Origin of the sequence: Streptomyces sp. NPDC088387 (assembly GCF_044753385.1) — a bacterium.
In the GTDB taxonomy this organism is placed as follows: Bacteria; Actinomycetota; Actinomycetes; order Streptomycetales; family Streptomycetaceae; genus Streptomyces.
In genome coordinates this window covers 57,672-99,166 of record NZ_JBIVNC010000023.1, presented here as the reverse complement: position 1 = coordinate 99,166, position 41,495 = coordinate 57,672, and the positions used below count along the sequence as shown (strand labels likewise).

40 protein-coding genes and 2 pseudogenes (1 of these 42 only partly in view) are annotated in these 41,495 nt (G+C 71.6%); 27 read left to right on the top strand and 15 right to left on the bottom strand.

All coding sequences use genetic code 11. The features are described 5' to 3' along the window. From ACIQAC_RS38735 to ACIQAC_RS38720, 4 genes and pseudogenes are all read left to right on the top strand, one after another. Nucleotides 1-323 (top strand): annotated as a pseudogene (locus ACIQAC_RS38735) (hypothetical protein); the annotation flags it as partial. Between the two features lie 218 nt (nucleotides 324-541). Continuing rightward, nucleotides 542-1,768, top strand: a complete 1,227-nt coding sequence (locus ACIQAC_RS38730) for a serine hydrolase domain-containing protein (RefSeq protein ID WP_402200031.1) — start codon at nucleotides 542-544, stop codon at nucleotides 1,766-1,768. Nucleotides 1,769-2,033: 265 nt separating this feature from the next. Further along, a pseudogene (locus ACIQAC_RS38725) lies at nucleotides 2,034-2,147 on the top strand (phenazine biosynthesis protein PhzF); the annotation flags it as partial. Continuing rightward, the gene (locus ACIQAC_RS38720; RefSeq protein WP_402200028.1) at nucleotides 2,140-2,883 is read left to right on the top strand and encodes a PhzF family phenazine biosynthesis protein; all 744 of its coding nucleotides are present in this window, start codon (nucleotides 2,140-2,142) and stop codon (nucleotides 2,881-2,883) included. The pseudogene ACIQAC_RS38725 and the gene ACIQAC_RS38720, both read left to right, overlap by 8 nt. A 92-nt stretch (nucleotides 2,884-2,975) precedes the next feature. Here the strand turns inward: ACIQAC_RS38720 and ACIQAC_RS38715 are convergent, their stop codons facing one another. Then, nucleotides 2,976-3,092, bottom strand: coding sequence for a hypothetical protein (locus ACIQAC_RS38715; RefSeq protein ID WP_402200027.1), 117 nt, complete (start codon nucleotides 3,090-3,092; stop codon nucleotides 2,976-2,978). A gap of 118 nt (nucleotides 3,093-3,210) precedes the next feature. Between ACIQAC_RS38715 and ACIQAC_RS38710 the strand changes: the two genes are divergently transcribed. From ACIQAC_RS38710 to ACIQAC_RS38700, 3 genes are all read left to right on the top strand, one after another. After that, a complete protein-coding gene (locus tag ACIQAC_RS38710; protein ID WP_402200037.1) occupies nucleotides 3,211-3,432 on the top strand; it encodes an integrase in 222 nt (73 codons plus the stop codon). A gap of 79 nt (nucleotides 3,433-3,511) precedes the next feature. After that, entirely contained in the window at nucleotides 3,512-4,423 is a 912-nt protein-coding gene (locus tag ACIQAC_RS38705; RefSeq protein WP_402200025.1) for a HipA family kinase, read from the top strand. Next, nucleotides 4,423-4,704, top strand: coding sequence for a SelT/SelW/SelH family protein (locus ACIQAC_RS38700; RefSeq protein ID WP_402200023.1), 282 nt, complete (start codon nucleotides 4,423-4,425; stop codon nucleotides 4,702-4,704). The genes ACIQAC_RS38705 and ACIQAC_RS38700 overlap by 1 nt, the downstream gene beginning before the upstream one ends. A gap of 68 nt (nucleotides 4,705-4,772) precedes the next feature. On the opposite strand, the gene aceB is transcribed toward ACIQAC_RS38700, so the two are convergent. Both aceB and ACIQAC_RS38690 read right to left on the bottom strand, forming a co-directional pair. Continuing rightward, nucleotides 4,773-6,395: a malate synthase A gene (gene aceB / locus ACIQAC_RS38695; RefSeq protein WP_402200021.1), complete on the bottom strand. Its 1,623-nt coding sequence runs from the start codon at nucleotides 6,393-6,395 to the stop codon at nucleotides 4,773-4,775. Between the two features lie 214 nt (nucleotides 6,396-6,609). Beyond that, entirely contained in the window at nucleotides 6,610-7,212 is a 603-nt protein-coding gene (locus tag ACIQAC_RS38690) for an NTP transferase domain-containing protein (RefSeq protein ID WP_402200019.1), read from the bottom strand. Nucleotides 7,213-7,400: 188 nt separating this feature from the next. Between ACIQAC_RS38690 and ACIQAC_RS38685 the strand changes: the two genes are divergently transcribed. Further along, nucleotides 7,401-7,715 carry a DUF5955 family protein gene (locus ACIQAC_RS38685; RefSeq protein WP_402200018.1) on the top strand — a complete coding sequence of 105 codons (315 nt, stop codon included), beginning with the start codon at nucleotides 7,401-7,403 and terminating at the stop codon, nucleotides 7,713-7,715. A 29-nt stretch (nucleotides 7,716-7,744) separates the two neighbouring features. Here the strand turns inward: ACIQAC_RS38685 and ACIQAC_RS38680 are convergent, their stop codons facing one another. Next, nucleotides 7,745-8,539 (bottom strand): IclR family transcriptional regulator, encoded by a 795-nt coding sequence (locus tag ACIQAC_RS38680; RefSeq protein ID WP_402200015.1) that lies wholly within the window; start codon nucleotides 8,537-8,539, stop codon nucleotides 7,745-7,747. A gap of 256 nt (nucleotides 8,540-8,795) precedes the next feature. On the opposite strand from ACIQAC_RS38680, the gene allB reads away from it, so the two are divergent. Continuing rightward, nucleotides 8,796-10,130, top strand: a complete 1,335-nt coding sequence (allB, locus tag ACIQAC_RS38675) for an allantoinase AllB (RefSeq protein ID WP_402200012.1) — start codon at nucleotides 8,796-8,798, stop codon at nucleotides 10,128-10,130. 39 nt (nucleotides 10,131-10,169) lie between these two features. Further along, the gene (gene alc / locus ACIQAC_RS38670) at nucleotides 10,170-11,300 is read left to right on the top strand and encodes an allantoicase (protein ID WP_402200010.1); all 1,131 of its coding nucleotides are present in this window, start codon (nucleotides 10,170-10,172) and stop codon (nucleotides 11,298-11,300) included. Nucleotides 11,301-11,444: 144 nt separating this feature from the next. On the opposite strand, the gene ACIQAC_RS38665 is transcribed toward alc, so the two are convergent. Further along, on the bottom strand, nucleotides 11,445-11,792 hold the full coding sequence (locus tag ACIQAC_RS38665) for a hypothetical protein (RefSeq protein WP_402200007.1): 348 nt from the start codon (nucleotides 11,790-11,792) through the stop codon (nucleotides 11,445-11,447). Nucleotides 11,793-12,103: 311 nt separating this feature from the next. Between ACIQAC_RS38665 and ACIQAC_RS38660 the strand changes: the two genes are divergently transcribed. Then, complete coding sequence (locus tag ACIQAC_RS38660; RefSeq protein WP_402200004.1) at nucleotides 12,104-13,105, top strand: acyl-CoA desaturase; 1,002 nt, start codon at nucleotides 12,104-12,106, stop codon at nucleotides 13,103-13,105. Between the two features lie 41 nt (nucleotides 13,106-13,146). Beyond that, nucleotides 13,147-13,545: a DUF5994 family protein gene (locus ACIQAC_RS38655; protein WP_402200002.1), complete on the top strand. Its 399-nt coding sequence runs from the start codon at nucleotides 13,147-13,149 to the stop codon at nucleotides 13,543-13,545. Between the two features lie 52 nt (nucleotides 13,546-13,597). Here ACIQAC_RS38655 and ACIQAC_RS38650 read toward each other — a convergent pair whose 3' ends face one another. The 5 genes from ACIQAC_RS38650 to ACIQAC_RS38630 all read right to left on the bottom strand — a co-directional run bounded on the left by ACIQAC_RS38650 (nucleotide 13,598) and on the right by ACIQAC_RS38630 (nucleotide 16,552). Continuing rightward, nucleotides 13,598-13,723: a hypothetical protein gene (locus ACIQAC_RS38650; RefSeq protein WP_402200000.1), complete on the bottom strand. Its 126-nt coding sequence runs from the start codon at nucleotides 13,721-13,723 to the stop codon at nucleotides 13,598-13,600. A gap of 5 nt (nucleotides 13,724-13,728) precedes the next feature. Continuing rightward, on the bottom strand, nucleotides 13,729-14,301 hold the full coding sequence (locus tag ACIQAC_RS38645) for a DUF5994 family protein (RefSeq protein WP_402199998.1): 573 nt from the start codon (nucleotides 14,299-14,301) through the stop codon (nucleotides 13,729-13,731). A 245-nt stretch (nucleotides 14,302-14,546) separates the two neighbouring features. Then, nucleotides 14,547-15,170, bottom strand: coding sequence for a DUF305 domain-containing protein (locus ACIQAC_RS38640; protein ID WP_402199996.1), 624 nt, complete (start codon nucleotides 15,168-15,170; stop codon nucleotides 14,547-14,549). Between the two features lie 30 nt (nucleotides 15,171-15,200). After that, the gene (locus tag ACIQAC_RS38635; protein ID WP_402199993.1) at nucleotides 15,201-16,091 is read right to left on the bottom strand and encodes a DUF1996 domain-containing protein; all 891 of its coding nucleotides are present in this window, start codon (nucleotides 16,089-16,091) and stop codon (nucleotides 15,201-15,203) included. 260 nt (nucleotides 16,092-16,351) lie between these two features. Further along, entirely contained in the window at nucleotides 16,352-16,552 is a 201-nt protein-coding gene (locus ACIQAC_RS38630; RefSeq protein WP_402199992.1) for a hypothetical protein, read from the bottom strand. Between the two features lie 171 nt (nucleotides 16,553-16,723). On the opposite strand from ACIQAC_RS38630, the gene ACIQAC_RS38625 reads away from it, so the two are divergent. Beyond that, nucleotides 16,724-18,178: a sensor histidine kinase gene (locus ACIQAC_RS38625; RefSeq protein WP_402199990.1), complete on the top strand. Its 1,455-nt coding sequence runs from the start codon at nucleotides 16,724-16,726 to the stop codon at nucleotides 18,176-18,178. Between the two features lie 172 nt (nucleotides 18,179-18,350). After that, complete coding sequence (locus ACIQAC_RS38620) at nucleotides 18,351-19,070, top strand: response regulator (protein ID WP_402199989.1); 720 nt, start codon at nucleotides 18,351-18,353, stop codon at nucleotides 19,068-19,070. Between the two features lie 51 nt (nucleotides 19,071-19,121). Here ACIQAC_RS38620 and ACIQAC_RS38615 read toward each other — a convergent pair whose 3' ends face one another. Beyond that, the gene (locus ACIQAC_RS38615; RefSeq protein ID WP_402199987.1) at nucleotides 19,122-20,138 is read right to left on the bottom strand and encodes a Gfo/Idh/MocA family oxidoreductase; all 1,017 of its coding nucleotides are present in this window, start codon (nucleotides 20,136-20,138) and stop codon (nucleotides 19,122-19,124) included. 116 nt (nucleotides 20,139-20,254) lie between these two features. Between ACIQAC_RS38615 and ACIQAC_RS38610 the strand changes: the two genes are divergently transcribed. The 8 genes from ACIQAC_RS38610 to ACIQAC_RS38575 all read left to right on the top strand — a co-directional run bounded on the left by ACIQAC_RS38610 (nucleotide 20,255) and on the right by ACIQAC_RS38575 (nucleotide 31,260). Further along, on the top strand, nucleotides 20,255-21,004 hold the full coding sequence (locus tag ACIQAC_RS38610) for a GntR family transcriptional regulator (protein ID WP_402200035.1): 750 nt from the start codon (nucleotides 20,255-20,257) through the stop codon (nucleotides 21,002-21,004). 189 nt (nucleotides 21,005-21,193) lie between these two features. Beyond that, nucleotides 21,194-22,198 (top strand): sugar ABC transporter substrate-binding protein, encoded by a 1,005-nt coding sequence (locus tag ACIQAC_RS38605; RefSeq protein WP_402199985.1) that lies wholly within the window; start codon nucleotides 21,194-21,196, stop codon nucleotides 22,196-22,198. Then, entirely contained in the window at nucleotides 22,195-23,223 is a 1,029-nt protein-coding gene (locus ACIQAC_RS38600; RefSeq protein ID WP_402199982.1) for an ABC transporter permease, read from the top strand. The genes ACIQAC_RS38605 and ACIQAC_RS38600 overlap by 4 nt, the downstream gene beginning before the upstream one ends. After that, on the top strand, nucleotides 23,220-24,011 hold the full coding sequence (locus tag ACIQAC_RS38595; protein ID WP_402199981.1) for an ATP-binding cassette domain-containing protein: 792 nt from the start codon (nucleotides 23,220-23,222) through the stop codon (nucleotides 24,009-24,011). Before ACIQAC_RS38600 ends, ACIQAC_RS38595 begins: the two co-directional genes overlap by 4 nt. Before the next feature lie 134 nt (nucleotides 24,012-24,145). Further along, the gene (locus ACIQAC_RS38590) at nucleotides 24,146-25,321 is read left to right on the top strand and encodes an ROK family glucokinase (protein WP_402199978.1); all 1,176 of its coding nucleotides are present in this window, start codon (nucleotides 24,146-24,148) and stop codon (nucleotides 25,319-25,321) included. Further along, nucleotides 25,318-25,899: a sugar kinase gene (locus tag ACIQAC_RS38585; protein ID WP_402199977.1), complete on the top strand. Its 582-nt coding sequence runs from the start codon at nucleotides 25,318-25,320 to the stop codon at nucleotides 25,897-25,899. The genes ACIQAC_RS38590 and ACIQAC_RS38585 overlap by 4 nt, the downstream gene beginning before the upstream one ends. Before the next feature lie 91 nt (nucleotides 25,900-25,990). After that, nucleotides 25,991-28,939, top strand: coding sequence for a DEAD/DEAH box helicase (locus ACIQAC_RS38580; protein WP_402199975.1), 2,949 nt, complete (start codon nucleotides 25,991-25,993; stop codon nucleotides 28,937-28,939). 197 nt (nucleotides 28,940-29,136) lie between these two features. Beyond that, on the top strand, nucleotides 29,137-31,260 hold the full coding sequence (locus ACIQAC_RS38575) for an SWIM zinc finger family protein (RefSeq protein WP_402199973.1): 2,124 nt from the start codon (nucleotides 29,137-29,139) through the stop codon (nucleotides 31,258-31,260). A gap of 43 nt (nucleotides 31,261-31,303) precedes the next feature. Here the strand turns inward: ACIQAC_RS38575 and ACIQAC_RS38570 are convergent, their stop codons facing one another. Further along, complete coding sequence (locus ACIQAC_RS38570; protein WP_402200034.1) at nucleotides 31,304-32,860, bottom strand: carboxylesterase/lipase family protein; 1,557 nt, start codon at nucleotides 32,858-32,860, stop codon at nucleotides 31,304-31,306. 319 nt (nucleotides 32,861-33,179) lie between these two features. Here ACIQAC_RS38570 and pcaC point away from each other — a divergent pair, with 319 nt between their 5' ends. Genes pcaC through ACIQAC_RS38555 form a run of 3 tightly spaced genes read left to right on the top strand, consistent with a single transcriptional unit; the run spans nucleotide 33,180 to nucleotide 36,002 of the window. Next, entirely contained in the window at nucleotides 33,180-34,469 is a 1,290-nt protein-coding gene (gene pcaC / locus ACIQAC_RS38565; RefSeq protein ID WP_402199970.1) for a 4-carboxymuconolactone decarboxylase, read from the top strand. A gap of 56 nt (nucleotides 34,470-34,525) precedes the next feature. Beyond that, nucleotides 34,526-35,161: an MBL fold metallo-hydrolase gene (locus ACIQAC_RS38560; protein WP_402199969.1), complete on the top strand. Its 636-nt coding sequence runs from the start codon at nucleotides 34,526-34,528 to the stop codon at nucleotides 35,159-35,161. Nucleotides 35,162-35,213: 52 nt separating this feature from the next. Next, the gene (locus ACIQAC_RS38555; protein ID WP_402199967.1) at nucleotides 35,214-36,002 is read left to right on the top strand and encodes an exodeoxyribonuclease III; all 789 of its coding nucleotides are present in this window, start codon (nucleotides 35,214-35,216) and stop codon (nucleotides 36,000-36,002) included. Between the two features lie 12 nt (nucleotides 36,003-36,014). Here ACIQAC_RS38555 and ACIQAC_RS38550 read toward each other — a convergent pair whose 3' ends face one another. Beyond that, complete coding sequence (locus tag ACIQAC_RS38550) at nucleotides 36,015-37,739, bottom strand: SGNH/GDSL hydrolase family protein (protein WP_402200032.1); 1,725 nt, start codon at nucleotides 37,737-37,739, stop codon at nucleotides 36,015-36,017. Nucleotides 37,740-37,961: 222 nt separating this feature from the next. Between ACIQAC_RS38550 and ACIQAC_RS38545 the strand changes: the two genes are divergently transcribed. Beyond that, on the top strand, nucleotides 37,962-38,405 hold the full coding sequence (locus tag ACIQAC_RS38545) for a DUF6278 family protein (protein ID WP_402199965.1): 444 nt from the start codon (nucleotides 37,962-37,964) through the stop codon (nucleotides 38,403-38,405). Between the two features lie 160 nt (nucleotides 38,406-38,565). After that, nucleotides 38,566-39,309: an amino acid ABC transporter ATP-binding protein gene (locus ACIQAC_RS38540; protein ID WP_402199963.1), complete on the top strand. Its 744-nt coding sequence runs from the start codon at nucleotides 38,566-38,568 to the stop codon at nucleotides 39,307-39,309. A 348-nt stretch (nucleotides 39,310-39,657) separates the two neighbouring features. Here the strand turns inward: ACIQAC_RS38540 and ACIQAC_RS38535 are convergent, their stop codons facing one another. Together ACIQAC_RS38535 and ACIQAC_RS38530 are read right to left on the bottom strand one after the other, a co-directional pair. Next, nucleotides 39,658-41,226: an alpha/beta fold hydrolase gene (locus tag ACIQAC_RS38535; protein WP_402199961.1), complete on the bottom strand. Its 1,569-nt coding sequence runs from the start codon at nucleotides 41,224-41,226 to the stop codon at nucleotides 39,658-39,660. 126 nt (nucleotides 41,227-41,352) lie between these two features. Further along, nucleotides 41,353-41,495: the 3' portion of a hypothetical protein gene (locus ACIQAC_RS38530; protein WP_402199959.1), read on the bottom strand. It continues 637 nt past the right edge of the window; only the last 143 of its 780 coding nucleotides appear in the window; the start codon falls outside the window, past its right edge; its stop codon occupies nucleotides 41,353-41,355.

Below are 41,495 nucleotides of genomic sequence, written 5' to 3'. Positions count from 1 at the left end.
GCGGCTCGCGGCTCGCGGCTCGCGGCTCGCGGCTCGCGGCTCGCGGCTCGCGGCTCGCGGCTCGCGGCTCGCGGCTCGCGGCTCGCGGCTCGCGGTTATGGTGCTCCTACCGTACTTCAAGCTGCTTGGCAATCCTCGGGCGCGCGAGACGGGTGACCATGCATACGGTAACGAACCACTGGCAGGAGTTGGGGGCCAGGCCATTGTTGATGGACTTCGAACGCGCTTCGGTCGGCCCACTGAAGTGGGGTCTGGTCTCGACCGCGGCGAAGCTCACGACGACCGGTGCCGTCTCGCCGGGGCGATGGAAGGAAATCGTGTAGCCCAATGCGAACTGTTGATGAGTAGCAACTCGTCTTATGGGTCGCGCATCTGAGCCTGTTCGTGATTCTTCCTAATGTTCCATGTTGTCCTTTGTCATCCAATCGAGGCGTTTGACAACGAACCCGGTCGTGGCCAGCGACCCCTAGGTCGTGTCCCGGACCCATTTCCGGGGTGTTCCCGGTGGTGTGGGGGATAGGGCACTTGGTGAGCTGTTCTCATGAGCTTTCAACAGTCCTCTCGTGGACTCCCCATCGCCCTCGCCGTCGCAGCCGTCGCCCTGGGAACGCTCACCGCCGCACCGGCCGGGCCACCCCACCATGCTCCGCCCCGATTACACCCGAACACCCAGACCGCGCACGCGAAGACCCAGGCTGTGCTGAACGAGATCGTCGCGCAGGGCACCCCCGGAGTCATCGCCCAGGTACGAGACGCGCGCGGCGTGTGGGACGGCCAGGCAGGTGTCGGTGACCTGGTCGCCGAGCGGCCGAGGAGCACCGGTGAGAAGTTCCGTATCGCCAGTGTGACCAAGACCTTCACCGCCACGGTGCTGCTCGGGCTCGAAGCCGAGGGCAGGATCTCGCTGGACGACAGCGTGGCGGAATGGCTGCCCGGGGTGGTGCACGGCAAGGGCTACCGGCCCGGGAACATCACCGTGCGGCACCTGCTCAACCACACGAGCGGAATCTTCGACTACAACATGGACGAGGGCTTCCGTGCCCTGTACGCAGGGGACGCGTTCGACCGGAACCGTCACATCAGGTGGTCCCCGGAAGAGCTGGTGGACATCGCGCTCGCCCACCCGCCCAACTTCCAGCCGGAGCAGGGCAGCAGGCCCGGCAGGCCCGGCAGGTGGGACTACTCCGACACCAACTACGTCCTCGCGGGCATGGTCGTCGAGAGGGCCACCGGCGGCACCTACGCGCAGGCGGTCGAGCGTCTGGTCATCCGACCGCTGGGCCTGCGCGGCACGAGCGTGCCGGGCGCCTCACCCCGACTGCCCGCACCGCACGCGAGGCACTACTCCACACTGTTCGAGGACGGGCCGGAGGCGAAAGTGCGTGACGTCACCGAGTTCAGCCCCACCGTCGCCTTCTCCGCCGGGCAGATCATCTCGACCGTCAGGGACGTGAACACCTTCCTGTCCAAGCTGCTGGCCGGTGAGCTGCTGCCGCCCGCCCAGCAGCGGCAGCTGCTCGAATCGGTCCACGTCGACGGGGACAAGGGACACGGTGGTCCGCAGGACCGCTACGGCCTCGGCATACGGCACTTCAAGCTCAAGGAGGGCTGCTGGGCCTGGGGCCACGGCGGCATGATCCCCGGCTCCGCAACCCGGACGCTCGCCTCGGCGGACGGCCGGCGCGTCATGACCATGAACCGCAACGGCGACTGGGGCGAACAGCGACTGGAGGACGCGGCCGTCGAGGCCGAGTTCTGCGAGCGCTGACAGCGCCTGGCCAGCAGCACAGGTGAACTCAACTCTGCGACACAACCCGGGCCGACAGTCGTATCCCGGGTTGCCTGCCCCCCCCGACGACTGCCCGCGCTTCAAGGCGCCCGTCTCACGCAATCCAGACCATGCACCAGCCCTTTGACCTGTGACTTCAAGTTTGGCGGAGGCCCAGTCCACTGATGTGCGAGTGGCCCTGTACCGGCCCGCGGGCGCCAGCTCGGATGGACACCGAATCCGCTGGCACCATGCGAAAGGCTCGATGACCATGCCGCGAACCCGTTCGTTCATGCAGGTCGATGTGTTCTCCGCACAGCCCTACGGTGGCAATCCGGTCGCGGTCGTGCTGGACGGCACGGACCTGGCGGATGAGGAGATGCAGCGTCTGGCGCGCTGGACGAATCTGTCCGAGACCACCTTCGTGCTGCCCCCCCACTGTCGCGGAGGCGGACTACCGGCTGCGGATCTACACGCCCGGGGGCGAGCTGCCGTTCGCGGGGCATCCCACCCTGGGTTCCGCGCGGGCCTGGCTGGAAGACGGCGGCACGCCGCAGCACGCCGACCGGATCGTGCAGGAGCGCACGGCGGGCCTGGTCTCCGTGCGTCGCGGGGACGGCTCGCTTTCCTTCGCGGGCCCGCCCAGGGTGCGCGAAGGCGCCCTCGACGACGCCTATCTGGATCAGATCGTCGCCGCGTTCGGTATCACCCGGGAGCGAGTGCTTGCCCACCAGTGGGTCGACAACGGGCCTGGCTGGGCAGTGGTCCAGCTGGCCACCGCCCAGGACGTCCTCGCTCTCGAGCCCGACCTGTCTCTCATCCCGACCGCGATGGTCGGCGCAATCGGGGCCCACTCCGAGGGATCGTCGCACCACTTCGAGATGCGCACCTTCGCCCCAGGGGCAGGCGTTCCCGAGGACCCCGCGTGCGGCAGCATGAATGCCGGTGTCGGGCAGTGGCTCACCGCCATCGGCGGGGCGCCCTCCGCCTACCGGGTCTCCCAGGGCACCCGGCTGGGACGGGCCGCCAGCATCGAAATCACCGCCGATCCGGACGGCACCGTCTGGGTCAGTGGCGCCACGACGGTGTGCATCCACGGCTCCATCACCGCGTGACATTCCCGCTGTCCGCGCCCGCGCGGCACCCGCCGGCTCCGGTCATGGGACGACCGCCACCGTGGGCCGCCCGGGCCGCGGGCTGCTGGTTGTCACGGAGTGTCGAGTGTCTTCATGATGACGAAGCTGTTGACCGTACCGACGCCGGGCAGGGCAGCCGGCTGGTTGGCGTGGAAATCCTCGTAGGCGGGCAGATCGGCGACTTCCACCTGCCGCAGGAACACCTACGCCTGGAAGCCCGCGTTGGCCAAGGCCGGCATCATCCCGCCCCGCGCCCAGGGAGCAAAGGACTGGCAGTGGGAGGCTGCGCCGAGGGATGGTTTCCACGTGCAGCGGCACACCTACGCCTCGATCATGCTGGAGGCGGGAGAGTCTGTGGTGACCGTGGCCCGGTGGCTCGGGCACTCCTCGCCGGCGATCACCCTCGGTTACTATGCTCACTTCATGCCAGAGGCCGGAAGCAAGGGGCGGACAGCCATTGACGGACTGCTGGGGAGGCAGGGAAATCTGCATGCCGGTCGAAACTCCCCAGATTCTCCCCAGGGCTGATGATAGGCAGTTCCTGCTGTTGGGCGACTCCGGAGGCAACCGTGGATTGCATGGTCAACGAAGTGGACGGCCCGCGAACATGCTGAGAGAGGTCACCGCGACCGAGTACGTCGAGCCCCTGCGCTCCGGCGGCTCCGTACCCGGTCTCGTCGAGGCCGACGACCTGGGTACGTACGTCGTGAAGTTCACCGGCTCCGCGCAGGGCCGCAAGGCACTGGTCGCCGAGGTGATCGTCGGTGAGCTGGCCCGCGCGCTCGGACTGCGCTTCCCCGAGCTGGTCCTCGTCCACTTCGACCCGGCCATCGCCGACAGTGAGCCGCACCAGGAGGTGCGCGAACTGCACCGGGCCAGCGCGGGCGTCAACCTCGGCATGGACTTCCTGCCGGGCGCCGAGGACTTCACGCCCGAGGTGGCCGAGGAGTTCCGCGTGGACTCCCTGGAGGCCGGGCGGATCGTCTGGCTGGACGCCCTCACCGTGAACGTGGACCGTACGATCCACAGCTCCAACCTGATGGTCTGGCCCACACTCGGCACCGTGGAGCCGCGGCTGTGGCTGATCGACCACGGCGCCGCGCTCGTCTTCCACCACCGCTGGGACGGTACGGACCCCGCGAAGCGGTACGACTTCCGCCACCACGCCCTCGGCCGCTACGCGCCGGACGTGCGCGCCGCCGACGCCGAACTGGCCCCGAAGGTCACCGGGGAACTGCTCCGGCGGATCGTCGACGAGGTCCCGGACCCCTGGCTGACGGACGAGCCCGGCTTCGCCACCGCCGACGAGGCGCGTGCGGCGTACGTCGCCCATCTGCACGCGCGCGTGCGGGCCTCGGACGCGTGGCTGCCCACCGACTTCCCCACCCGGGACGAGATCGCCGCCGAGGAGGTCCGCAGGGCGGCGAAGACCCGGCGGGGGCGGCCGAAGTGGCTCCAGCAGGTCCCCGACCTGCACGGCAGACCAACAGTGGAACAGGACGGGACGGTACATCCGTGATGAGCCACCGCGTACAGATCGAGTACTGCACCCAGTGCCGCTGGCTGCCCCGGGCGGCCTGGCTCGCCCAGGAGCTGCTCACGACCTTCGAGACGGAACTGACCGAGCTGGCGCTCAAGCCCGGCACCGGCGGCGTCTTCGTCGTCCGTGTGGACGACGAGGTGGTCTGGGACCGCCGTGAGCAGGGCTTCCCGGAGCCCACGGCGGTCAAGCGCCTCGTACGCGACCGAGTGGCCCCGGGACGCACCCTGGGCCACTCGGACAAGCCCGACAGGGGCTGACGGCGGGACCGGCTCAGCCCTTGAGCCTGCTCATCCCCTGAGCCGCTGCTCAGCCCTTGAGCCGCTGCTCAGCCCTTGAGCTGCTCGTACGCCGGCAGGGTCAGGAAGTCGGCGTAGTCCTCGTCGAGGGCGACGGTCAGCAGCAGGTCGTGGGCCTGCTGCCATCCACCCGCCGCGAAGGCCTCGTCGCCCAGCTCCGCGCGGATGTCCGCGAGTTCCTCGGCGGCCACCTTGCGGGCGAGTTCGGCGGTGACGGTCTCGCCGTTGTCGAGGACCACACCCGCGTTGATCCACTGCCAGATCTGTGAACGGGAGATCTCGGCGGTCGCCGCGTCCTCCATGAGGTTGAAGATGGCGACGGCGCCCATGCCGCGCAGCCACGCCTCGATGTAACGGATGCCCACCTGCACGGCGTTGACGAATCCCGCGTACGTCGGCTTGGCCTCCAGGGAGTCGATCGCGATCAGGTCGGCCGCCTTGACGTCGACGTCCTCGCGCAGCCGGTCCTTCTGGTTCGGCCTGTCGCCCAGGACCCGGTCGAAGGACTCCATGGCGATCGGCACCAGATCGGGGTGGGCGACCCAGGAGCCGTCGAAACCGTCGTTCGCCTCACGGTCCTTGTCGGCGCGGACCTTCTCGAAAGCGACCTTGTTCACCTCGGCGTCCCGGCGGGACGGGATGAACGCGGCCATGCCGCCGATCGCGTGCGCGCCGCGCTTGTGGCAGGTACGGACGAGGAGTTCGGTGTACGCGCGCATGAACGGGGCGGTCATCGTCACGGCGTTGCGGTCCGGCAGCACGAACCTGGCCCCGCCGTCCCGGAAGTTCTTCACGATGGAGAACAGGTAGTCCCACCGGCCGGCGTTCAACCCGGAGGCGTGGTCGCGGAGTTCGTAGAGGATCTCCTCCATCTCGTACGCCGCGGTGATCGTCTCGATCAGGACGGTCGCGCGGACGGAGCCCTGCGGGACGCCGACGTGGTCCTGCGCGAAGACGAACACGTCGTTCCAGAGGCGGGCCTCCAGGTGCGACTCCGTCTTCGGGAGGTAGAAGTAGGGGCCCTTGCCGAGGTCGATCAGGCGCCGCGCGTTGTGGAAGAAGTACAGCCCGAAGTCGACGAGGGCGCCGGGCACCTGCTCGCCGTCCACCTCGATGTGCCGCTCGTTCAGATGCCAGCCGCGCGGGCGCATGACGACCGTGGCCAGCTCCGCCTCGTCCTTCAGGGCGTACGACTTGCCGGAGCCCGCGTCCGTGAAGTCGATGTTCCGTGTGTAGGCGTCGATCAGGTTGACCTGGCCCAGGACCACGTTCTCCCAGGTGGGCGCAGAGGCGTCCTCGAAGTCCGCGAGCCACACCTTGGCGCCCGAGTTCAGGGCGTTGATGGTCATCTTGCGGTCGGTGGGGCCGGTGATCTCGACCCGGCGGTCGTTCAGCGCGGCCGGCGAGGGGGCGACACGCCAGGTGGGGTCCTCGCGGACCTGCGCGGTCTCCGGGAGGAAGTCCAGCGTGGAGGTGCGGGCGATCTCGGCGCGGCGTTCCGCACGCCGGGCGAGAAGCTCGTCACGCCGGGGGGTGAACCGGCGGTGCAGCTCGGCCACGAAGGCGAGCGCCGCGTCGGTGAGAACCTCCTCCTGCCGGGGCAGGGGCTCGGCGTCGACGATGACCGGCGCAGACGGCGCAGGTGCGGACATGAGCTGTCACTTCCTTCAGCGAGCTGCTTCGAGCTACTTGGCGCTACGTGAACGGCACCGCGTGCCTATGGGGGCAAACAGGGCGACCGGCGCCCGGTGAACGGCCGGGCGCTTCTGAACAGTGGATACTAGTTTCCTCATGGTGGAAGTTCAATGGTCTGTTGATGTCGAGATTCTCCGGGTCGAGGCAAGGTGGCGCTCGGTGCCACCCCGCTCACTCAAGGTGGACCAGGTCGGCCTCGGTGTCGATGTCGTACGCGAGGGCCACGTCCCCGCACTCGACCAGCGCGATCTCCCGCTCGTGCGCCCGCAGATAGGCGCGCGCCCCGCGGTCGCCCGTGGCGCTCGCCGCGATGCCGGCCCAGTGCGCCGCCCCGAACAGCACGGGATGGCCGCGTACCCCGTCGTAGGCGGCCGATGCCAGCGAGTCCTCGCTCCGGAACGCGCCGAGCACCCGGGCCACCGCCTCCGGCCCGATCCCGGGCTGGTCCACCAGCGAGACCAGCGCCGCCCGCGCCCCCGTCCCGGCCAGTGACGCGAGCCCCGCGCGCAGCGACGACCCCATGCCCTGCTCCCAGTCGGGGTTGTCGACCAGGACACACCCCGCCAGTTCCGCCCGCTCGCGTACGACGTCCGCACGCGCCCCGAGCACCACATGGACCCGGGTGCAGCCGGCCGCCCGCAGCACACCGGCCGCGTGCTCGACAAGGGGGCGCTCGCGGTACGGGAGCAGCGCCTTGGGGCGCCCGCCGAGGCGCCGTCCGCCCCCCGCGGCGAGCAGCAGACCGGCGACCGGGGATGTGTTCTCAACCGTCATGGGTCCTGCTTACCCGACGCCGGCCCGCCGGGCCGTGCACGCCGGACTGAATTTGTGTCCGCGCGGTGGCGCGGGTGGCGCGGGGTGGCGTTTACTGGCCCGCATCCCCCGGCGCCGACCTCGCTCGCGGGGATGCTCGGCGGGAACACGAAGTGACGGCGCACAACGGCGTGCGTGGGGGGAGAACTGTGTTCAAGAGCTTGGGGCAGAGGCCTGTGACGGGCATTGGCGAGGACCCGAGAGTGGTGGAACTGCGGACCGCGGTGTCCAGACTGCGGCGCGAACTCGCCGCCCACCCGGCCGAGTTCCCCGACCGCGGCATCGCGGAGGACGAACTCGCGGCACTGGCCGCGATGATCGGCTACGGCACCCCGGAAACCCCCCGCTTACGCCGCTCCCTGCTTCTCATCGCCGCCGCCATCGGCTCGGTCAGCGCCCTGTCGAGGGGCCTGTCGGAGGTGCGGGCGGCGGTGGACCTCTTCGGAGAGACCCCGAGGGGCTGACCCGCGTCGCGGGGTGAACGCGGCGCCCTCTACGCCGGGTTCTGGCTCGCCAGCACCCGGGACAGCTCCAGGGCGGTCTGCTGGAGCACCGGCACGATCCGCTCGGTGGCGTCCTCGGTGACCCGGCCCGCGGGCCCGGAGATGGAGATGGCCGCCGCGGTGGGGGAGTCCGGCACGGACACGGCGAGGCACCGCACGCCGATCTCCTGCTCGTTGTCGTCGACGGCGTACCCGTCCTTCCGCACCTCCTCCAGCGCGGCGAGGAACCCGTCGGCCGTGGTGATCGTCTTGTCTGTCGCGGCGGGCATCCCCGTACGGGAGAGCAGCGCCCGCACCTCCTCCGGCGGGAAGCCGGCCAGCAGGGCCTTGCCCACGCCCGTCGAGTGCGGCAGCACCCGGCGCCCCACCTCGGTGAACATCCGCATCGAGTGCTTCGACGGCACCTGCGCCACGTAGACGATCTCGTCGCCGTCGAGCAGCGCCATGTTCGCCGTCTCGCCGGTCTCCTCGACCAGCCGGGCGAGATAGGGGCGGGCCCAGGTGCCCAGCAGCCGGGACGCCGACTCGCCGAGGCGGATGAGCCGGGGGCCGAGCGCGTACCGCCGGTTGGGCTGCTGGCGTACGTAGCCGCAGGCCACCAGGGTGCGCATCAGCCGGTGGATGGTCGGCAGCGGCAGCCCGCTGCTCGCGGAGAGTTCGCTGAGCCCGACCTCGCCGCCCGCGTCCGCCATCCGTTCCAGCAGGTCGAAGGCGCGCTCGAGGGACTGGACGCCGCCGCTGGCGGACTTGGCGGAGTCGGTGGTGCTGGCGCTGGACGTCGGCACGGCGCGTTCCTTTCGGGCTGGCGGAAGGGCAGAAGCCTACCCGGCAGCCGGTTGACTCCCCGGTGGTGCGTAGCTACGTTCTGCCTGCTGGAATTCTAATTCCGCTTTGTGGAAACGTCCAGGGTGGATGCGCGCGGTGCACTGTGGAGAAGTGTGCCCTTGACGGAGCCCTGGAGGGAGTGAAGACTCCAACGGGAGATTCAACAAAACGTTGAAGCCCATGCGGGGCAGGAATCCGCGGCAGAGAGGGGTCCGGGTGTCCGACGCTGAACTGGTGCTGCGCTCGACGCGCGTCATCACACCCGAGGGGACGCGCGCCGCGTCCGTCACGGTCGCGGCCGGCAGGATCACGGCCGTACTCCCGTACGACGCCCCCGTCACGGCGGACCGCGTCGAGGATCTCGGCGACCACGTCCTGCTGCCCGGCCTCGTCGACACCCACGTGCACGTCAACGACCCGGGCCGCACCGAGTGGGAGGGCTTCTGGACCGCCACCCGCGCGGCGGCGGCCGGCGGCATCACGACCCTCGTCGACATGCCGCTCAACTCCCTCCCGCCGACCACCACGGTCGACAACCTGCGGGTGAAGCAGCGGGTGGCCGCCGACAAGGCCCATATCGACGTCGGCTTCTGGGGCGGCGCGCTGCCCGGCAACGTGAAGGACCTGCGTCCGCTGCACGAGGCCGGGGTCTTCGGCTTCAAGGCGTTCCTCTCGCCGTCCGGCGTGGACGAGTTCCCGCACCTGGACCAGGACCGGCTCGCCCGGTCCATGGCGGAGATCGCCGGGTTCGGCGGACTGCTCATCGTGCACGCCGAGGACCCGCACCACCTCGCCTCGGCACCCCAGCACGGCGGTCCCAAGTACGCCGACTTCCTCGCCAGCCGCCCGCGCGACGCCGAGGACACCGCGATCGCCACCCTCGTCGAGCAGGCGAAGCGGCTCAACGCGCGCGTACACGTACTGCACCTGTCGTCGTCCGACGCGCTGCCGCTGATCGCCGCCGCACGCGCCGCGGGTGTCCGCCTCACCGTGGAGACCTGCCCGCACTACCTGACCCTGACGGCGGAGGAAGTGCCGGACGGGGCCAGCGAGTTCAAGTGCTGCCCGCCGATCCGCGAGGCCGCCAACCAGGACCTGCTCTGGCAGGCGCTGGCCGACGGCACCATCGACTGCGTGGTCACGGACCACTCCCCGTCCACGGCCGACCTCAAGACGGACGACTTCGCCACGGCCTGGGGCGGCATCTCCGGCCTCCAGCTGAGCCTGCCCGCCGTCTGGACCGCGGCCCGCGAACGCGGCCACGGCCTGGAGGACGTCGTCCGCTGGATGTCCACGCGTACGGCCGCCCTCGTCGGCCTGGACGCCAAGGGTGCCGTCGAACCCGGCCGCGACGCCGACTTCGCGGTCCTCGCCCCCGACGAGACCTTCACCGTCGACCCCGCCGCCCTCCAGCACCGCAACCGGGTCACCGCCTACGCCGGACGCACCCTGTACGGCGTGGTGAAGTCCACCTGGCTGCGCGGCCAACGCATCGTCTCGGACGGCGAGTTCACCGAACCCAGGGGGCGACTCCTCACCCGGACCCACTGAATCCCACCCACCGAGCCCGGAAAGGCAGAACTGATCACTGTGACGGCCCAGCAACCATCCTCGGAGGCGACTTTCACCGGCGACGCGAGCCCCTACGGAGGCGGTGACCCGTACGCGGACTACCGCACCGCCGACCTCCCCTTCACCCAGTACGCCAACCTCGCCGACCGCCGGCTCGGCGCCGGGGTCGTCGCCGCCAACGACGAGTTCTTCGCCCAGCGCGAGAACCTCCTGGTGCCCGGACGCGCCGAGTTCGACCCCGAGCACTTCGGGCACAAGGGCAAGATCATGGACGGCTGGGAGACCCGCCGCCGCCGTGGCGCCTCGGCCGGGCACCCGTGGCCGACCGCAGAGGACCACGACTGGGCGCTCGTCCGGCTCGGCGCGCCCGGTGTGATCCGCGGCATCGTCGTCGACACCGCCCACTTCCGCGGCAACTACCCGCAGGCGGTGTCGGTCGAGGCCACCTCGCTGCCCGGCTCCCCGTCCCCGGAGGAGCTCCTCGCCGACGACGTGAAGTGGACAACGCTCGTTCCGCGCACAGCGATCGGCGGGCACGCGGCGAACGGGTTCGCGGTGGCGGTGGAACAGCGGTTCACCCACCTCCGCGTCAACCAGCACCCCGACGGCGGCATCGCCCGCCTGCGGGTGCACGGCGAGGTGCTCCCCGACCCCGCATGGCTGGCCGCGCTCGGCACCTTCGACGTCGTGGCACTGGAGAACGGCGGCCAGGTGCAGGACGCCTCCGACCTCTTCTACTCCCCGGCCACCAACACCATCCAGCCGGGCCGCTCCCGCAAGATGGACGACGGCTGGGAGACCCGCCGCCGCCGCGACCGGGGCAACGACTGGATCGGCTACCGTCTCGCCGCCCAGTCGCGGATCCGCGCGATCGAGATCGACACCGCGTATCTGAAGGGCAACAGCGCCGGCTGGGCGTCGGTGTCCGTGAAGGACGGCGAGAACGGCGAATGGCGCGAAATCCTCCCGCGCACCCGCCTCCAGCCCGACACCAACCACCGCTTCGTCCTGGACACCCCGGCCGTGGGCACCCACGCGCGCGTGGACATCTATCCGGACGGCGGCATCTCCCGCCTCCGCCTCCACGGCGACCTGACCCAGGCAGGCAGCACGGAACTGACGTCCCGCCACCAGGAGTTGAACGGCTGAGCGCGACTCCTTCGAACGCCGGACGGTCCCGCAGCCCGTCCGGCGCGCGAGGACAAGGCCCTTCAGGGGCCGAAGGGGGGTCTGGGGGCACTGGGGGCACAGCCCCCAGGAACGGGACGGGAAGGGGCGGCGGGGGCGAACCCCTCAGAGCCGCAGCAGCCGCTGAGTGATCTCCCGGTACTGCCGCAACGCGAGATGCGGCTCGACGGCATGCGTCTGCGCCCCCTGCTCCTGCCAGCTCTCGTGCAACACTCGCCGCTGCTCGGCAAGCGCAGCCACCAGCTGAGCCGTGGCCTCGTCGAACGCCGCCTCGGCCTCCTCCAGCGCCTCGCGCGGGGTGTCGGGGAACGTGTTGAGGGCCCGGCCGAGCCGCTTGAGGATCTTGTCCCGCTCGTCCACAGGGACCAGCGGTTCGGGGCCGGAGGGGCGGCGTCCGCTGCTGCCGCGGGGCTGGTCCGCGGGCTGCCGGGCGCGTGTCTGGTCGTACATCATCAGGTGCCGCTCTCCTGTGCGTCGTAAGGAATCACCGCAGCGGCGTGGCGCTGAGCCGTACCGCCAGTCAACGTCCGTCGTCCACCCGTGTCAACGTGACGACATTCCGGCCGTCGAGGGCTGTTACGCGGCCCGGAGTACGGTGGAGGGGACGAGGACCCTCCATATGCCGGCTTCGGACCGGCTTCAGACCACGTCCCGGGTGCGCGCGAGTCCGCCCGGGCGTTCCCGCTCTCGCACCACGCCGTGGTCCTCTCAGGGGCAGTCCGTGACCCCACCGCGCCATCCGCAACCAGGTCAAGGAGTTCCCCATGCCCACCCGTGCCTCCGCGCCGCCGACGGCCACACCGGCGGAGAAACCGCCGCGTCCCCAGGGTTACGACGGGACGTCGCCCTTCCCGGCCGGCGAACCGGCGCCCCCGCGCGACAGCGGGGACCGGCTGTACGTGACGGTGACCGCGGTGATCGTCGTACTGCCGTTCGTCGCGCTCGGACTCGCCGGATGGCTGCTGTGGGGGAGCCTCATCCACCCCGCCGACGTCGTCCTGGCCCTGGTCATGTACGTACTCACCGGTCTCGGCATCACGGTCGGCTTCCACCGCGGACTCACCCACGGCGGCTACCGCGCGGTCCGTCCCGTACGTGTCGCGCTCGCGGTGGCCGGTTCGATGAGCTTCCAGGGTGACGTCATCGGCTGGGTCGCCACTCACCGCCGCCACCACGCGTTCACCGACCGGCCCGGCGACCCGCACTCCCCGTACCGCTACGGCACCCATCTGCGCGGGCAACTGCGCGGCATGCTGCACGCGCACGTCGGCTGGCTCTTCCGCAACGACCCCACACCGCCCGAGCGTTACGCGCCCGACCTGCTCGCCGACCCCGACATCCGGGCCGTCTCCCGCGCCTTCCCGCTCCTGTGCCTGCTCACCCTGGCGCTGCCCCTCGGCGCGGGCTGGGCCATCGGCGGGACCTGGGTGCACGGCGCAACCGCCCTGCTCTGGGCGGGATTTGTCCGCATAGCGCTCCTCCACCACGTGACGTGGAGTGTGAACTCGCTCTGCCACATGATCGGCGACCGGCCCTTCCGGACCCGCCGGCACGACCGGGCGACCAACCTGTGGCCGCTGGCCCTGCTGTCCTTCGGCGAGAGCTGGCACAACCTCCATCACTCCGATCCCACCTCCGCCCGCCACGGCGTCGACCGCGGCCAGATCGACCCCTCCGCCGGCGTCATCCGTCTCCTCGAACGCCTCGGCTGGGTCGACGACGTGCGCTGGCCGACACCGGCCCGGGTCGCCGACCGCCGGGCCTGACGTCAACCACCCATCCGCGCACAGCAGCCGGCAGGAGCTTCATGACCACGGCACTGCAACCCCCGCTTCCCTCGCACCCGCTGCTGCGGCTGCGTCTCGCCCCCCACGCGGGCATGCCCCGCGCCATCGACGGGGCCTGGTGGCCCCGCTCGTACGACCTGCTCGCGGAGCTACCCCGGCTGCTCGCCGGTCTGCCGCGCGCGTGGGGCCACATCACCGGCGTCACCGTCAACGACTCGCTCTGGTCCGTGACGCCCGGCCGGATCCTCGTCGCCAACCAGGAGGTACGGCTGCACAGAACCCGTGCGGCATCGGCACCGCACACCATCCTGCTGCTCGCCCCCGGCCGGGGACGCTGGGACCTGCTGGTCGTACCGCCGGACACCACCGAGGACGCCGCGGAACCACTGATGGCGGCCGCGGCGGACGGTGTGCGATGAGAACGACCGCCCGACGGGCCACCCGTCAGGTGACCGCGCGACCGGCCACCGGTCACGGCTGAGGCGACTCGCCGGCCGGCGTGCGGTCGCGCCGGGCGGCCGCCTCGATCCGGCGGACCACCCGTGTCCCGGCAACGGTCACGATCAGCAGAACACTGACGGCCAGCGCAGTGATCACCGCGGTCACCTCCCCGCACGGCTCTGCTGGACCCGGACGAGTCCGTGCGCTCCGTACGGGGGATGGGCGGCGTCGCTCCGGTCGCCCGCCTCCGGCTCTCCGTGGCGCGCCCACTCCGTCGTCACCAGCGCGCTCGCGGTCGCCCCCGCGGCGGCCGGGCCGGTCGCGGCGGCCATCAGCCGGGCGGCCGAGGGCGCGTCGCTCTCCGGCGGCACCACCAGCAGGTTCCAGCGGCCGGCGGTCGCGGACATCACCAGGATCTGGTGCGGATCCAGCTCCGAGGTGAACCAACCGACCTTCACCACATGGCCGTTGACGAAGATCCTGGGCGGGAGGATCGGCCAGTTGCGGGGATTGACGGCGACCCGGGTGATCCGGCCCGACAGCGGATCCAGCACGTCCGCGAGGGCGGCCAGCTCGTCCGTCAGGTCACGCGAGGCGGGCCACCAGGCGCCGTGCAGCTCGGTGAGCCCCTGGGCGGGCCCTTGGGCGGGAAGGTCGGATCGCAGGGCGAGGCGAGCGGTCGGGGCCCTGAACGGGACCGTCCGAAGCCGGGGATGAGGGCTGGTCGCGGTCATGATGCGAACCTGTCTCCGGACGCGCGTGTGGCCACGGCGGCCCGATGTCGTCACTCGCCGGGAACGACACCGGCATCGGGGCCGGTGCGCGAAGTGCTCCCGATGCGTTCACGCTACTCCCCGCGGCGGCCGGGCGGAGCGTTCCCGGAGGCCGCGGACCGATCCGCACCACAAAAGACACCGAACCGCCCGTACGGGAGCCTGGAGCACGAGCCGTGGGAGGCCGCCCGGGCCGCCCGCCGGCCTCACCCGGGCATCCGGTCGCGGTGTTCCACGGCGGCGTCCCGCACGGTGGCCGCGAACCCCGTCACGCGCGTGTCGGACCCGTTCGCCCGCTCCGCGCGCGACAGATGCTCGGCATGACCGAGATGATCGCGCAGTGCGGCGCGCAGCAGCCGGTCGAACGGCGCGCCGCTCGCGTCCTCCAGCGCCCGCAGTTCGTCGCCGGTGACCATCCCCGGCATGTCATGACCCTCGTGCGGATTGCTGTCCGGCACCCCGGCCTGGGCGAGGAGCTCCCGGAGGGTGCTCAGCTGGGCGCGGTTGTCGCGGGCCACACCGGCGGCCCAGGTCTTGAGCGCGGGATCGCCGCCGCGCCGCGGCACCAGGCCGAGGACGAGCCCGTTCTGGTCGTCCATGGCGATCAGTAGCTGGAGCCACGCGATGTCCGTGGTGCTGAACGTGCCGGTGGCCGTGGCCGCCGGGCTGGAGGTGTCCGCGGGGGAGCCGGTGGTGCCGGCCGTCCGCGGGGGCGTGCCGGCCCGCGACGGCGAGCCGGCACACCCGGACACGGTCAACAGCACACACAGCAGCGCCACGACGAGCCGTGGCCCGCCTGCCCGGCCCGCACCCGCCGCGGGACCTGCCATGCCGGTTCACCTGCCTCGGAGAGGGACCCGTCAGGACGGGTTGCCGTCGGCCCCGCACTTGACGATGACGTTGATGCAGTTCGTGACCCTGCGGGCCAGCTCGGCCGTGGGCCACGCGTTGAAGAAGTCCCCGTGCATCGTGTATCCGGCGCCGGACGCCAGACGCAGCCCGGCCGTGCTGCCCGACACGGGGTAGCGCAGCACCTGACGGAGCTTCGGGACGGGTACGGGGTGAGTGGCGGGGCACGCCCCGGCCACCGGGTAGGCCATGTGGCTCTTGTGGTCGGCGGAGTCGAGATCCCTGCCGTTCCAGCACTGCGGGAAGTCGAGGTAGGACTCCAGCATCGAGCCGGCCGGGCAGTTCACGAAGTCCTTGGACGGATTGACCTCGCCGTGGTGCAGACAGGACCAACGGGCGATGGAGGTCGGGTCGTTGACGCCGGTCGACCTGGCGTTGCCGGCCACGATCCGCAGTCCCAGCGGGAAGGGCTGGATGCGCTGGATGACGGCGTCGTTCACGCCTTCACCGAGGTAGTAGAAGGTGGTGCCGGTGGGCTCGACCGGCACGTTGTTGCGGTACATCGTCGGCACCCAGTACGACGAGGTGTCCTGGACCGGGTTGCAGGTGCTTGAAGAACCGAGCAGATCCGTCACCGTCGTATGGGCGTTGGTGACGCGGCTGCCGAAGAAGCTGTGCATGTGGGACCCGCCGGGCAGTCCGGGGGCGACGATCGGATCGTCCGGAAGACGGTGGCTGTAGGGGCACTCGGCCAGGAACTCCGCGACACGGACGACCTCGGCGTCCGCCGTGGCCGAGCGGTCCGCGCTGGCCGGCACCGACGCCGCGAACAGCGCGGTGACGACCAGGGCGAACGCCGCGAGCACGGCCGGCAGGCCGGAACGGGATGAGCTGCGTAACACGGCACTCCTCCTCGGGGAGTGGTGGATGAGCGGACCCGGGTTCTGCTTCGGGAGTGAAGCAGCTGTCATGGCGTTGTCAATAGTTCTCGTCGGCATTGGTGCGTCGAGGAGTGCCGATGTCTTCAAGACTTCAAAGCGCCCTGAGGAGGGGCGAGTTGGATCAGAGGTCCACAGGGCCCTGGCCTGGCGCCTCGGTGGATCGGTCGGACGATCGGTCGTTTCCGGCCCCTGGTGCCATCACTTCAGAAGGTGGACACCGTTCAGCGGGTCTTGCGGCTCTCCGCGGCGGCGAACAGGACCACGGCCAGCACGATCAGCACCACGCTCGCGAAGATCTCGTAGCCGTTGAGGAAGTCGAGCGACTGCACCAACCCCCAGTCCCAGTCGGTGAACCGGTGCACCAGTCCCAGTACGCCCTGCACCAGGGCGAGGAATCCGAGAATCTCCATAAGCTCCTTCATGGCTCCGATGCTGCCGGAGCGGCCACCGCCCGCACATCGGCCGCCGGGGCGGAGATCGGCCGACGGAAGTCGTCCTTTGTGACTACTCGGCACAACGAAGGTCGCGCGTGCCGCGACTTTGGTAGCCGATCGCCCGCGCGGAAGGGTCCCGGGCCCCGGCACTGCGTAGATTTGTCGACCGTGAAGGGTCAGGAAACGACGCAGACGACTCCGGCGTACACGTTCGCGCGACGCCGGTGGCAGCTGCCGTCCGCCGTCGTGAGCGAGCTGGATCCGGACGCCCCGCGCTCGGGCCGGTCCGGGCGTCCCCGCCGTACCGCGCGGGACTGGTTCGTGGACTTCGCCCTCTTCCTGCTGGCGGTGTCCATCGGCGCCGTGGACGCGGACAGCATGGGCGCCCGCGACATCTCGGAGACGATGGCCGGCATCGACCAGCTCATCGGCGCGCTGGCCTGCGGCGCGATCTGGCTGCGCCGCCGCTGGCCGGTCGGGCTCGCCGTCGCCCTGCTGGTGGTCAGTGTCGTCTCCAGCACCTCGGGCGGCGCGAGCGCCGTCGCCCTGTTCACCGTCGCCGTGCACCGACCGTTCCGGTACGTGGCCTGGCTCGGCGGGCTCTACCTCACGCAGATCCCGTTCTTCTACTGGTACCGCCCCGACGCCGACCTGCCCTACGGGGTGGTCGTCGGCCTCTCGGTTTTGACCACCGTCGGTGTCACCGGCTGGGGCATGCTCGCCCGCTCCAAGCGGCAGCTCATGCTGAGCCTGCGCGACCGCGCGCAACGCGCCGAGACCGAGGCGCAGCTGCGTGCCGAACGCGCCCAGCGGCTCGCCCGTGAGGCCATCGCACGCGAGATGCACGACGTCCTCGCACACCGTCTGACGCTGCTGAGCGTGCACGCGGGCGCGCTGGAGTTCCGGCCCGACGCGCCCCGTGCGGAGATCGCCCGCGCCGCCGGCGTGATCCGGGAGAGCGCCCACGAGGCGTTGCAGGACCTGCGGGAGATCATCGGCGTACTGCGGGCCGGGGAGGGGGACGAGGGGGGCCGTCCGCAGCCGACCCTGGCCGCGCTGGACGCGCTCGTCGCCGAGTCGCGCGAGGCCGGGATGAAGGTCCACCTCGACCAGCGGGTCACCGACCCCGGCACCGTGCCGGCGTCCGTGGGCCGTACCGCGTTCCGCATCGCCCAGGAGGGCCTGACCAACGCCCGCAAGCACGCCCCCGGCACCGAGGTCACCGTGACCGTCACCGGCGCCCCGGGCGACGGGCTCACCGTCGGGATCCGCAACCCCGCCCCCGAGGGCGACGTACCGCACGTGCCCGGCTCCGGGCAGGGACTCATCGGGCTGACCGAACGGGCCACGCTGGCCGGCGGCCGGCTGGAGCACGGCCCCACCGCCGAGGCCGGCTTCGAGGTACGGGCGTGGCTGCCGTGGCCGGTACGGGACGAGGACTCCGCACGGGACGACGGCTCCGCGCGGGAGGGGGACTCGGCGCGGGAGGGGGACTCCGCGCGGGACGGGGATTCCGTTCGGCGCGGGGACTCCGGACGGGACGGGGATTCCGTACGGCGCGGGGACCCCGTACCGAAGGACGCCTCCGCGCGGGGCGACGGCGGCCCGCGGTGACGGCCCGCCGGCCCGACCAGCCGCCGTACCGCCCGACGCCCGCACCCGGCCTCCCCGCCGGCCCCGCAACCCACCCCAACACCCCTTTCCGCGCGTCTTCTTGGGCCTGTTCCACCCTTACCGGGGACCAACCGTGCGGGTGGTGCCGCCCAACCGTGATTACGTAAGGGCCATGACTGCGATCAGACTGATCCTCGTCGACGACGACCCGCTCGTCCGCGCGGGACTGTCGTTCATGCTGGGCGGCGCCGCCGGAATCGAGATCGTCGGCGAGGCGGCCGACGGTGCCGAGGTCGAGGCGCTCGTCGACCGGGTGCGACCGGACGTGGTGCTCATGGACATCCGGATGCCGACGATGGACGGTCTCACCGCGACCGGGCGGCTGCGGGCCCGCGAGGACGCCCCCCAGGTGGTGGTCCTGACCACCTTCCACGCGGACGAACAGGTGCTGCGCGCCCTGCGCGCGGGCGCCGCCGGATTCGTCCTCAAGGACACCCCGCCCGCCGAGATCCTCGACGCCGTACGCCGGGTCGCGGCCGGCGACCCGGTGCTCTCCCCGGCCGTCACCCGCCAGCTCATGGAACACGCGGCCGGCACCGCGGGCGACGACCGCCGGGCACGTGCGCGGGAGCGGATCGCCACCCTCAACGACCGTGAGCGGGAGGTCGCCGTCGCTGTCGGCCGGGGCCTGTCCAACGCCGAGATCGCCGGCGGGCTGTTCATGAGCGTCGCCACCGTCAAGACCCACGTCTCCCGCGTGCTCGCCAAGCTCGGCCTCAACAACCGGGTGCAGATCGCGCTGCTCGCCTACGACGCCGGACTCCTCGACGAGGCGGACGGCACGGAGGAGACGACCGGACCCGACCGCCGGGACCGCCGCGGCGGCCCCTGAGCGCGCCCCCGCTCCGACCGCCCCCGCTCCGACCGACCCCGGACGCCGGGGTCAGACCGGCTCGGGGCCGCCGAGGATCTCCGCCAGCCTTACCGGGCGGTGCTCGCGGCGGGAGCGGTCGCAGGCCTCGGCGATACGCAGGGCCTGGAGGGCCTCGCGGCCGTCGCACGGGTTGGCGCGCTCGCCGCGCACCACCTCGATGAACGCCGCCAGCTCGGCCTCGTAGGCCGGTCCGAAGCGCTCCTGGAAGGTGGTCCACGGCTTGCTGGCGGCCGGTGGGCCCGTCGGTTCGGTGGACGCGATGGGTGTCCGGTCGTCCAGGCCCACGGCGATCTGGTCCAGCTCGCCGGCCAGCTCCATACGGACGTCGTACCCGGCGCCGTTCAGCCGGGTCGCGGTCGCCGTCGCGAGGGTGCCGTCGTCGAGGGTGAGCACGGCCGCCGCCGTGTCGATGTCACCGGCCTCGCGGAACATCGGCGGCCCGTGGTCCGACCCGGCGGCGTACGCGTCGAGGACCTCGCGCCCGGTCACCCAGCGCAGCATGTCGAAGTCGTGGATCAGCGTGTCCCGGTACAGCCCGCCGGACAGCGGCAGATACGCGGCGGGCGGCGGCGCCTGGTCGGAGGTGAGCGCCCGTACGGTGTGCAGCCGGCCCAGCCGACCGGACCGCACGGCCTCGCGCGCCCCCGTGTACCCGGTGTCGAACCGCCGCTGGAACCCCATCTGGAGCACCGTCCCGGCCGTCTCCACCTCGGTGATCGCGGCCAGCGTCCCCGGCAGGTCCAGGGCGATGGGCTTCTCGCAGAACACGGGCAGCCCGGAGCGCGCCGCCCGGCCGATCAGCTCCGCGTGCGCCGAAGTGGCCGTGGTGATCACCACGGCGTCCACACCCCAGCGGAAGATCTCGTCCACGCCGGGCGCCGCCGTCTCGCCGAGCCGGTTCGCCAGCTCCTGGGCCCGCGAGACGTCCGCGTCCGTGAGGATCAGGGACCCCACCTCCCGGTGTCGGCTGAGCGTGTTCGCATGAATCGTGCCGATGCGGCCCGTACCGATGACCCCGATGCGCATGGAATCAAAGTGAGGCCCACCGGCCCCGCTGTCAATGCGTATGTCCGGACAATCGAACTACACAACTTCCCGTCAACCATTCACGGAGCTACGCTCGGGCCGTGCCGAAACCAGATGTGGACCCGACCGTACGGCTGGACCTCAGTGTCGACCGGAGCTCCCCGGTGCCGTTGTACTTCCAGCTCTCCCAGCAGCTGGAGGCCGCCATCGAGCACGGCCACCTCACCCCCGGCAGCCTGCTGGGCAACGAGATCGAGCTGGCCGCGCGCCTCGGTCTGTCCCGGCCCACGGTCCGCCAGGCCATCCAGTCCCTCGTCGACAAGGGCCTGCTGGTGCGCCGCCGAGGCGTCGGCACGCAGGTCGTGCACAGCCAGGTCAAGCGCCCGCTGGAGCTGAGCAGCCTCTACGACGACCTGGAGGCGGCGGGCCAGCGCCCCGCGACCACGGTCCTGGTCAACACCGTCGTCCCGGCCTCCGCCGAGGTGGCCGCCGCGCTCGGCGTCCCCGAGGACGGCGACGTGCACCGCGTCGAGCGGCTGCGCCTCGCGCACGGCGAGCCGATGGCGTACCTCTGCAACTTCCTGCCGCCCGGGCTGCTCGACCTGGACACCGGCCAGCTGGAGGCCACCGGCCTGTACCGGCTGATGCGGGCCGCGGGGATCACCCTGCACAGCGCCCGGCAGTCCATCGGCGCCCGCGGCGCCACGCCCGACGAGGCACAGCGGCTCGACGAGGCCGAGGGCGCCCCGCTGCTCACGATGCAGCGCACCACCTTCGACGACACCGGCCGCGCGGTGGAGTACGGCACACACACCTACCGCCCGACCCGCTACTCCTTCGAGTTCCAGCTGCTCGTACGGCCCTGAGGGCGCGTACGCCCGCTTCCGTACCCCGCTTGCGGGCCCGCACGAGGTCGCAATGTCCGGACAATGTGACCGAGTCGCGGTCCCCGGCCGCCGGGGGCACGATCACCGTGTTCGATACTGGGGCGTTTGTGGCCGGTGAGGTGACCGGCCTTTCGCGTTCGCAGAACACGGCAAGAAGGGCACGGCCTCGTGGCACGGTTTCGGACCTGGGTAGGCATCGCATTGGCGGGGGCGCTCTGCGCGTCCCTGGCGGGATGCAGCAGCACCGGCGGCAAACGCGCCGAGGACGCCCGCAAGGCCGCCGCCGAGCGGGGGAAGTTGGCGGTGACGACCCCGCGCTGGACCATCGCGATGGTCACCCACTCGGGCGACGGCGACACCTTCTGGGACATCGTCCAGAGCGGCGCCGAGGAAGCCGCCCGCAAGGACAACATCAACTTCCTGTACTCGCACGACGACGAGGCCCAGCAGCAGGCACAGCTGGTGGACGCGGCCGTCGACAAGCAGGTCGACGGGATCATCGTCACCCTCGCCAAGCCCGACGCGATGAAGGCCGCGGTCGCCCGCGCGGTGAAGGCCGGCATCCCGGTCGTCACCGTGAACTCCGGGTCGGCCGAGTCCAAGGCCTTCGGCGCGCTCACCCACATCGGCCAGGACGAGACCGTCGCCGGGCAGGCCGTCGGCGAGGAGCTGAACGGGCGGGGCAGGAAGAAGGCCCTGTGCATCCTGCACGAGCAGGGCAACGTCGGGCACGAGCAGCGCTGCGCCGGCGTCAAGGAGACCTTCGACGGCCAGGTGCAGAACCTCTACGTGACCGGCACGAGCATGCCGGACGTGCAGTCCGCCATCGAGGCCAAGCTCCAGGCCGACCAGGACATCGACGCGGTCGTCACCCTGGGCGCCCCCTACGCCGACACCGCGGTCAAGGCCAGGCAGGGCGCCGGCAGTGACGCCGAGGTCGACACCTTCGACCTCAACGCCAAGGTGGCCGCCGGCCTCAAGGACGGCACCCTCGGCTTCGCCGTCGACCAGCAGCCCTACCTCCAGGGCTACGAGGCGGTCGACCTGCTCTGGCTGTTCCGCTACAACGCCGACGTGCTCGGCGGCGGCAAGCCCGTGCTCACCGGCCCGCAGATCATCACCAAGGACCAGGCGTCCGCGCTGGAGGAGTACACCAGGCGGGGCACTCGATGAGCACACTCGGTGACGAAAGGATTCTTCAGACCTCTCCGCTGCGGAAGCTCCTCGGCCGCCCCGAACTGGGCTCGGTCGTCGGCGCCGTCGCGGTCTTCGTCTTCTTCGCCCTGGTCGCCGACAGCTTCCTGCGCGCCGCCAGCATCAGCACCGTCCTGTACGCGTCGTCGACCATCGGCATCATGGCCGTACCGGTCGCCCTGCTGATGATCGGTGGCGAGTTCGACCTGTCCGCGGGCGTCATGGTGACGTCCTCGGCGCTGATCTCCTCGATGTTCAGCTTCCAGATGACCGCGAACGTCTGGGTCGGCGTCGGCGTGTCCCTGCTCGCGACCCTCGCCATCGGCGCCTTCAACGGCTTTATGCTCACCCGCACCAACCTGCCGAGCTTCATCATCACGCTCGGCACGTTCCTGATGCTGACCGGCATGAACCTCGGCTTCACCAAGCTGATCAGCGGCACCGTCTCCACCAAGTCGATCGCCGACATGGAGGGCTTCCCGAGCGCCCACAACCTGTTCGCCTCGACCCTCACCCTCGGCGGCGTCGACTTCAAGGTCACCATCCTGTGGTGGTTCGGCCTGGTCGCCGTCGCCTCCTGGATCCTGCTCCGCACCCGCACCGGCAACTGGATCTTCGCCGTCGGCGGCAACAAGGAGGCCGCCCGCGCGGTGGGCGTCCCGGTGAGCCGGACGAAGATCGGCCTCTACATGGGTGTGGCCTTCGGCGCCTGGATCTCCGGCCAGCACCTGCTCTTCTCGTACGACGTCGTCCAGTCCGGCGAGGGCGTCGGCAACGAGCTGATCTACATCATCGCGGCCGTCATCGGCGGCTGTCTGATCACCGGCGGCTACGGCAGCGCCGTCGGCTCGGCGGTCGGCGCCTTCATCTTCGGCATGACCAGCAAGGGCATCGTCTTCGCCGAATGGAACCCCGACTGGTTCAAGTTCTTCCTCGGAGCGATGCTGCTCCTCGCGACCCTGCTCAACGCCTGGGTCCGCAAGCGCGCGGAGGCCACCACATGACCGCAACGGCCCGGCCCACGCCCCTCGTGGAACTGACCGGCATCAGCAAGCACTACGGCAACATCCGCGCCCTCGAAGGCGTCTCCCTGGAGGTACGCGCCGGAGAGATCACCTGCGTGCTGGGCGACAACGGCGCCGGCAAGTCCACCCTGATCAAGATCATCTCGGGGCTGCACCAGCACGACGGCGGCAGCCTGCGCATCGAGGGCGAGGAGACCCGGTTCGCCTCCCCGCGCGAGGCCCTGGACCGCGGGATCGCCACGGTGTACCAGGACCTCGCCGTCGTACCGCTGATGCCGGTGTGGCGGAACTTCTTCCTCGGCTCCGAGCCCCGCAAGGGCGTCGCCCCCTTCCGGCGCATGGACGTCGACCTCATGCGCCGCACCACCCACGCGGAACTGCTGCGCATGGGCATCGACCTGCGCGACGTCGACCAGCCCATCGGCACCCTCTCCGGCGGTGAGCGCCAGTGCGTGGCGATCGCCCGCGCGGTCCACTTCGGCGCCCGGGCCCTCGTCCTCGACGAGCCCACCGCCGCCCTCGGGGTGAAGCAGTCGGGAGTGGTCCTGAAGTATGTGGCGGCCGCCCGCGACCAGGGTCTGGGTGTTGTGTTGATCACCCACAACCCGCACCACGCCCACCTCGTGGGCGACCGCTTCGTCCTCCTCAAGCGCGGCACGATGGTCGGCAACCACCGGCGTGAGGACATCACCCTGGACGAACTCACACGCCAGATGGCGGGCGGAAACGACCTGGACGACCTGCGCCACGAACTGGAGCGCCGATAGCGGCGCCCGACACCGCGAAACGTGGCTCCGCGCGGGCGCGCGGAGCCACGACACCCCGCACAGGGCGGGCCGGGATACTGCGACAGCGCTCCTCATTCGGCAGCGGAGGTGCCCGTGCGGCAGAATCGGCCTCGATGAGCACCTACCGCGACCTCGCCTTCCCGAAGGCGCTGACCAACCCCAGCGCCCCGATCGGTTCAAGACGAGCACCCGCACTCAGAACGGTCGGCACGCGGGAACGCCGCTCGCACCTGACCGCGCCCCGGGTCCCGACCGTCGGCATCGACATCGGCGGCACCAAGGTGATGGCCGGTGTCGTCGACGCCGACGGCAACATCCTGGAGAAGCTCCGCGCGGAGACGCCGGACAAGTCCAAGAGCCCGCGTGTCGTCGAGGACACCATCGTCGAGCTGGTCCTCGACCTGTCCGACCGGCACGACGTGCACGCGGTCGGCATCGGCGCGGCCGGCTGGGTCGACGCCGAACGCAACCGCGTCCTGTTCGCCCCGCACCTGTCCTGGCGCAACGAACCCCTCAGGGACCGCCTCGCCAGCCGGCTCGTCGTACCGGTGCTCGTCGACAACGACGCCAACACCGCCGCCTGGGCCGAGTGGCGCTTCGGCGCGGGCCGCGACGAGGACCACCTCGTCATGATCACGCTCGGCACCGGCATCGGCGGCGCGATCCTGGAGGACGGCCAGGTCAAGCGCGGCAAGTACGGCGTCGCGGGCGAGTTCGGCCATATGCAGGTCGTGCCCGGCGGCCACCGCTGCCCGTGCGGCAACCGCGGCTGCTGGGAGCAGTACAGCTCGGGCAACGCCCTGGTCAGGGAGGCCCGCGAGCTGGCCGCCGCCGACTCGCCGGTCGCCTACGGGATCATCGAGCACGTCAAGGGCAGCATCGGCGACATCACCGGCCCGATGATCACCGAGCTGGCCCGCGAGGGCGATGCCATGTGCATCGAACTGCTCCAGGACATCGGCCAGTGGCTCGGCGTCGGCATCGCCAACCTCGCCGCCGCCCTCGACCCGTCCTGCTTCGTCATCGGCGGCGGTGTCTCCGCGGCCGACGACCTGCTGATCGGCCCCGCGCGGGACGCCTTCAAACGGCACCTCACCGGCCGCGGCTATCGCCCCGAGGCCCGCATCGTCCGCGCCCAGCTCGGCCCCGAGGCCGGCATGGTCGGCGCCGCGGACCTCGCCCGTCTGGTCGCCCGCCGCTTCCGGCGCGCCAAGCGACGCCGGGTCGAGCGGTACGAGCGCTACGAGCGGTACGCGGAGGCGCGCCGCACGCCGGGGGAGTCGATGTGACCGCCGCCCTGCCCCGCCAGGCGCCCTCCCCGGACGCGCCCGAGCACCCGGCCGAGGACCGCCGCCACAAGATCCGCCGCCGCGCCGTCACCCTGCTCACCATCGTGCTGCTCATCGGCATCCCGGCCGGCTATCTGGTGATCTCCGCCAACCAGAGCCGCGACAGCGGCAAGAAGAAGGAGGAGAAGTACGCGGCACGCGGTCTGACCTGGGGCTGGCCCTCCAAGGTCCAGCGCCGTCTCTATCAGGTCCCGATCCCGCACCCCGCGGGCAAGGTCGCCTACTACGAGACCAACAACTGGCGCACCAGCCGCCTCTACGTCCAGTTCCAGACCCCGAACGCGAACCTCGACCTGTTCCTGCGGGACATGGGCACGAGCCGCACGGAACTGCTCCGCAACAAGCTCACGATCGGCGAACGCGACCAGATGGTCACCGGCTGGAACTTCAACGCCACCGGGCCCTGGTACGGGCTGGTGCACACCCAGAAGGACCCGCGGCCGTCGCAGGACGTGATGGTGAGCCTGGCGGACCCGAACAACCCGTTCATCTACCTGGTGTCACGCACGGTCCCGTAGGCCGGGCGCCTGCGCCGCGGACGAGTGTCAGACCCCGCCCGTAGAGTCGAGGACGACTGATCAGGCGGACGGGCGGGAGGTGACAGGACGTATGAGCGACGTACCGCTGCGCCTGGCCGCCGTCTTCCTGCCCGCCCCACTCCCACGCGAGAGCCGCCTGGCGTTCTGGGACCCGGAGGGGGACGGGGACGCGGGCGCGCCCACGCTCACGACCGCGGAGGGGGATCGGGAGGTCGAGGACCAAGATCGGCCGGCCGAGGACCGGGATCGGCGGGTCGAGGACCGGGGGCGCGCGGCCGGGGACCAGGGGCGGCGGATTGTGGAGTTGACGGTGGTGCGGCCGTACGGCTCTTCCGTACGGCGTCGGCAGGCGTCCGCGCTGACCCTGTCGGTCGGTGAGGCGCTGCCGCTGCTCGTGCGGGCCCGCCGCGACCCAGCGGCCCACCCCGCCACCGCCTGCTGGGGCGCCGCCGCACTGCACGCCCTGCGCCTCGCCGCCCGCGGCCGGCTGCTGCCCGGCCTCACCGCGAGCGGCCACGACGCCTGGCGCGCGGGCCCCCTCGCACCGGAGGACATCGCCCACCTGCGCGCGGTGGCCGCGGCCCTGCCCTACGAGGGCCACGCGGTCCCGCTGCCGGGTTCCGGCCCGCTCCGGCTGCCCGAGCCCGAGGCGCTGATGCGGTCCTTCCTCGACGCGGTCGCCGACACCCTGCCCCGCACCCCCGCGGCCCCCTACGCGTCGGGCAGGCCCTTCGCCGACCTGCGACCGCAGCGGCTGCCCGGCGCCCAGGACTGGGCCGCCGAGGTCGCCGCCGGGATGGACGCGGGCGTGCGCATCTCCCTGCGGCTCGACCTCTCCGCTTACGACCTGTTCGACAGCGGGGAGGGCGGACACTCGGGCGGCGACCGCGCGCGGGGCGCGGGAGCGGCCGTCGTCCAGGTGCACAGCCTGGCCGACCCCACGCTGGTCGCCGACGCGGCCGCGCTCTGGTCGGGGGACGCGGACGCCGCGTTCGGGCCCCGGGCGCGGGTGGACGCGGCTCTCGCGGTCCGGCGTGCGGCACGCGTGTGGGCGCCACTGGAGCGGCTCGCCGAACGCGACGCACCCGACGTACTGGCCCTGTCCGAGGACGAGCTGGGCGACCTGCTCGGCGTCGCCGCCACCCGGCTCGCGGCGGCCGGCATCGCCGTGCACTGGCCGCGCGACCTGGCCCAGGACCTCACCGCGGCGGCCGTGGTGCGGCCCGCGCCGGGTTCGGCCACCGACGGCACCGGCTTCTTCGACAGTGAGGAACTGCTCCAGTTCCGCTGGCAGTTGGCGCTGGGCGGCGACCCGCTCTCCGAGGCCGAGATGGACGCGCTGTCCGAGGCGCACCGCCCGGTCGTACGGCTGCGCGACCAGTGGGTGCTGGTCGACCCCGCCCTCGTCCGCAAGGCCCGCAAGCGCGAACTGGGCCTGCTCGACCCGGTCGACGCCCTGTCCGTCGCCCTCACCGGCAGCGCGGAGGTCGACGGCGAGACCGTCGAGGCGGTGCCGGTCGGCGCCCTGGCCGCCCTGCGCGACCGCCTCACCACCGGCGTACGCCCCGCCGAGCCCCCACCGGGCCTCGCCGCCACGCTGCGCGACTACCAACTGCGGGGTCTGGCCTGGCTCGACCTGATGACCACCCTCGGCCTCGGCGGCTGCCTCGCCGACGACATGGGCCTCGGCAAGACCGTCACCGTCATCGCCCTGCACCTCAGGCGGGCCCGCACCGAGCCGACCCTCGTCGTCTGCCCGGCCTCACTGCTCGGCAACTGGCAGCGGGAGATCCAGCGCTTCGCCCCCGGCGTCCCCGTCCGCCGCTTCCACGGCACCGAGCGCACCCTCGACGACCTGTCCGGCGGTTTTGTCCTCACCACCTACGGCACCATGCGCGCGGCCGCGACGGCCCTCGCCGGGCAGCGCTGGGGCATGGTCGTCGCCGACGAGGCCCAGCACGTGAAGAACCCGTACTCGGCCACCGCCAAGGCCCTGCGCACCATCCCGACCCCCGCGCGCGTGGCCCTCACCGGCACCCCGGTGGAGAACAACCTCTCCGAGCTCTGGGCCCTGCTCGACTGGACCACCCCCGGCCTGCTCGGCCCCCTCAAGTCCTTCCGCGCCCGGCACGCGCGTGCCGTGGAGAACGCTGAGAACGGCGAGAACGCCGAGAACGGGGAGGCGGTCGAGCGCCTCGCCCGCCTGGTCCGGCCCTTCCTGCTGCGCCGCAAGAAGTCCGACCCCGGGATCGTGCCCGAGCTGCCGCCCAAGACGGAGACCGACCATCCGGTGCCGCTCACCCGCGAACAGGCCTCGCTGTACGAGGCGGTGGTGCGCGAGTCGCTGCTCGCGATCGAGACCGCCCAGGGGATCGCCCGCCGGGGTCTGGTGCTCAAGCTGCTCGGCGCGCTCAAGCAGATCTGCGACCACCCGGCGCTCTACCTCAAGGAGGACCACGCCGCACAGATCAGCCCGGACCGCCTGTCGGCCCGTTCCGGCAAACTCGCCCTCCTGGACGAGCTGTTGGACACCCTCCTCTCCGAGGACGGCTCGGCGCTGGTCTTCACGCAGTACGTCGGCATGGCCCGCCTGATCACCTCGCACCTCGCCGCCCGTGCGATCCCCGTCGAACTGCTGCACGGCGGCACACCGGTGGCCGAGCGGGAGCGGATGGTCGACCGCTTCCAGGAAGGCGCGACGCCCGTACTGGTCCTGTCCCTCAAGGCGGCCGGGACCGGCCTGAACCTCACCCGCGCCGGCCACGTCGTGCACTTCGACCGCTGGTGGAACCCGGCCGTCGAGGAACAGGCCACCGACCGTGCCTACCGCATCGGCCAGACCCAGCCCGTCCAGGTCCACCGCCTCATCACCGAGGGCACGGTGGAGGACCGTATCGCCGAGATGCTCCAGGCCAAACGCGCCCTGGCCGACGCCGTCCTCGGCTCCGGCGAAGCGGCCCTCACGGAACTGACGGACCGCGACCTCGCAGACCTCGTGTCACTGCGGAGGGAGTCATGACGAGGGAGCCGGAGGCAACCGGATCCCGTGACGCGGGGTCGCAGGACGCCGACGCGGCGGGGCTGACCGACGCACCTGACACAACCGACGCTGCGGACGCTGCGGACGTGGTGGATGAGACGGGTGCCGCTGACGAGGCCCGGTCGCCGGGAGGAGAGCGACCGGCCGATGCGGCGCGCCGGGCGGCGAGGGCCGCCATGGTGGGCGCTGCTCGCCCGTCCGACGGGGCCGGTGGTGCGGAGCGCGCTGCCGCCGCCGACCCGGCCCCCACGTCTGAAGGCCCCGGTGCCGCCGACACCCCGCGTCCCGCCGACGCCGCCCGTCGTGCCCTGCGGGCCGCGCGGGAGCAGAGCGGAACCGTCGATACGACCGGCACTGGCGGAGGAACCGGCACCGGCGGGGGCAGCCCCGAGGGCCGGGACTCCGGCGAGAGCACCGCGCCGACGCGCGACAGCCGGGCCGACGGCGGTACGCCCGGCGAGGGGCGGCCCGCACGCGGCCCCGCCGAAGCCGTACGGGAGGCGTTGCGGCTGGCGCGGAGCGAGGCGCGGGCGCGGGAGGAGCGGGCGGAGCCCGGGGCGGCCGGAGGCGGGGCGACGGCGAGCGCGGGGCCCCGGCGCTCCGACGCCGAACGCCGGTCGGGCACGTCCCGCCGTCCGGCCCGACGGGGCGGACCCACGGACCGTGCCTCCGGTACGGAAGACGCCGACCGCGCTCGTCGAGCCGAGGCCCGAGCCCGCGACGTACGCGCCCTACTGGCAGGCGCCTTCACAATGCCGGAGTCGCCGGAGTCGCCGGAGTCCCCGGAATCGCCGGAACCGGCAGAGTCGTCGGACACACCGGGGACGCCCGCCCCCGCCCCGACACCCGAAGCTCCCCACCCGGACGAACCCCACCCCAACGAACCCCATCCCGACGAGCCCCTCCCCGAAGCCGCACCCGTCGCCGAACCCCCGAGCGACCACACCCCCGCACGGGAGACCGGGACCGAGACCGAGACCGGGACCGAGACCGGGACAACCCCCCACACCCGCCACACCATGGCCTCCCCCCGCCGCGACAGCGACCACCGCCGCACGTTCCCGGCCTTCGAACCACTACCGCCGCGACAGCCGGGCACCGAAGAACCCGCCGGCGGCTCCGGGTTCGCCGAGACCTGGTGGGGCAACGCCTGGATCGCCGCGCTGGAACAGGGCGCGCTGGACGTCAAGCGCCTGGCGCGCGGCCGCGGTTACGCCGAGCAGGGGCACGTCGACGCGATCACGGTGACGCCGGGGCTGGTACTGGCGTACGTGCGGGGCAGCCGGCCGCGTCCGTACCGCGTGCAGGTGCGTGTGCGGACGCTGGACGACGCCGACTGGGACCGTTTCCTGGACGCGGCGGCCGAGCGCCCCGCCCACATCGCGGCGCTGCTCGACAAGGAGATGCCGCACTCCCTGGCGGACGGTGCCGTCCGGCTGCTGCCCGGCGTCGGCGATCTCGACCCGCAGTGCAGCTGCCCCGACCGGGCCCACCCCTGCAAACACGCGGCGGCGCTGTGCTACCAGACGGCCCGTCTCCTCGACGCCGACCCGTTTGTGCTGCTTCTGCTGCGCGGTCGCGGCGAGCGGGAGCTGCTCGACGCGCTGTCCCGCCGCAGCGCGGCCCGCGCGGCCCGTGCCGCCCAGGAGCGCGAACCGGCCCCGCTGTCCGGCGTACGCGCGACGGACGCCGTGGCCGACCGCCGGCTCCCGCCGCTCCCACCACCGTTGCCGATTCCGCCCCACCCCGAGCAGCCGCCCGCCTACCCGGCGTCCCCCGGCGGCCCCGACCCCTTCGCGCTGGACCAGCTCGCGACCGACGCGGCGGCCCGCGCGCACGCCCTGCTCAGCACGGGCCGGGACCCGGTGGCCGAACTGACGCTGTGGCAGGACGCGGTACGGCTGGCGGCGGCCCGCCCCGGTTCCGGTCTCACGGCCGGCACCCGTGCCCTGTACGCGTCACTGGCGTCCGCCGCCGGGCGTCCGCAGCCGGAGCTGGCCCGCGCGGTGGCGGCATGGCGGCAGGGCGGGTTCGAGGGGCTGGCCGTGCTGGAGGAACCCTGGGATCCGCCCGCCGGACGCTTCGACCGGGCCCGTCCGCTGCTGCTCGCCGCCGACCTGCCCGCCTTCCGCCCCTGGCGCAACCGGCTCACCCACCCGCGCGGCCACGTCCAACTCCGCCTCGGCCACGACGGGTTGTGGTACGCCTACGAGTCCGAACCGGACGCCGACGACTGGTGGCCACGCGGCACCCCGGACCTGGACCCGGTCGGCGCCCTCACCGGCCTCGGCGCGCAGTAGCGCCGGCGGCGGACCCCGTCGACCGCTGAGCACGCGTAGATCTTCAGTTCGGCTGACGCAAGCTGTAGAAAGTCTCGATCAGCGGGTCCACGTCGTAGGGCGCGAACGAGACTTCGTCGCCGACCACCGTCTGTAGTGATCGTGACGCGCCGAATTTCGGCCACCGCGCGCCATCGACACGTTTCGGAACGCCTGTCCGGGCGAATTCGACGAAAGCGTGCTGCATTTCGTGGGAAATTCGCCGATCGGTTTCGTCGTACGGAGCCCCCTCGTAGAATTCGTTGTCGAGGAGGTTGCCGAACAGGTAGAAAATGTCGGTGCCGTGCAGCGCGAGACGATTGTTCTGTTCTCGCCCCTGCGAGATCCGTTGGAAGCGATACGAATACAGCGTTCGTCCTTCTTCCAGGAAACGGCGCAGGCTCGCGTATTCCGACTCCCACCACACCACGGTGGTGAAGAGACGGTCGAGACTTTCGAGTTCGGTGCTGCCCGCGGAATCTATGATCCTGCGAGCCTGCTCTGCCTTCGGTCCTGCCAAATGGTCGATCATGACGGACAGTGTTTCGGGCGTGTACTCCTTGTTGACATCCATGAAGTAACGCGCCTCGTTCTGGCAGGACGAGAACACGACCGGCAGGTTGCGGCTCCAGGCGGGGTAGGAGTCCGCCATGACGATCCTGTCGTCGGGTACCGGCATCCACACCAGGTCCAGGGGCGTACGGAAGCCGCCCGCCGGTGGCCGGACCACCGGCCCCGTGAGCGCGGTTTCATGGATGACCCTGCTGGGAATCCTCGCCAGTTCCGACCGGTCCTTCGTGCCCAGCTTCTCCAAAAGCGTCTGAGATGCCGTGCGGGAACGCTCGGGTGTCCAGACCCGCGTACTCACCGGCGGTTCCCCGCCCACACTCTGGATCATGCACCGCTGGAACAGCCCCTTGGCCTGCGGGCACCGCAGCAGGTTGCGCACGACGCCGGCGCCGGCCGAGTAGCCGAAGACCAGCACGCGTGAGGGGTCGCCGCCGAACGCCTCAATGTTGTCGTGCACCCACTGGAGCGCCGCCACGTTGTCGAGTACGGCGAAGTTGGTGCCCAGTTCGTCATCGTTGAGGTAACCGAACGGTCCCAGCCGATAGTTGGGGGCGACAACAGTGACGCCGAGCTTCGCGAGGTTGGTCCCGTCGGTGAACATCTCCGAGGCCGAGCCCCCGGTGTAGCCGCCGCCGTGGAACCAGACCACGACCGGCTGCCGCGCGTGTTCCGAGAGACTGTTCGTCCAGACGTTCAGATAGAGACAGTCCTCCGACATGCGGTCGGTCCGGAACGACGGATGGACCGCGGACTGATACGCCGCCGGTCCGAACGCCTGCGCTTTGCGCACACCGGACCATGCCGCGGGTCGACGGGGGGCTTGCCAGCGTAGTTCGCCAACGGGGGGCCGGGCGAAGGGAACCCCCAGGAACTTGTTTGTTCCCGATTCCGTGAAACCCTCAAGCCGACCCTGTCCGGTTCGCACGACGGGGGCGCCCCCGCGCAATTTTGCGGCGGAACCTTCACCGGCCTCTGCGGCGCCCGTACCGCTCAAGGCGGCGGCGACTCCCATTCCGCCTGAACCGATGAGTCCGAGCGCATGTCTACGGTTCGGCGCACGGCCCGCAGACCGGCCTTCATCATTCATATGAAACTCCTGTGAGAGGTTTCGATGCATATTACTTGGCCGACGGGTCGCGTAAAATTAGGGCTTCCTTAATTTTCTGCTTTCTGCTCCCGGGTGGGGCAATGGGTGCCCGAGAAGCGGGATGTGAAGAACAATGCAGAGGATCTTCGCGAAGTCAACACGAGATGGGACGGCTTGCACGGGTCTGCGAGCATCGAGGGCCATGCCGTCGTGAGAGATTGTGAGAGATGAGAGAGTGAAGGGCGTGAGTGAGACACCCTCTGGACCCCTGCAATACCGTTTTGACGGGCGGGAAGACGCTCCCGTCCTGATCTTGGGACCGTCGCTCGGTACTACATGGCACATGTGGGACCGGCAGGTTCCGGAGCTTGCCGAGCAGTGGCGGATCTTCCGCTTCGACCTGCCCGGACACGGTGGTGCCCCCGCCTATCCGGCGGGTTCGGTCACCGAGCTGACCGCGCGGCTGCTCGCCACGCTCGACGCCCTCGGTGTCCAGCGCTTCGGCTACGCGGGCTGCGCGCTGGGCGGCGCGGTCGGTGTCGAGCTGGCGCTGCGCCACCCGGAGCGGCTCGCCTCGCTCGCGCTGATCGCCGCGTCACCGCGGTTCGGCACGGCGGACGAGTTCCGCCAGCGCGGGGTGATCGTACGGACGAACGGGCTCGACCCCATCGCCCGTACCGCGCCGGACCGCTGGTTCACCGGCGGGTTCGCCGCCGCGCAGCCCGCGATCACCGACTGGGCCGTGCAGATGGTGCGCACCACCGACCCCGGCTGCTACATCGCCGCCTGTGAGGCGCTCGCCACCTTCGACGTACGGCCCGAGCTGGGCCGCGTCGGGGTGCCGACGCTGGTCCTGGTCGGCTCCGACGACCAGGTGACCGGCCCGGCGGAGGCCCGCACCCTGGTCGCGGGGATCCCGGACGCCCGCCTCGCCGTCGTCCCCGGCGCGTCGCACCTGGTGCCGGTCGAACAGCCGGCGGCCGTCACCGACCTGCTGGTCCGGCACTTCTCCACCGCGTGGCAGCACCCGCACGACACCGGTCAGGTGGCGATCCCGGCGGCGCCCGTCAAGCCGGTCCTGACCGCCCCGGTCCCGATGGCGCCCGTCGCGGAGATCGCCGCGGCCGTGGCCCAGCCGCTGCACGCGGGGCGGCCGGATCCCTACGACGTCGGGATCAAGGTCCGTCGCGAGGTGCTCGGTGACGCGCACGTGGACCGGGCGCTCGCGCAGGCGGACGACTTCTCGGCCGACTTCCAGGAGCTGGTCACCCGGTACGCGTGGGGCGAGATCTGGGACCGGCCGGGCCTGGACCGCCGTACGAGAAGCTGCATCACCATGACCGCGCTGGTCGCCGGGGGGCACCTCGACGAACTCGCCTTCCACACCCGCGCCGCCCTGCGCAACGGCCTCACCCCCGCCGAGATCAAGGAGGTCCTCCTCCAGGCCGCCGTCTACTGCGGAGTCCCGGCCGCCAACAGCGCCTTCAAGGTCGCCCAACAGGTGATCCGCGAGGAGACGACCCCGGCGGAATAGCCCGGCGGCGGCCCCGTCCCGCGCAACCGCCTGAGGCGCGCGGCAGGATGGGGAGCATGAAGCTCACGAAGAAGTCGCACTCCTGTGTTCGGCTGGAGAAGGGTGGGCGCACCCTTGTGCTTGATCCGGGTGGGTTCACCGAGGAGGACGCCGTCGGCGGGGCGGACGCGCTGCTGGTCACGCACGAGCATCCCGACCACTTCGACGAGGGGCGCCTGAGGGCCGCGATGGAGGCGAATCCGGCGGCCGAGATCTGGACGCTCGGCTCGGTCGCGGAGAAGCTCTCGGCCGCCTTCCCGGGACGGGTGCACACCGTCGGCCACGGCGACGCCTTCACCGCCGCCGGATTCGACGTCCAGGTCCACGGCGAGCTGCACGCGGTGATCCACCCGGACCTGCCGCGCATCACCAACGTCGGGTTCCTCGTCGACGACGGCCGGGTCTTCCACCCCGGCGACGCCCTCACCGTTCCCGAGCAGCCCGTGGAGACGCTGCTCGTCCCGGTGCAGGCACCCTGGAGCAAGATCTCCGAGGTCATCGAGTACGTCCGCGAGGTCGCCCCGCAGCGCGTCTACGACATCCACGACGCCCTGCTCACCGAGCTCGCCCGTCCGATCTACGACACCCACCTCGGCAACCTCGGCGGCTCCGAGCACCTGCGGCTCGCGTCGGGAGCCTCCGCCGAACTGTGAGCCCGACCCGGGCGGGGCCGCGTTGTCGGACCCGCCCGGTAGGTTGTCAGGCATGCGCATCGCGACCTGGAACGTGAACTCGATCACCGCCCGCCTGCCGAGGCTGCTCGCCTGGCTGGAGAGCAGCGGCACCGACGTGCTCTGCCTCCAGGAGGCCAAGCTCGCCGAGGAAGCGTTCCCCTTCGACCAGCTGCGCGAGCTGGGCTACGAGGCGGCGGTGCACGCCACCGGCCGGTGGAACGGCGTGGCGGTGCTCTCCCGCGTGGGCCTGGAGGACGTCGTCAAGGGCCTGCCCGGCGACCCGGGCTACGACGGCGTCCAGGAGCCCCGCGCCGTCGCCGCCACCTGCGGCCCGGTCCGCGTCTGGTCGGTCTACGTGCCGAACGGCCGCGAGGTGGACCACCCGCACTACGCCTACAAGCTCCAGTGGTTCGAGGCCCTGCGCGCGGCCGTCGCCGGCGACGCCCAGGGCGGCCGCCCCTTCGCCGTCCTCGGCGACTACAACGTGGCGCCGACCGACGACGACGTCTTCGACGTGGCCGCGTTCGAGGGCCTCACCCATGTCACGCCCGCCGAGCGCGCCGCCCTCACCTCCCTGCGCGAGGCGGGCCTCCAGGACGTCGTCCCGCGCCCCCTGAAGTACGACCACCCGTTCACGTACTGGGACTACCGCCAGCTGGCCTTCCCCAAGAACCGCGGCATGCGCATCGACCTGGTCTACGGCAACGAGCCGTTCGCCAAGGCCGTCACCGACTCCTACGTCGACCGCGAGGAGCGCAAGGGCAAGGGCGCCTCGGACCACGCGCCGGTCGTCGTCGACCTGGACGTGCCGCGCGACTGAGCCCGCCCGGGTTCACAGCACGGAGAGGTCCACGGCTCCCGCCATCGCGGCCAACCCCGCGTCCCCGGGGTGGAGATGGTCCCCGCTGTCGTACGCGGGCAGCATCCGCGCCGGCAGCTCCGGGTCCCGTACCACGGCGTCGAGGTCGAGCACCTCGTCGAAGACACCGGCGCCGCGGATCCACTCGTTGACGGCGGTCCGCCCGGCGTCCACGGCCTCCGTGCACCCCGCCCTGCCGCCGCACGGCAGCAGGGTCGCGCCCAGTACCCGCAGTCCCCGCCCGTGCGCCCGGTCGGCGATCTCCCGCAGTCCCTCGGTCACCGCCGCCGCGGTCCCGCCGGACAGCAGGTCGTTGATGCCGTGCAGGACGACGACCGTCCGCACGGACGTCTGTGCGAACACATCGCGGTCGAGCCGGTGAAGCGCGCTGACACCGGACGCCTCGGCGGAGATCCCGTCCCCGGGATAGCGGTCGCTGCCCACACGGTTGCCCGCGATGCCCTGGTTGAGGACGCCGTAGTGCGGGACCGCGCGCTGGGCGAGCAGCCGGTCGGCCAGCGCGTCGGGCCAGCGCCGGTTGGCGTCGACCGTGGACCGGTCCCCGTCGGTGATCGAGTCGCCGAGCAGGACCACCGAGCCGGGACCGCCGCTCACGTCCACACCCGTCAGCAGCGGCCAGTTGGTGATCGTCGACGTGTACGAGGCCGCCGACCCGTCGGCCGCGCGGTCGCCCGCGCCGCTGACGTACGACTGCTGCATGGCGAGCCGGTGCACGGACGCCGCGCTCACGGTCCCCGGCAGATGGAAGCTGACCAGCAGATTGCTGTTCCCGGGCACGGCGAAGGCCAGCGGATCGCTGTGCGCCTGGGTCCCCGCGGGGATCGTGACGCCCGTCGCCCCCTGGAAGGTCACCGGCAGCGGTGTCTCCCGCGCGGCGGCGCCCTCCGCCTGCACGGCCACCGTCGCCCGCCCGATCCGGGCGGGCGCGCTCGCGAACGTGTTGTCGAACCGCAGCCGCACCCGGCTCCCGCCGGCCGAGGTGTGCACCACAAGCCGCAGTGTGCGGTCCGTCCACGGGCCGACGGCCGGCTGACCGGAGGGCGCGGCGGCCCAGGTGCCGGTCCAGCCGGTGGTGGCGGCCCGCACCGACAGCGCGAACACATGCAGGCCGGGCGCCTGCGGCAGCCGTACCGAGACGACGTCACGGTCCGCGGCCAGCGGCACGGTGACGACGTACAGCCGCGCCTTCTCGGCGAGTTGACCACCGGTGGTGTTGATGTGCGGCAGGGCCACGGCCTTGGTGGCGAGCGGGCCGGTGCGCCAGTCGGGCGCGGTGAGGGAGTACGGGGCGACCGAGCCGTCCGCGTACGAGACGACGCCGGAGCCGGTCACGTCGGCGCCGTCCGTGCCGGCGACCAGGAACGCGAGCGCGTCCCCCCGGCCCGACACCAGCACGGACTGGCCGTCGGCGGTCACGTTGTCCGGCATGCCCGGCGCCCGCGACGGCCAGGTCAGCCGGGCCCCCTGCACGGTGAGCGCGGCACCCGGCGTCCAGCCCGCGGCCGTGAGGTCCTGCGCCGACAGCGAGGCACCGGTGCCGTCGAAGTCGGCGTCGGCGGGCCGGGCGTCGTCGCTGACCGCCGAGTTGTCGAACAGCAGCTCCAGCGGCAGCGGCACGGCCGCGTCCCCGTCTCCGGCCTGCGCGGACGTCACCGGCACCAGTGAGCCGATCAGCATCAGCACCACCGCGATTCCCCGAACACCTGGGCGTACCAACCCGACCCTCCCGAAGATCTGGGAACCGGCCCCCGCGCCGCCGGTACGACTGACGCACCGCGAAGCTAGGCATCCGACGCGAACGCGTCAACGCGCCATGCCCCAGGCCCGCGTGAAATCGACCGGACGCCAAGGTCCGCGCGCCTGTGGTGCGCACGCGGGTGCGAATGACACGCTGGAGGTATGAACATCCCTTTTCTCAGCGGCAGACACCGTAAGCGCCAGACCGACGCCGGAGTCGCCGTGGACTCGAGTGAGGGACGACGGGATCCCGCCGGGATCAGCGATCTGCTGGCCGAGTGCGAACTGCTGCGCTCCCAGGCCGCCGAGGCGGGGGTCCGGCTCGACGACTCGGCGGAGTCCCTGGAGGCGCTGGACCAGTTGGTGCCGCGCTGGCGCGACGACGAGGAGACCCTGCCCTGGCTGGGCAACGACGCCGGCCTCTACCTCGGTACGGTCATCGTGCGTACGGTCGAGGGCGCGGCCTGGGAGATCTGGCCGAGCGGCCAGCCGGTGGTACGGCTCGCCTCGGGACGGGAGTTCGACGTGGTCGCCGCGGGCCGGGAATGGGCCAGCAGCGGGGTGCCCGAACTGTCGCAGCTGTACGCGGAGGTCGCCGAGACGTGAGGCGCCCGGGCTCGGACAGCAGGCGGAACAGTGAGCCTCTGGCCTGAAGGTCGAGTTAAATACGGCTTTTGACCGAAAAGTGCGTGTCGTGACTTAAGTCCGTTCTTGTGTGGATAGTTTGCGGCAACCACGACACAGCTGAGAGTGAGTAGGGCTGCGTATGGCCATCGATCCTTTGATCGAGCTGCGTGACGTCAACAAGTACTTCGGAGAGCTGCATGTCCTACAGGACATCAACCTCACCGTCGGCAAGGGGGAGGTGGTTGTGGTCATCGGCCCGTCGGGGTCGGGGAAGTCGACGCTGTGCCGCGCCGTCAACCGGCTCGAGCCCATCAGGTCCGGCACGATCCTCCTCGACGGCAAGCCGCTCCCGGAGGAGGGCAAGGCGCTCGCCCGGCTGCGGGCCGACGTCGGCATGGTCTTCCAGTCGTTCAACCTCTTCGCGCACAAGACCGTTCTCCAGAACATCTCACTCGGTCAGGTAAAGGTCCGCGGCCGTAAGAAGGACGACGCCGACCAGCACTCCCGGCGGCTGCTCGACCGCGTCGGTCTCGCCGACCAGGCGGACAAGTACCCCGCCCAGCTCTCCGGCGGCCAGCAGCAGCGTGTGGCCATCGCCCGCGCCCTGGCCATGGAGCCCAAGGCGCTGCTCTTCGACGAGCCGACCTCGGCCCTCGACCCGGAGATGATCAACGAGGTCCTGGAGGTCATGCGCCAGCTCGCGAGCGAGGGCATGACCATGGTCGTCGTCACCCACGAGATGGGCTTCGCCCGCTCCGCCGCCAACCGCGTCGTCTTCATGGCCGACGGCCGGATCGTCGAGGACCGCAGCCCCGAGGAGTTCTTCACCGCCCCGGAGAGCGAGCGCGCCCGGGACTTCCTCTCCAAGATCCTCAAGCACTGACGGGGAGGCCGCCATGTTCCCTTCCCTCCGCGTGCGCCCGGCCGTGCCGCCGGCGCGGGGCACCCCGCCCGCGACCGCGCGCCGGCGCCGGACCGGCGCGGAACCGGGCACGCCGCTGCCGGGCGGGAGGTCTCCGCACGGACCCCGGGCCGGGTCCGCGAAGTCCCGCCGAGTACGTCCAGTACGTCCAGTACGTGGGTCTCCGTCCGGCACGCCGAGAGCACGCACCGGACGCCACGTGGCCCGCCCTCCGGGCGGACGACGGGACTTCGCGGACACGACCTGGGCCGTGTCAGGACCCAGCAGATGCCAGTCCCCGAGCCAGACCCGACCGGCAGCGGCCGGTGATCACTGTTCGCGCAGCGGAACCGACACGTACGACGGGTCGTTCGCCGGCGAGGAGAAGGTCAGCCGCGCGCCGGACGGGTTGTGCTCGATGTAGAGCGGGTCGACCGTGTCGACGACCAGGGCGAGCCGATGCCCTGCCGGGACGTCGTAGGCCGTGGAGAACAGCTCCAGGTCGAGACCGAACGGCTTTCCGGGCGTCCGTCCGTGGAAGGTGTACGGCGCGTTGCTGACCAGCTTGCCGAGGCCGAGCGGGCCCACGTCGTAGAGGTACGCGACGAGGGTTCCGCTCGCCCCGGTCGGAGTGACCGTGGTGTGCAACCGGGCCGTGCCGCGCACCTGTTGGGGGGTGGCGTACCGCTCCGACTGCCATACGGCGGCCCAGCGGCGGGGCAGCAGCGGGATCGACGCCGTCGGGGGCACGTGGGCGATCTGGTCGAGCAGGCTGGACAGGAAGACGACTCCGCCATCCGCGCCCGAGTTGACGTTGGTGCGGATCGTGGTCGAGCCGCCGAGGGCGATCTTGCGCTCGGTCGCCGCCACCGACTTCCAGTCCGGGTAGGTCTCGTAGCCGCCGGACGTGCGGGGCTTGAGCCGGACCGGCTGTTCCCGGTCGACGCCGTTGTCCGCGCCCTTGAGGTAGTGGTCGAACCAGCGCGCGGTGTCGGTCCAGACGTCGTTGGGCAGCCCGAACAGGCCGGTCGCCTCGGCGGTCGCGTGGTCGCCGGGGCGCAGCTGGAGCCGCTTGGGGACGGTCAGCTTCTCGTAGAAGCCGGCGTACTGGTTGGGCGGGAAGATGGTGTCGCCCCAGGCGTTGGCGAGCATCACCGCGGTGCCGTGGTCGTTGATCCGGTCCAGGTAGGACGCGGGTGAACGTTTCTTCCCCCAGGCGATCAGCTCCGGTTCCTTCTCCAGGTTCGAGGCGAAGAAGTCCTCGAACACCTGCTGGAGTTCGGCGCTCGGCCGGCCGGTGAGCACCCCCGCGCCGTTGAGCAGGGCGCCGGCCTGGACGTGCTGGGTGCGGCCCGAGTAGATGGAGTCGATGAGGTCGGCCCAGCCGCTGAGCGCGGCGACGGCCTTGATTCGCGGGTCGTGCGCGGCGGCGAGCAGACTGATCCCGGCGCCGTACGAGACACCGCCCATGCCGATGTGCCCCGGGTCGGACGGGGTGTTGGCGAGCGCCCAGTCGATCACCCTGGACGCGTCGGCCCAGTCGGGCGGCCCGGCGACCTCGATCTCCCCGCCGGACTGCCAGAAGCCGCGGACGTTGTAACTGACCACGACATAACCGGAGTCGGCGAGTTTCCGGGCCTGCGCGAGGTACTCCACCTGGGGCAGGCCCCAGCTCGTGGGGAGCACGATCAGGGGGTGGCGCGCGGTGCGCTCGGCGCCGGCGGGCGTGATGACGTTGGCCTTCAGGGTGACACCGCCGTCGCCGGTGATGTCGACGAAGCGGACGGGGCCGGGCGCGGCCTGGGCGGTGGGGGCGATTCCGAGGGCGCTTCCGGCGACCAGGGTCGCGGAGACGGCGCCCACGGCGGTGGTGCGCAGGGCGTTGCGACGGTGTCCCACGGGCCACTCCTCACTCGTGTAAGTGGAAAGTGACCCGACGGTAACCTCACGCTCTTACCGTAGGTAACCCGTCGGTAAGTTACGTGGGGGTAACAATCGAGGATTCAACTGTGCCCGGACCCGGGGTCACGACTTCGCGCGGTGGGTCGAGCGGGTCGCGGCCGTGGTCGTCTCCAGGGCCGCCGTCGGCAGCGGGGCCTGCGCGGCCTTCGTCACGTCCGCGACCAGTTCGACCACGTCGGGGCCGTACGCCTGGGAGTTGACCACCT

Coding starts and splice junctions, on each gene's coding strand:
- ACIQAC_RS38730 (WP_402200031.1), top strand. CDS start 542: ATGAGCTTTCAACAGTCCTCTCGTGGACTCCCCATCGCCCTCGCCGTC.
- ACIQAC_RS38720 (WP_402200028.1), top strand. CDS start 2,140: ATGAGGAGATGCAGCGTCTGGCGCGCTGGACGAATCTGTCCGAGACCA.
- ACIQAC_RS38705 (WP_402200025.1), top strand. CDS start 3,512: ATGCTGAGAGAGGTCACCGCGACCGAGTACGTCGAGCCCCTGCGCTCC.
- ACIQAC_RS38700 (WP_402200023.1), top strand. CDS start 4,423: ATGAGCCACCGCGTACAGATCGAGTACTGCACCCAGTGCCGCTGGCTG.
- aceB (WP_402200021.1), bottom strand. CDS start 6,395: ATGTCCGCACCTGCGCCGTCTGCGCCGGTCATCGTCGACGCCGAGCCC.
- ACIQAC_RS38690 (WP_402200019.1), bottom strand. CDS start 7,212: ATGACGGTTGAGAACACATCCCCGGTCGCCGGTCTGCTGCTCGCCGCG.
- ACIQAC_RS38665 (WP_402200007.1), bottom strand. CDS start 11,792: ATGATGTACGACCAGACACGCGCCCGGCAGCCCGCGGACCAGCCCCGC.
- ACIQAC_RS38660 (WP_402200004.1), top strand. CDS start 12,104: ATGCCCACCCGTGCCTCCGCGCCGCCGACGGCCACACCGGCGGAGAAA.
- ACIQAC_RS38655 (WP_402200002.1), top strand. CDS start 13,147: ATGACCACGGCACTGCAACCCCCGCTTCCCTCGCACCCGCTGCTGCGG.
- ACIQAC_RS38645 (WP_402199998.1), bottom strand. CDS start 14,301: ATGACCGCGACCAGCCCTCATCCCCGGCTTCGGACGGTCCCGTTCAGG.
- ACIQAC_RS38640 (WP_402199996.1), bottom strand. CDS start 15,170: ATGGCAGGTCCCGCGGCGGGTGCGGGCCGGGCAGGCGGGCCACGGCTC.
- ACIQAC_RS38630 (WP_402199992.1), bottom strand. CDS start 16,552: ATGAAGGAGCTTATGGAGATTCTCGGATTCCTCGCCCTGGTGCAGGGC.
- ACIQAC_RS38620 (WP_402199989.1), top strand. CDS start 18,351: ATGACTGCGATCAGACTGATCCTCGTCGACGACGACCCGCTCGTCCGC.
- ACIQAC_RS38615 (WP_402199987.1), bottom strand. CDS start 20,138: ATGCGCATCGGGGTCATCGGTACGGGCCGCATCGGCACGATTCATGCG.
- ACIQAC_RS38600 (WP_402199982.1), top strand. CDS start 22,195: ATGAGCACACTCGGTGACGAAAGGATTCTTCAGACCTCTCCGCTGCGG.
- ACIQAC_RS38595 (WP_402199981.1), top strand. CDS start 23,220: ATGACCGCAACGGCCCGGCCCACGCCCCTCGTGGAACTGACCGGCATC.
- ACIQAC_RS38590 (WP_402199978.1), top strand. CDS start 24,146: ATGAGCACCTACCGCGACCTCGCCTTCCCGAAGGCGCTGACCAACCCC.
- ACIQAC_RS38580 (WP_402199975.1), top strand. CDS start 25,991: ATGAGCGACGTACCGCTGCGCCTGGCCGCCGTCTTCCTGCCCGCCCCA.
- ACIQAC_RS38575 (WP_402199973.1), top strand. CDS start 29,137: ATGGTGGGCGCTGCTCGCCCGTCCGACGGGGCCGGTGGTGCGGAGCGC.
- ACIQAC_RS38570 (WP_402200034.1), bottom strand. CDS start 32,860: ATGGGAGTCGCCGCCGCCTTGAGCGGTACGGGCGCCGCAGAGGCCGGT.
- ACIQAC_RS38560 (WP_402199969.1), top strand. CDS start 34,526: ATGAAGCTCACGAAGAAGTCGCACTCCTGTGTTCGGCTGGAGAAGGGT.
- ACIQAC_RS38555 (WP_402199967.1), top strand. CDS start 35,214: ATGCGCATCGCGACCTGGAACGTGAACTCGATCACCGCCCGCCTGCCG.
- ACIQAC_RS38550 (WP_402200032.1), bottom strand. CDS start 37,739: ATGCTGATCGGCTCACTGGTGCCGGTGACGTCCGCGCAGGCCGGAGAC.
- ACIQAC_RS38545 (WP_402199965.1), top strand. CDS start 37,962: ATGAACATCCCTTTTCTCAGCGGCAGACACCGTAAGCGCCAGACCGAC.
- ACIQAC_RS38540 (WP_402199963.1), top strand. CDS start 38,566: ATGGCCATCGATCCTTTGATCGAGCTGCGTGACGTCAACAAGTACTTC.